General features: G+C 46.3%; 52 protein-coding genes (2 of these 52 cut by a window edge). 27 read left to right on the top strand and 25 right to left on the bottom strand.

Features of this window, described 5'->3' with window-relative positions; translation table 11 throughout:
* Window positions 1-745 carry the 5' portion of an ABC transporter permease subunit gene (locus tag R7P36_RS10265; RefSeq protein ID WP_005384771.1) on the bottom strand. The gene continues 281 nt to the left of window position 1, outside the view, so only the first 745 of its 1,026 coding nucleotides appear in the window; it begins with the start codon at window positions 743-745; the stop codon falls past the left edge of the window.
* An 820-nt stretch (window positions 746-1,565) separates the two neighbouring features.
* Here R7P36_RS10265 and R7P36_RS10260 point away from each other — a divergent pair.
* The 13 genes from R7P36_RS10260 (at window position 1,566) to R7P36_RS10200 (ending at window position 17,579) form a co-directional block, all read left to right on the top strand.
* Complete coding sequence (locus tag R7P36_RS10260) at window positions 1,566-4,166, top strand: TonB-dependent receptor plug domain-containing protein (protein ID WP_017634998.1); 2,601 nt, start codon at window positions 1,566-1,568, stop codon at window positions 4,164-4,166.
* A 65-nt stretch (window positions 4,167-4,231) separates the two neighbouring features.
* Window positions 4,232-4,996, top strand: a complete 765-nt coding sequence (locus R7P36_RS10255) for a DUF3450 domain-containing protein (protein ID WP_213899395.1) — start codon at window positions 4,232-4,234, stop codon at window positions 4,994-4,996.
* Window positions 4,997-4,999: 3 nt separating this feature from the next.
* Entirely contained in the window at window positions 5,000-6,361 is a 1,362-nt protein-coding gene (locus R7P36_RS10250; protein WP_017634999.1) for a MotA/TolQ/ExbB proton channel family protein, read from the top strand.
* Between the two features lie 9 nt (window positions 6,362-6,370).
* On the top strand, window positions 6,371-6,898 hold the full coding sequence (locus R7P36_RS10245) for a MotA/TolQ/ExbB proton channel family protein (RefSeq protein WP_213899394.1): 528 nt from the start codon (window positions 6,371-6,373) through the stop codon (window positions 6,896-6,898).
* Window positions 6,899-6,923: 25 nt separating this feature from the next.
* Window positions 6,924-7,331 carry an ExbD/TolR family protein gene (locus R7P36_RS10240; protein ID WP_005379359.1) on the top strand — a complete coding sequence of 136 codons (408 nt, stop codon included), beginning with the start codon at window positions 6,924-6,926 and terminating at the stop codon, window positions 7,329-7,331.
* Between the two features lie 4 nt (window positions 7,332-7,335).
* Window positions 7,336-7,968: an energy transducer TonB gene (locus R7P36_RS10235; RefSeq protein WP_005379353.1), complete on the top strand. Its 633-nt coding sequence runs from the start codon at window positions 7,336-7,338 to the stop codon at window positions 7,966-7,968.
* 9 nt (window positions 7,969-7,977) lie between these two features.
* Window positions 7,978-9,201, top strand: a complete 1,224-nt coding sequence (locus tag R7P36_RS10230; protein ID WP_047103757.1) for a tetratricopeptide repeat protein — start codon at window positions 7,978-7,980, stop codon at window positions 9,199-9,201.
* A 448-nt stretch (window positions 9,202-9,649) separates the two neighbouring features.
* Window positions 9,650-10,273 carry a guanylate kinase gene (gene gmk, locus R7P36_RS10225; RefSeq protein WP_005379347.1) on the top strand — a complete coding sequence of 208 codons (624 nt, stop codon included), beginning with the start codon at window positions 9,650-9,652 and terminating at the stop codon, window positions 10,271-10,273.
* Between the two features lie 181 nt (window positions 10,274-10,454).
* A complete protein-coding gene (gene rpoZ / locus R7P36_RS10220) occupies window positions 10,455-10,727 on the top strand; it encodes a DNA-directed RNA polymerase subunit omega (RefSeq protein WP_005379346.1) in 273 nt (90 codons plus the stop codon).
* Window positions 10,728-10,766: 39 nt separating this feature from the next.
* On the top strand, window positions 10,767-12,887 hold the full coding sequence (spoT, locus tag R7P36_RS10215) for a bifunctional GTP diphosphokinase/guanosine-3',5'-bis pyrophosphate 3'-pyrophosphohydrolase (protein ID WP_005379340.1): 2,121 nt from the start codon (window positions 10,767-10,769) through the stop codon (window positions 12,885-12,887).
* A gap of 52 nt (window positions 12,888-12,939) precedes the next feature.
* Complete coding sequence (gene trmH, locus R7P36_RS10210; protein ID WP_005379339.1) at window positions 12,940-13,623, top strand: tRNA (guanosine(18)-2'-O)-methyltransferase TrmH; 684 nt, start codon at window positions 12,940-12,942, stop codon at window positions 13,621-13,623.
* 253 nt (window positions 13,624-13,876) lie between these two features.
* Entirely contained in the window at window positions 13,877-15,958 is a 2,082-nt protein-coding gene (recG, locus tag R7P36_RS10205; protein WP_318122112.1) for an ATP-dependent DNA helicase RecG, read from the top strand.
* 232 nt (window positions 15,959-16,190) lie between these two features.
* On the top strand, window positions 16,191-17,579 hold the full coding sequence (locus R7P36_RS10200) for a uracil-xanthine permease family protein (RefSeq protein ID WP_047103752.1): 1,389 nt from the start codon (window positions 16,191-16,193) through the stop codon (window positions 17,577-17,579).
* 71 nt (window positions 17,580-17,650) lie between these two features.
* Here the strand turns inward: R7P36_RS10200 and envZ are convergent, their stop codons facing one another.
* From envZ to R7P36_RS10175, 5 genes are all read right to left on the bottom strand, one after another.
* Window positions 17,651-18,943, bottom strand: coding sequence for a two-component system sensor histidine kinase EnvZ (gene envZ, locus R7P36_RS10195; protein ID WP_213899392.1), 1,293 nt, complete (start codon window positions 18,941-18,943; stop codon window positions 17,651-17,653).
* Window positions 18,944-19,045: 102 nt separating this feature from the next.
* A complete protein-coding gene (gene ompR, locus R7P36_RS10190) occupies window positions 19,046-19,765 on the bottom strand; it encodes a two-component system response regulator OmpR (RefSeq protein WP_005379333.1) in 720 nt (239 codons plus the stop codon).
* Window positions 19,766-19,894: 129 nt separating this feature from the next.
* Window positions 19,895-20,290: a DUF1090 domain-containing protein gene (locus R7P36_RS10185; protein WP_017635004.1), complete on the bottom strand. Its 396-nt coding sequence runs from the start codon at window positions 20,288-20,290 to the stop codon at window positions 19,895-19,897.
* Window positions 20,291-20,395: 105 nt separating this feature from the next.
* Window positions 20,396-20,887, bottom strand: coding sequence for a transcription elongation factor GreB (greB, locus tag R7P36_RS10180; RefSeq protein ID WP_005379321.1), 492 nt, complete (start codon window positions 20,885-20,887; stop codon window positions 20,396-20,398).
* Window positions 20,888-21,004: 117 nt separating this feature from the next.
* Window positions 21,005-22,885 (bottom strand): ATP-dependent zinc protease, encoded by a 1,881-nt coding sequence (locus tag R7P36_RS10175; protein WP_005384728.1) that lies wholly within the window; start codon window positions 22,883-22,885, stop codon window positions 21,005-21,007.
* 229 nt (window positions 22,886-23,114) lie between these two features.
* Between R7P36_RS10175 and R7P36_RS10170 the strand changes: the two genes are divergently transcribed.
* Window positions 23,115-25,436, top strand: coding sequence for a Tex family protein (locus R7P36_RS10170; RefSeq protein ID WP_213899391.1), 2,322 nt, complete (start codon window positions 23,115-23,117; stop codon window positions 25,434-25,436).
* Between the two features lie 104 nt (window positions 25,437-25,540).
* Here the strand turns inward: R7P36_RS10170 and R7P36_RS10165 are convergent, their stop codons facing one another.
* Both R7P36_RS10165 and bioH read right to left on the bottom strand, forming a co-directional pair.
* Window positions 25,541-26,005 carry a hypothetical protein gene (locus R7P36_RS10165; protein WP_005379316.1) on the bottom strand — a complete coding sequence of 155 codons (465 nt, stop codon included), beginning with the start codon at window positions 26,003-26,005 and terminating at the stop codon, window positions 25,541-25,543.
* 124 nt (window positions 26,006-26,129) lie between these two features.
* Window positions 26,130-26,897 carry a pimeloyl-ACP methyl ester esterase BioH gene (bioH, locus tag R7P36_RS10160; protein WP_021707605.1) on the bottom strand — a complete coding sequence of 256 codons (768 nt, stop codon included), beginning with the start codon at window positions 26,895-26,897 and terminating at the stop codon, window positions 26,130-26,132.
* A gap of 84 nt (window positions 26,898-26,981) precedes the next feature.
* Here bioH and R7P36_RS10155 point away from each other — a divergent pair, with 84 nt between their 5' ends.
* From R7P36_RS10155 to cysQ, 4 genes are all read left to right on the top strand, one after another.
* Window positions 26,982-27,707, top strand: coding sequence for a ComF family protein (locus R7P36_RS10155; RefSeq protein WP_213899390.1), 726 nt, complete (start codon window positions 26,982-26,984; stop codon window positions 27,705-27,707).
* 97 nt (window positions 27,708-27,804) lie between these two features.
* Window positions 27,805-28,389 (top strand): Fe-S biogenesis protein NfuA, encoded by a 585-nt coding sequence (nfuA, locus tag R7P36_RS10150; protein ID WP_005379313.1) that lies wholly within the window; start codon window positions 27,805-27,807, stop codon window positions 28,387-28,389.
* Between the two features lie 176 nt (window positions 28,390-28,565).
* The gene (gene nudE, locus R7P36_RS10145) at window positions 28,566-29,135 is read left to right on the top strand and encodes an ADP compounds hydrolase NudE (RefSeq protein ID WP_005379309.1); all 570 of its coding nucleotides are present in this window, start codon (window positions 28,566-28,568) and stop codon (window positions 29,133-29,135) included.
* Between the two features lie 44 nt (window positions 29,136-29,179).
* On the top strand, window positions 29,180-30,007 hold the full coding sequence (cysQ, locus tag R7P36_RS10140) for a 3'(2'),5'-bisphosphate nucleotidase CysQ (RefSeq protein ID WP_005379308.1): 828 nt from the start codon (window positions 29,180-29,182) through the stop codon (window positions 30,005-30,007).
* Between the two features lie 292 nt (window positions 30,008-30,299).
* Here cysQ and R7P36_RS10135 read toward each other — a convergent pair whose 3' ends face one another.
* The 12 genes from R7P36_RS10135 to gspC are packed head-to-tail and all read right to left on the bottom strand — an operon-like array spanning window position 30,300 to window position 41,608.
* Window positions 30,300-31,061 (bottom strand): type II secretion system protein N, encoded by a 762-nt coding sequence (locus R7P36_RS10135; protein ID WP_017635007.1) that lies wholly within the window; start codon window positions 31,059-31,061, stop codon window positions 30,300-30,302.
* A 1-nt stretch (window position 31,062) separates the two neighbouring features.
* Window positions 31,063-31,554, bottom strand: coding sequence for a type II secretion system protein M (locus R7P36_RS10130; RefSeq protein WP_047103746.1), 492 nt, complete (start codon window positions 31,552-31,554; stop codon window positions 31,063-31,065).
* Window positions 31,555-31,561: 7 nt separating this feature from the next.
* The gene (gene gspL, locus R7P36_RS10125) at window positions 31,562-32,764 is read right to left on the bottom strand and encodes a type II secretion system protein GspL (RefSeq protein ID WP_213899389.1); all 1,203 of its coding nucleotides are present in this window, start codon (window positions 32,762-32,764) and stop codon (window positions 31,562-31,564) included.
* Window positions 32,733-33,743, bottom strand: coding sequence for a type II secretion system minor pseudopilin GspK (gspK, locus tag R7P36_RS10120; RefSeq protein ID WP_005382999.1), 1,011 nt, complete (start codon window positions 33,741-33,743; stop codon window positions 32,733-32,735). The genes gspL and gspK overlap by 32 nt, the downstream gene beginning before the upstream one ends.
* Window positions 33,736-34,413 (bottom strand): type II secretion system minor pseudopilin GspJ, encoded by a 678-nt coding sequence (gene gspJ, locus R7P36_RS10115; protein ID WP_213899388.1) that lies wholly within the window; start codon window positions 34,411-34,413, stop codon window positions 33,736-33,738. Before gspJ ends, gspK begins: the two co-directional genes overlap by 8 nt.
* Window positions 34,400-34,789: a type II secretion system minor pseudopilin GspI gene (gene gspI, locus R7P36_RS10110; protein WP_017635009.1), complete on the bottom strand. Its 390-nt coding sequence runs from the start codon at window positions 34,787-34,789 to the stop codon at window positions 34,400-34,402. Before gspI ends, gspJ begins: the two co-directional genes overlap by 14 nt.
* Entirely contained in the window at window positions 34,776-35,375 is a 600-nt protein-coding gene (locus tag R7P36_RS10105) for a prepilin-type N-terminal cleavage/methylation domain-containing protein (protein WP_031779019.1), read from the bottom strand. The genes gspI and R7P36_RS10105 overlap by 14 nt, the downstream gene beginning before the upstream one ends.
* Window positions 35,376-35,404: 29 nt before the next feature.
* Window positions 35,405-35,848 (bottom strand): type II secretion system major pseudopilin GspG, encoded by a 444-nt coding sequence (gene gspG, locus R7P36_RS10100; protein WP_054579411.1) that lies wholly within the window; start codon window positions 35,846-35,848, stop codon window positions 35,405-35,407.
* A 59-nt stretch (window positions 35,849-35,907) separates the two neighbouring features.
* Window positions 35,908-37,125: a type II secretion system inner membrane protein GspF gene (gene gspF, locus R7P36_RS10095; RefSeq protein WP_005379297.1), complete on the bottom strand. Its 1,218-nt coding sequence runs from the start codon at window positions 37,123-37,125 to the stop codon at window positions 35,908-35,910.
* Window positions 37,125-38,627 carry a type II secretion system ATPase GspE gene (gspE, locus tag R7P36_RS10090; RefSeq protein ID WP_005379296.1) on the bottom strand — a complete coding sequence of 501 codons (1,503 nt, stop codon included), beginning with the start codon at window positions 38,625-38,627 and terminating at the stop codon, window positions 37,125-37,127. Before gspE ends, gspF begins: the two co-directional genes overlap by 1 nt.
* On the bottom strand, window positions 38,627-40,645 hold the full coding sequence (gspD, locus tag R7P36_RS10085) for a type II secretion system secretin GspD (RefSeq protein WP_065275010.1): 2,019 nt from the start codon (window positions 40,643-40,645) through the stop codon (window positions 38,627-38,629). The genes gspE and gspD overlap by 1 nt, the downstream gene beginning before the upstream one ends.
* Before the next feature lie 36 nt (window positions 40,646-40,681).
* Entirely contained in the window at window positions 40,682-41,608 is a 927-nt protein-coding gene (gene gspC, locus R7P36_RS10080; protein WP_318122111.1) for a type II secretion system protein GspC, read from the bottom strand.
* A 253-nt stretch (window positions 41,609-41,861) separates the two neighbouring features.
* Between gspC and hslR the strand changes: the two genes are divergently transcribed.
* The 4 genes from hslR to R7P36_RS10060 all read left to right on the top strand — a co-directional run bounded on the left by hslR (window position 41,862) and on the right by R7P36_RS10060 (window position 47,428).
* Window positions 41,862-42,248, top strand: coding sequence for a ribosome-associated heat shock protein Hsp15 (hslR, locus tag R7P36_RS10075; protein ID WP_005379292.1), 387 nt, complete (start codon window positions 41,862-41,864; stop codon window positions 42,246-42,248).
* A gap of 31 nt (window positions 42,249-42,279) precedes the next feature.
* A complete protein-coding gene (hslO, locus tag R7P36_RS10070) occupies window positions 42,280-43,155 on the top strand; it encodes an Hsp33 family molecular chaperone HslO (protein WP_005379290.1) in 876 nt (291 codons plus the stop codon).
* 336 nt (window positions 43,156-43,491) lie between these two features.
* The gene (gene pckA / locus R7P36_RS10065) at window positions 43,492-45,120 is read left to right on the top strand and encodes a phosphoenolpyruvate carboxykinase (ATP) (RefSeq protein ID WP_053307278.1); all 1,629 of its coding nucleotides are present in this window, start codon (window positions 43,492-43,494) and stop codon (window positions 45,118-45,120) included.
* Between the two features lie 190 nt (window positions 45,121-45,310).
* Complete coding sequence (locus tag R7P36_RS10060; protein ID WP_213899386.1) at window positions 45,311-47,428, top strand: AsmA family protein; 2,118 nt, start codon at window positions 45,311-45,313, stop codon at window positions 47,426-47,428.
* Here the strand turns inward: R7P36_RS10060 and R7P36_RS10055 are convergent.
* From R7P36_RS10055 to R7P36_RS10045, 3 genes are all read right to left on the bottom strand, one after another.
* Entirely contained in the window at window positions 47,414-48,331 is a 918-nt protein-coding gene (locus R7P36_RS10055) for a bifunctional GNAT family N-acetyltransferase/hotdog fold thioesterase (protein WP_005379283.1), read from the bottom strand. The two genes, R7P36_RS10060 and R7P36_RS10055, sit on opposite strands and share 15 nt — an antisense overlap.
* Window positions 48,332-48,437: 106 nt before the next feature.
* A complete protein-coding gene (gene dtd / locus R7P36_RS10050) occupies window positions 48,438-48,872 on the bottom strand; it encodes a D-aminoacyl-tRNA deacylase (protein ID WP_005379282.1) in 435 nt (144 codons plus the stop codon).
* A complete protein-coding gene (locus R7P36_RS10045) occupies window positions 48,844-49,788 on the bottom strand; it encodes a virulence factor BrkB family protein (RefSeq protein WP_033905908.1) in 945 nt (314 codons plus the stop codon). The genes dtd and R7P36_RS10045 overlap by 29 nt, the downstream gene beginning before the upstream one ends.
* Before the next feature lie 34 nt (window positions 49,789-49,822).
* Here R7P36_RS10045 and R7P36_RS10040 point away from each other — a divergent pair, with 34 nt between their 5' ends.
* Entirely contained in the window at window positions 49,823-50,464 is a 642-nt protein-coding gene (locus R7P36_RS10040; RefSeq protein ID WP_005382972.1) for a DUF2959 domain-containing protein, read from the top strand.
* A gap of 31 nt (window positions 50,465-50,495) precedes the next feature.
* Here R7P36_RS10040 and R7P36_RS10035 read toward each other — a convergent pair whose 3' ends face one another.
* Window positions 50,496-51,038 (bottom strand): AAA family ATPase, encoded by a 543-nt coding sequence (locus R7P36_RS10035; protein ID WP_065275007.1) that lies wholly within the window; start codon window positions 51,036-51,038, stop codon window positions 50,496-50,498.
* 72 nt (window positions 51,039-51,110) lie between these two features.
* The gene (gene typA, locus R7P36_RS10030; RefSeq protein WP_005379276.1) at window positions 51,111-52,940 is read right to left on the bottom strand and encodes a translational GTPase TypA; all 1,830 of its coding nucleotides are present in this window, start codon (window positions 52,938-52,940) and stop codon (window positions 51,111-51,113) included.
* A 530-nt stretch (window positions 52,941-53,470) separates the two neighbouring features.
* On the opposite strand from typA, the gene glnA reads away from it, so the two are divergent.
* The 4 genes from glnA to glnG form a co-directional block, all read left to right on the top strand.
* The gene (gene glnA, locus R7P36_RS10025; RefSeq protein ID WP_005379275.1) at window positions 53,471-54,880 is read left to right on the top strand and encodes a glutamate--ammonia ligase; all 1,410 of its coding nucleotides are present in this window, start codon (window positions 53,471-53,473) and stop codon (window positions 54,878-54,880) included.
* 196 nt (window positions 54,881-55,076) lie between these two features.
* On the top strand, window positions 55,077-55,658 hold the full coding sequence (locus R7P36_RS10020; RefSeq protein ID WP_170890695.1) for a DUF4124 domain-containing protein: 582 nt from the start codon (window positions 55,077-55,079) through the stop codon (window positions 55,656-55,658).
* Window positions 55,659-55,791: 133 nt separating this feature from the next.
* Window positions 55,792-56,838: a nitrogen regulation protein NR(II) gene (glnL, locus tag R7P36_RS10015; RefSeq protein ID WP_017821940.1), complete on the top strand. Its 1,047-nt coding sequence runs from the start codon at window positions 55,792-55,794 to the stop codon at window positions 56,836-56,838.
* Between the two features lie 57 nt (window positions 56,839-56,895).
* On the top strand, window positions 56,896-57,671 hold the 5' portion of the coding sequence (glnG, locus tag R7P36_RS10010; RefSeq protein ID WP_005379267.1) for a nitrogen regulation protein NR(I). It continues 628 nt past the right edge of the window; the window shows 776 of its 1,404 coding nt (coding positions 1-776); it begins with the start codon at window positions 56,896-56,898; its stop codon lies beyond the right edge, outside the window.

Here is a 57,671-nt window from a genome sequence, read left to right as displayed (position 1 = left end):
AAGGTAATCCTTTCGCAATTGCGGTGCGGATGTAATCTGAGGAAAGGTTTTCCATCAGGTTATTTTTCATTGTCATCGTCAGCGTGGCAAAATCACCAATGAGGTAACAGATCAAAGGCAACACCGCATGCCACATAATGTCTTTAGCGCGTTCAAAGAAGGTTTCGTAATCGTCGAAGTCATCGCCGACAAAGCCTCCCATCGGAAACCATTCCAAGTGATAACTAAATAACGTGATCAGCAATACACCCACCACATAACCTGGTAGCGCGTAGCCTACGAAAATGAGTACTGAAGAAGCGGAATCAAACACAGAACCGTGCTTGAGCGCCTTATAGTAACCAAGAGGAATCGAGATAAAATAACTAATAAAGAAGGTCATGCCGCCATAAAACAACGACACTGGCAAACGCTCTGCGATCATGTCCGAAACAGGCTCGTAGTAACGCGTCGACTCGCCAAGATCTAGCATTACCAAACGACTTAACCACTCGACGTACGCTTCCGTTACTGGTTTATCCAGGCCATAAAACGCATTCAGCTCCGCGATTTGATCGTCAGAAAGGGCCGTATTACCACCCGCAGACGTCATTGATGCGGCGCCGTCCCCCTGGGACTGCATTTGTGACAACATGCGTTCAACAGGTCCGCCAGGCACGAAACGAGTGATAGCAAAGATGAGAATAGTTATCCCGAGAAACGTTGGGATAACCAACGCCAAACGGCGTAAAAAGTACGACAGCATATACAACTTGCTCCTTGTCTACTGTCCAGTTCAAACGGAGTGAAAGAGGGTATTTTCCGCCCAAAATGGTGCATATTTATCTCGTAGTAACTAAAACTGTTGAAGCACACTCCCTGCGCCTCAAGAGCTAGACTTTTCTACTACTGCAATAATTTCAGCGTCATATTTATCTTGAATCCACATCAGCTTCAAGTGTTTGAAACCAAAACATGACAAACTTCCTTCGATGTCGAAAAACAGAAATGTTTTTGTAAAAAATTATAAAAAACCACAAAAATAATTCATACAGAATATCAATCTAGGCTGTTTAGAGCCAAAACCCTACATAAAAATGCACCCTACACACATAAATAGACACATAATCCAAGGTTATATTTGACCTAAAAATACGAGTGAGCCCTTTAACCGCAATGGGTATCATATTTTGATACCACCTAATAAGTTCGAGCTAACAAAGTATGGATTCGATATAAAACTCATCTCAGAATAATTCACTGGAAAAATATCTTTTTCCAGATTCAATTACCCACTAAAAAACCATAGGCAAGATAAGTCATTAAAGTTTATAAGAAACACAAAATACGGTGTTTTATTGAAATTTAATCTCGATTCATAAACTTTATTCGGTTTTTTATTCCGCCTTTTAAATAAAGCCTGGTTATTTACATCTTTTTTACATTTAAGCATCCCCGTTTACCACTGGTTTGACTTCCTTTTTTCATCTCGGTTATACATTGGCCGAACGTTAACGAAATATTAACGTCACATTTGGCCGCTATGCGGCCAGACATAGGAAATAATAATAATCGGAGCAACAAGGATGTATAAAAACACAACCGCTTTATCTGTTGCGATAAGCCTTGCTTTGGGGACAGCAGCAGTTGCAGCCCCAGCAACAGCACTGGCAGAAGAGCAGCAAGTTGAAAAACTTCAAAAGATGAAAGTTACTGGTTCGCGTATCTCCACGACGGATATGGAAGGTCCTTCACCAGTTACTGTTATTAATAGTAAAGACATTGAGTCTAAAGGCTTTAACAGCGCGCAAGACGTATTGAACAGTTTGACCCAAAACACAGGTGGTGTAATGGCTCAAACAGACTCTTTCTCGTTTACACCAGCAGCGCAGTCAGTCAACTTACGTGGCCTTGGCGCGTCACGCACATTGATTCTTATTGATGGCCGTCGTCTTCCTCAATACCCGCTAGCACAAGATGGTACATCTAACTTCCAAGATATCGGCCAAATCCCTGTCGCCGCTATTGAGCGTGTTGAAGTAATGACCGACTCAGGTTCTGCTATCTACGGCTCCGACGCAATCGGTGGTGTCGTAAACTTCATTTTAAAGAAAGACTTTGATGGCGTTTCTGTAAAAGTACGCGCGGGTGACGCGACGGATGGTGGTTACCAAAATGGTCGTTTAGACGTTGTAGCTGGCAAAAACTTTGACGACAAACGTATTCTCTTCGTTGGCCAATTTGCGGGCAACGAAATGCTAAAGCAATCTGACCGAGATGATTGGGCTGGCGATGACGGTTCTAGCCGTTCTCAGCTAAGTGGCTACTCTAGCTACGGTGCAAACTTTGAAGGCGCCAACGGAACACTTCTAACACCAGCTGATGCTGGTTCTTCATGTAAAGAAGTCGTTGGTGATGCCGCGATTGAACGAGCGGATGGAAAGTGTGGTGTTAACCGCTCTGCGTACCGAACATTAAAACCAGAAAACAAACAAGTAGACCTACTTTTACGTGGTGAAATGGACATTAACGACAATGTCACTGCCATGGCAGAAGCCCGTTTTGGCTACAAGTCTACAGAATCTGAATTCGAACCTAACCCTTACAGCGTTGAAGTTGATGCCACTCACTTCCGCGGCGAAGGCGAATACACTCGCCGTATGGTCGAATTTGGACCACGCGAAAGTAACACTGAAGCCGATTCTTTTGGCTTAACCTTAGGCTTGAACGGCCTGCTTGCTGATACGTATGATTGGGACCTATCCGCTGGTTACTCTGAGCAAAGCGTTGAAACAAGCAACCCAGCAATCTTTCTAACTCTCGACCAAGCTGTACAAAATGGTGATGTCGATCTTCTAGGGCCTATCTCACAAGACGTTGTAGACAAATACAGCGGCACTTCAAGCAAAGAAGCTTACTCAAAGCTTTACTCTGTTAACGGCTCACTGGCTGGTGATTTGGTTGAACTTCCTGCAGGTATGTCTGGCTTTGCTGTTTATGGTGAATGGAACCGTACTGACTACAATGAGACGATTGATGCTACAACAGCAGCTGGTGGTTTCTCTGGTCTAGGTGGAACATCAGGCGGCGGTGACCGCGATCAGATTGGTCTTGGTGTTGAAGCTCTTATTCCTATCATTGAAGATTTAGAAATGACTGTCGCTGGTCGTTACGACCACTACTTCGATGACTCGGCAACTGGCGGCGCATTCACTCCTAAAGTAGCCCTAGCATACCGTCCTACTGACACCCTATTGCTACGTGGTAGCTACGGTCTAGGCTTCCGAGCTCCAGACTTGAAGCGACTATTTGGTGATCAAACTCGAGGCTTTGGTTCTGGTTTTGACCCTGTGCTTTGTGCCAACGCTGGTGGTAGCGGCCCACAAGATAAAGATAAGTACCCAGAGTGTGATACTCAGTACTTCGATACGCTTAATGGCCCTAACTCAGAGCTGAAAGAAGAAACAAGTACAAACATTAACTTGGGCCTAGCGTGGGAGCCTGTGGATGATCTTGGTGTAACCGTTGACTGGTACCACATCAAAATGGAAGACGTCGTAACTGCACCAACTTACCAAGATGTAATTAACGATCCAGGTAAATACCCAGGTACTGAAGTCGTTCGTAACCCAGATGGCACCATCAAGTCGGTATCCTATGGTCCAGTGAACCAGTCGTATGAAGAGCGTTCTGGTATTGACCTAGCGATCAAATACGCATACGACACTAATGAGTTCGGTTCATTTAACACGCGTGTTGCTGTAACGAAGATCTTGATTGCTGAATATCAAGAAAACGACAGCGAGCCTGTAACGGATGAAAGAGATTTCATGCCTGAATACACCGCAACGTTAAATCTTGGCTGGGCATATGAAGATGTCGCTATCAACCTATTTGGTAAATACCGCGACCGTATGTGTTCAAGCTACGCAAACCGTTACTACTTTGATGACTGTGATTCTGCTAAAAAAGCGGGTTACAAAGCAGAAATCGCTAGTATGACAACGTGGAACCTAACGGCTTCTTACCAATTCAACGAGAGTGGTCGTGTAACTCTTGGTGCTATCAACATGTTTGACAAAGTACCGCCTGCAGATCCTCTAAGCGATACCTCTCCATTCTATGCAACTGGGTATGACGATCCAATCGGACGTCAGCTATACGTCGAGGCATCATACGACTTCTAAAAAATATTTGGCGCGGGTTTTCCGCGCCCTTTTCGACTGACTAAAACACTGACAAGGATGCAACCATGAAATTCAAGGAATTTGGTCTCAGTGCCATAGCTGCAGCATTGCTTACTATCAGTAGTAGCTCTATAGCGGCCAACTCTGGTGCTGTCGTTTCCACACAAGCAAAAGCAAATCAATCTTCAGAAGCTTCGCAACAAAAAATCGACAATTATGCCGAAAGTACTGAAGGCATGTTGGCAGAATACAAAGGCTTACTACGTCAAATCGACAGCATGAAAGTCTACAACGAGCAAATTAATCGTATGGTTCAATCACAGCAAGGTGAATTGGACTCATTAAATAACCAAATTGCTCAGATCGATCAAACGGCAACAGAAGTAGTGCCACTAACACTTAAAATGATCGATGCACTCGATGAGTTTGTGACTCTCGATCTGCCTTTCCAGAAAAAAGAACGTAATAAACGTGTCCGAGAACTGCGTCGTCTCATGGATCGCGCCGACGTAACGACTTCTGAGAAATTCCGTAAAGTGATGGAAGCCTACCAAATTGAAGAAGGCTTCTCTCGCTCAATTGAATCTTACAAAGCTAGCCTAGATAGAAATGGGGAAACCGTGACTTACGATTTCCTACGTATTGGTCGCACGGCGCTTTTATTCCAATCTCCAGACGGTGGTGAGACAGGTATGTGGAACCAACAAACACGTCAATGGGAAACATTGCCGGAAAGCTACCGCATAGCGGTACAGCAAGGCCTTCGAATCGCGAAGAAGCAAGCGCCACCAGCGCTAATCAAATTGCCTGTATATGCTGGGGAGGAATAAGAGATGAAAGGATTCAAAACTCTAGCCGCTGGTCTACTAGCGAGCTTATTTATGGCTTCAGGCGTACAAGCAGAAACGCCTAAAAACCTATCTGAACTACTCAAAAACGTAAAATCAGAAAGCATCGTTGAGTCAAAAGAGAACAAAGCCCGTGAAGCTGAGTTCAAGAACAACCGAGATAAGCAAGCAGCATTATTGCAACAGGCTCGTGAAGAGCTAGCTTCACAGCAAGCACTGGGCGATCAACTTAAAGCGACATTTGATGAAAACGATAAGCAGCTGACTGAACTAACAGAAACCTTACGTGTTCGATCTGGTACTTTGGGCGAAATGTTTGGTGTGGTCCGCCAATATGCGGGCGAGTTTAAAGGCTTATTTGCAGCCTCTCAAAACGCAGTTCAGTTCCCAGAGCGTGACGCTCTACTAACGAAACTGGCTGAAAGTAAAGAACTGCCATCAACACAAGAGCTAGAAGCATTCTGGCATACCATTCTTCAACAAGTGGTTGCCTCAGGCGAGACAGCAACAACCCAAGCAACGGTTGTTTATGGCGAAGGTAAAGAAGCGGTTCGCGATGTTACTCTTGTCGGTGAATTTAACGCGATTGCCGATGGTAAGTACGTTACTTATGTACCTCAAACAGGTAAGTTCGAAGAACTCTCTCGACAGCCTCGCACCAATATTACACGTCATGTTGCGGGCTTTGAGTCAGCGTCAAACAGCTATGAGCCACTGTTTATTGACCCATCCCGTGGTGTAATTCTGTCTCTACTTGTACAAAGCCCTACCGTTCAAGAACGTATTGATCAAGGAGGCATTGTAGGTTACGTCATCCTTGGTATGGGTGCAGTTGGCGCTATCATTGCTCTAGTTTGCTTCCTACGCCTTCAAGTGATTGGCGGTAAAATGCGTAAGCAAGCGAAATCAGAAACCGTGATTCCTGGTAACCCTCTGGGTGAAGTTATCCAGGCTTACCAAGAGCACAAAGGTGACAACCTTGAAGATCTTGAAGCGAAACTGGACGAAATCATCCTACGTAACGCACCGAGCATTGAACGCTTTATCAGCTCAATCAAACTGTTCGCTTCTGTAGCACCACTTCTAGGTCTACTGGGTACGGTTATGGGTATGATCGGTACGTTCCAAGCAATCACACTATTTGGTACAGGTGATCCTAAGCTAATGGCTGGCGGTATCTCTGAAGCTCTTGTTACAACCATGCTAGGTCTGGTTGTCGCAATTCCATTGCTGTTCCTTTACACCATCGTACACAGTAAAGGTCGTCGTTTGGTTCAAACTCTTGAAGAACAGAGTGCAGGCTTCATCGCTCGCTATCAGGAAAAACTACATAAAGCCGAAAGCTAAGGAGGCGTTATGTGGTGGTTAGTTGGAGAACTTGAATCAATTAGGCGCTTCTTGGGAATGGGTGGCGATGTACTCGTCGCCATCTTCATCCTCAGCTTTATGCTGTGGGCAGTATTGTTAGAACGTTGGTTCTATTTTGCTGCCGTCGCTCCAAAAGCCATGAAAAAAGCCGTTGGCTCATGGCAGGGGCGCTCAGAGCACCAGAGCTGGAACGCTAAGATGATCCGACAAGAAATTGTTTCTCGTCAGGACATTGAGAATAAAAAGGGCCTGCCAATCGTGAAAGTGTTGATTGCGCTTTGTCCCTTACTGGGTTTGCTCGGCACCGTTGTTGGCATGATCCAAGTATTCGACATCTTAGCGGTAACAGGAACAGGAAGCCCTCGAGCAATGGCCTCGGGGATCTCAAAGGCAACAATCCCAACTTTAGCCGGGATGGTGGCTTCTCTATCAGGACTGTTCTTTAGTTCACGTCTTGATCATTTAGCCAAAATCACAACGCAAAAGCTGGAAGATAAGCTAAAGCATATTGCCTGAGTAAATGGAATTAGAGGTATAGGTCATGAAAAGACGCTATAGCAGTGATAGCAGTGATGAAACCGCTATCGATATGACACCGATGCTCGACATCGTATTCATCATGTTGATCTTCTTTATCGTAACAACATCGTTCGTAAAAGAAGCTGGTCTAGAAGTAAACCGCCCGACAGCAAGCTCTGCGCAAACCGTGAAAAAAGGTAACATCATGGTCGCAGTTGGTGCGGCGGGTGATGTTTGGGTTGATAAACGCCGCATCGAAGTGGACGCGGTTCGCGCGAATATTGAACGTCTTCGTGCAGAAAGCCCTGATGGCGCAGTTGTTATCCAAGCCGACACTGAAGCAAATGCTGGCGTAGTCGTGAAGGTTATGGACCAGATCAAAATGGCAGGTGTAGAAAGCATCTCCATTGCCGCAACCAATAAGGATTAAGCTTATGCGGTATCTGGCCTCAATTGCACTGGCGCTCATTGTCTCCCTCGGGTTGTTCTGGGGGATGGACAAGCTAGTAAACAAAGAGCGCCACGAGTTAGTGTCGAATGATGACCTGCGTATGGTCGAGTTTATTCGCATTAAACCAGACGAAAAAATACAGGAGAAAAAACGCGAACTTCCAAAGCCACCACCGCCTAAGCGTCCGCCGCCGCCGCCAGAAATGAAAGTGACAGCGACAGTAAAACCGGTGATGGAGCAGACCCCAATGGATATGCCAAAGCTTGACCTACCCGTAAATGTTACAGGTGGTTCGGTGCTTGGACATTATAGCCAGGGTGGAGGTGCGCAACTCGCGGGTAGCGGAGGTCCAACACCTCTAGCGACATTCCAACCTCAAATGCCTAGGAAGGCTGCGAAAGCAGGAATAGAAAAAGGGGTCGTCTTATTAGAGTTTACTGTCAACGCACGTGGTGCCGTAGAGGACATCAAAGTTCTTAAAGAGCAACCACGACGCTTAGGCCTCGGTCGAGCGGCAAGAAAAACAGTCTCTAAATGGACATTTAAACCAAAATTGGTTGACGGGAAACCTGTTAGCTCGCGCCTATCGCAAGAAATAGAGTTCTCAACCAATTAAGGAGTCACGATGAAAAGTTTATGGAAAAGCAAAGTGGCTTCTTTAATTCTCTTCGCAGGAGTGGCAATGGCCGCTCCTACGATGGCAAAAGAAGCTCCTCAGTTATCAGATCGGACATTTCGAACCGTTAACAAAGTGCAAGAGTTGATCGCAACTGAAAAATATTCAGCAGCGAAAGAAAAACTAGCAAGCGCTTTAGAAAGCACAAGTTCGAAAAAATACGACCGAGCAGTTTTACTTCAGCAGACTGGCTTTTTGTATTCGCTACAAGACAATTATGTGCAAGCAGCAAAATACTTTGCCGAAGCATTACAGCTCGACGCGCTTCCCGTTCCTGTTGCTCAACAAGTTCGCTACAGCTTGGCTCAGCTTTACCTAGCTGAAGAAAAGTATACGTTGTCTGTAAAAACGATGAAGGAATGGTTCAAGGTTGCAGAAACAACCAAAGAGAAGCCTCAAGCTCATGCTTATATCACGTTAGCGAGCGCTTATGTTCAGTTGGAAGATTACAGAAATGCAATCCCGCCAACCAAAAAAGCCATCGCGATGAGCAAGAGCCCAAGTGAGTCTTGGTACTTAATTCTCGTTGCATCTCACTACGAGTTAGGCCAGCTGAAAAGCGTTGCCAGTGTACTCAAAACTCTGACTTCAAAGTACCCTCAGAAAAAGCGTTACTGGATGCAACTTTCTGGTGTCTACATGGAGCTAGGTCAAGAGCGCAACTCTCTAGCCACCCTAGAAATGGTTTACAAAATGGGGAAACTAGAAGGAGAGAAGGAATATTTACGCTTTGTAAACTTCTTGGCTTATCAAGGTATTCCATATAAAGCAGCCAAAACTCTTGAAAAGGAAATGGCAGCTGGAAACATTGAAAAGACGAAGGAAAACTATGACCGCCTAGCCAGTTTCTGGCAGCAAGCTAAAGAGCTAGATAAATCAATTCTCGCTTATAAAAAGTCATATAACCTCGCTCCTTCTGCTAAAACGCAAATTCAGATTGCTCGCTTAATGATACAAGACAAGCAGTATTCTGAAGCAACTCGTTTTGTAGAAAGCGCGGCATCCAGTGCCTCTAAAGAGCAAAAGGCAGAACTTGAATACATTCGCGGGATGGCCTATTTCGAGCTTAAGCAACCACAAAAGGCCTTACAGGCAATGAAAGGTGCGGCTCAATCGCCAAAATTCAGGTCAACCGTTAGCCCTTGGATAAATTTCCTAGAGTCTCAAGGATAATTCGAAGATTAAGTGTGAGTCAGTCGCACGCCTGGGGAAGTGAAAGCTTCCCCTTTTTTCCGTCTTATCATTGTTAACCCCTATTTTTAACCAGAGTCACTCACGCAAGCCAAATCGGGACTCTAAACCTAAAATCAGCACACTAAATGGCTGTAGAAATGGTTTTAATAACAGAGTGCGCGGATGGTAAGTCCTGTACCACGCTCCTTCTTCGCTGTTTAGGAACACTCTGGCGTAAGTAACTATTTCATCTGGGACGATCACAGACAGAAAGATCAACTGGTAACAAAATAGAGATCATGATACTCTTCGCCTCCATTTTTCTGGCGGGATTATCACCAATATCCACCCCTTTGGTGGTTGATTTCTCAATGCCAGTGCTATCGTTATAAGAATGTCGAACTTTCCTTCGGCACTCAATCAATCCAATCAAAAGTGGAACAGTACAATGGGCAAAGGTACTCTCTATATCGTATCTGCACCTAGCGGCGCAGGTAAATCTAGCTTGATCTCAGCGATGTTGGAACGCAACCCAACCTACGCAATGAAAGTGTCTGTGTCTCACACCACGCGCAACATGCGACCTGGTGAAGAAAATGGTGTCCACTACCATTTTGTAGCGAAAGATGAGTTTGAAGCCCTGATCGCTAAAGGTGACTTCCTAGAATACGCAGAAGTGTTTGGTAATTATTACGGCACATCTCGTGTATGGATTGAAGAAACACTAAATAAAGGTATCGACGTTTTTCTAGATATAGACTGGCAAGGCGCACGCCAAATCCGTGAACAAATGCCAGAAGCCAAAAGCATCTTCATCCTGCCACCATCAAACGGTGAGTTAGAGCGTCGCTTGAACACTCGTGGTCAAGATAGCGATGAAGTGATCGCAAAGCGTATGGCTGAAGCCAAGTCGGAAATCTCTCATTACAACGAGTACGACTACGTGATCGTAAACGACGATTTTGATACCGCTTTGATGGATTTTAAAGCTATCTTGCGTGCTGAAAGATTGAAGGAAGAAAAGCAAGCTGCTAAATATAAAGGTATGCTTGACGCGTTGTTAGCAGAGTAACTTCAAAAAAGTCACGCTGTAAAACATAAAGAATTTCCCGTTTTTTGCCCAATGCGAAAAACACAATAAACTACCTGAGAAAGTCCACAAACGGTGGCTTGTCTAATTGCTAGTAAATAAAGTAGTTAGGTTGTATACTTTCTCGTCATTCTAAAATTTTAGTTAACTATTTGGAGTCCTCATGGCACGCGTAACTGTTCAAGACGCTGTTGAAAAAGTTGGCAACCGTTTCGACCTAGTACTGATTGCGGCTCGCCGCGCTCGTCAAATGCAAACTGGCGGTAAAGATGCACTAGTGCCAGAAGAGAACGATAAGCCAACGGTTATCGCTCTACGCGAAATCGAAGAAGGTTTAATTACTAAAGAAGTTCTAGACGCTCGTGAACGTCAAGAACAGCAAGAGCAAGAAGCGGCAGAGCTAGCGGCAGTAAGCAGCATCGCTCACAACCGTTAATTCTGACTTTAGAATTCAACAACCTCCCGGGCCTATAATTTGTATCTATTCGATAGCCTCAAAGACGTTGCCCAAGAATACCTAACAGAGCCTCAGATTGAGGCTCTGCGTCAATCTTATGTGGTAGCGAGAGATGCCCATGAAGGGCAAACCCGCTCTAGCGGTGAACCATACATCATCCACCCTGTCGCTGTGGCTCGAATCTTGGCCGAAATGCGCCTTGATATCGAAACCCTCCAAGCTGCTTTGCTGCATGACGTCATTGAAGACTGTGATGTAACTAAAGAAGATCTCGAAGAGAAATTCGGCAACACTGTCGCAGAATTGGTTGATGGTGTATCTAAACTGGACAAACTCAAATTCCGCGATAGGAAAGAGGCTCAGGCTGAGAACTTTCGTAAGATGGTTCTGGCCATGGTGCAAGATATCCGCGTCATTCTGATCAAACTGGCTGACCGCACGCACAACATGCGTACGCTTGGCGCGCTTCGACCAGATAAAAAGCGTCGTATTGCTCGTGAAACGTTAGAAATTTACGCGCCCCTCGCTCATCGTCTTGGTATTCACAATATCAAAACCGAACTCGAAGAGTTGGGCTTTGAGGCGCTATATCCCAACCGCTACCGCGTACTGAAAGAAGTGGTTAAAGCCGCACGTGGTAACCGTAAAGAGATGATCCAACGCATTCACAGCGAAATAGAAGGCCGTCTGCAAGATTTTGGCTTGAATGCTCGCGTCGTTGGTCGTGAGAAAAACCTGTTCTCTATCTACAACAAGATGAAAACCAAAGAACAGCGCTTTCACACCATCATGGATATCTATGCGTTCCGAGTCGTTGTTGATACCGCTGATACTTGTTATCGCGTTTTAGGCCAAGTACACAGCTTGTATAAGCCACGTCCTGGTCGCATGAAAGATTACATCGCGGTACCAAAGGCGAACGGCTATCAATCGCTACACACTTCCATGGTTGGCCCTCACGGCGTACCTGTTGAAGTTCAGATCCGTACTGAAGATATGGATCAAATGGCGGACAAAGGTGTCGCGGCACACTGGTCTTACAAAGACAAAGGCGACAAGTCTGGCACCACTGCGCAAGTGAAAGCTCAGCGTTGGATGCAAAGCCTGTTAGAGCTACAACAAAGCGCGGGTAACTCATTCGAATTCATTGAAAACGTAAAATCCGATCTTTTCCCAGATGAGATTTACGTCTTCACACCAAAAGGTCGTATCGTTGAACTACCTTTAGGCGCAACGGCTGTCGACTTTGCCTATGCCGTACATACCGATGTAGGCAACTCTTGTGTTGGTGCTCGTGTTGACCGTAACCCTTACCCATTGAGTAAGGCATTGAAAAACGGTCAGACGGTGGAAATTATCAGTGCCCCTGGTGCGCGTCCGAATGCGGCATGGCTAAACTATGTCGTGACTTCTCGTGCCCGCACTAAGATTCGACAAGTACTGAAAACGATGCGTCGTGAAGAGTCGATTACTTTAGGTCGTCGCCTACTTAATCACGCACTTGGCCGTCACTCGATTGATTCAATTTATCCAGAAAATATCCAAGAAGTCTTGAATGATCTTCGCCTAGAAAGCATCGATGATTTATTGGCTGCTATTGGATTGGGTGAGTTGATGAGCATTGTGATTGCACGTCGTCTCCTTGGTGACACCGAAGAGCTCACGACAACAAGTTCAATCCCAACGGACTCGAAGAAGAAGCTTCCGATTCGTGGCGCAGAAGGCTTATTGCTGACGTTTGCAAATTGTTGTCATCCTATCCCAGATGATCACATTATTGCTCACGTATCGCCTGGTCGTGGTTTGGTTGTTCACCGAGAAACATGTCCGAACGTTCGTGGTTATCAGAAAGAGCCAGACCGTTATATGGCTGTCGCTTGGTCTGAAGACTACGATAAAGAGTTCATTGCTGAACTTAAAGTCGACATGCTTAACAACCAAGGTGCTCTTGCAGAACTGACCAACGTGATCTCGAAAACAGGATCAAACATTCATGGCCTTTCAACGGAAGAACGTGATGGTCGTCTATACACTGTGACTGTGCTGTTGACGACGAAAGATCGTGTCCACCTTGCTGGTATCATGCGTAAGATTAAGGCAATGCCTCAAGCAACCCGAGTCAGACGCAGAAAGAACTAACCTCTATCGCCACCTACTCTGTTAGGTGGCGATTTTTTATACCTCAATAAATATGAACCTAGAACGTTACAACCGTATTCACCAAGTCCTAAAAACTCGCCAAACTGATCTGACACTTTGTCTCGAAGAAGTACATAAGCCAAACAACGTCTCTGCTGTGATCCGCACCGCTGACGCGACAGGCTTACACAAAGTTCACGCAATTTGGCCAGACAAAATGCGTACGCTGAGCCATACCTCAGCTGGCGCGCGTAACTGGGTTGAAGTGGATACTCACGATTCGATTGAAACTGCGATTACCGAACTCAAAGCGCAAGGTATGCAGGTTTTGGTGACCAATCTTTCGGACACCGCCGTCGATTTTCGCGAGATCGACTACACCAGACCAACGGCAATCATTTTAGGCAGTGAAAAAGTTGGCGCTTCGGAGCAAGCCAAACAGCTTGCCGAACAAGACATTATTATCCCAATGGTGGGCATGGTGCAGTCACTAAACGTATCGGTTGCCAGTGCCGTAATTTTGTATGAAGCGCAACGTCAACGTGAAGCCGCAGGCATGTACGACCGAGAAGAAAGCGCTCTGCCTAAAGAGACAATCAACCGTATTCTCTTTGAACGTGGTCACCCAGTGCTGGCAAAGGTCGCGAAACGAAAAGGGCTCGTTTACCCACCACTCGATGAAGAAGGTCAAATCATCGCCGATGACGCGTGGTGGCAAGAGATGCAAAGCAAGTAACAGACTTTCGTCATCCTGAACGGCGGCGAAGGAGCGTGGTTCAGGATCTAATTCTCAAATATACAGATGCTGATAGTGTTAACTTCAGCGACATACTTGTTGGAAATAGAATCCTGATGTCGCTAAAGCTCCTCGGAATGATAGGTGATCAGTCAAATCATGACACTAACTAAAGCATGACTATTTTTTCCTGTACAAAAACACAGCTCCATGGTTAACATACTGCTATGTTAACCATTTTCTTGAGCCCTCTATGTCCGCCCAAATGTTATCTGCCGTCCCATTAACCTCCCTTTCTGGAGTTGGCGCGAAAGTCGCAGAAAAACTCGCCAAAGTTGGCTTACATAGCGTTCAAGATTTGCTGTTTCACCTTCCGTTACGCTACGAAGATCGTACTCGTATTTACCCTATTGCCAAACTGCATGCTGGCCTTTGGGCAGCCGTGCAAGGTAAGGTCATGGCAGTCGACACTATCTTCGGTAAGCGCAAAATGCTAACGGTAAAAATCAGCGACGGTAATGGCACTATCACGCTGCGCTTTTTCAACTTTACCGCAGCCATGAAGAACAATTTCACGCAAGGTAAGTTAGTACATGCTTACGGTGAAATTAAGCGCGGTGGCGTGGGCTTGGAAATTGTTCACCCTGACTACAAGTTTTACGTCAGCGAGCAAAAGCCCGATGTAGAACAGAGCTTAACCCCTGTTTATCCCACCACCGATGGTTTACGCCAAATCACATTACGCAACCTTACCGAACAAGCTTTAGCCCTGCTTGATAAAACCGCAGTGCAGGAATTACTTCCAGCGGGGTTGTATGACCATCAAATCACGATGTCGCAAGCGCTGCACACCATTCATCGCCCACCACCAACCATTAATTTAGATGAGTTTGACGAAGGCAAACATCCTGCCCAAATCCGCTTGATCATGGAAGAATTGCTCGCACAAAACTTATCGATGCTAGCGGTGCGTAGCAAAGGTCAGAAGGATTCAGCGCTACCTCTCGGTCCTTGTAATAAACTAAAAACGCAGCTTTTAGCCCAACTGCCTTTCTCTCCTACAAACGCTCAAACCCGAGTAGTACAAGAGATTGAAGCCGATCTAGAAAAACCGCACCCAATGATGCGATTAGTGCAAGGCGATGTTGGTTCGGGGAAAACGTTGGTTGCCGCTTTGGCCGCTGTTAGAGCCATTGAGCATGGCCATCAGGTGGCACTCATGGCGCCAACCGAACTATTGGCCGAGCAACACGCTATCAACTTCGCAAACTGGTTTGAAACAATGGGTATTCAAGTCGGTTGGTTAGCGGGCAAACTCAAAGGTAAGGCAAAGGAAGCCGAGTTGGCTCGTATTGCCAGTGGTGAAGCAAAAATGGTAGTGGGTACTCACGCGCTATTCCAAGAGCACGTTGAATTTCATCACCTTGCCTTGGTCATCATTGATGAACAGCACCGCTTCGGTGTCCATCAGCGATTAGAATTGCGTGAAAAAGGCGCAAAACAAGGCGCTTATCCTCATCAGTTGATCATGACGGCGACGCCTATTCCTCGAACCTTAGCGATGACCGCTTACGCCGATCTGGAAACTTCCGTGATTGACGAGCTACCACCGGGTCGAACGCCGATTCAAACCGTTGCCATTCCTGATACAAAACGTGACGACATCGTCGAGCGTGTCCGAAATGCCTGCTTAAACGAAGGCAAGCAGGCATATTGGGTGTGTACCCTGATTGATGAGTCGGAAGTATTAGAAGCGCAAGCCGCGGCAGATACCGCAGAAGAGCTTCAACGTAAACTGCCGGACGTAAAAATTGGTCTAGTGCACGGACGAATGAAGCCGGCAGAGAAACAAGCGGTGATGCAAGATTTCAAAGACAATAAACTGCGTTTGCTGGTCGCAACGACAGTGATTGAAGTTGGTGTGGATGTGCCAAACTCTAGCTTGATGATCATAGAAAACCCTGAACGTCTTGGTTTGGCACAATTACACCAGTTAAGAGGTCGCGTGGGCCGAGGTTCCGTTGCTAGCCATTGTGTGCTGCTGTACCACTCTCCTCTGTCAAAAACCGCGCAAAAACGTCTCGGAGTACTACGTGAAAGTAACGATGGCTTCGTCATTGCGCAGAAAGACCTAGAAATTCGTGGCCCTGGAGAACTATTGGGTACAAAGCAGACAGGTCTTGCTGATTTCAAAATCGCAGACCTAGTTCGAGATCAACGTCTGATTCCCGAAGTTCAGCGCATTGCGCGTCATATTCATGACAATTACCCGTCTAACGCAACAGCGATTATCGATCGCTGGTTGGGTGAGCGGGATATTTACTCCAAAGCGTAATGATTGAAAGCGAGCCAAATGGCTCGTTTTTTAATACGCCAAAAGCAAAGCAAACGTTTGCTTTTTGAGTAAATCTCTCTATAATCGCGCACAAATTTTTAAGTGTGTTAGATCACACTCCACCAACCTGAGTTGACTCTGATTAACAGCAATCACAGGTAACGACGTCAACTCCACCCTGCTCTCCCATTCAGCGAGAACTAGGGAAATATTGCGACTAGCGAGACAAACAATGACAACTTCAAACCGATCTTCGGAACTGGTCTATCAACTCAACGATCGACCACCTTTGCCTCAAACTATTTTTGCCGCACTTCAGCACTTATTGGCGATGTTCGTCGCGGTTATCACTCCTTCACTGATCATCTGTCAGTCTTTGGGTGTACCAGCAGACCAAACGAATACCATCATCAGCATGTCTTTGTTTGCGTCAGGCGTGTCTTCGTTTATTCAAATTCGCACCATTGGCCCAATCGGCTCAGGTTTGCTCTCTGTTCAAGGTACCAGCTTTAACTTTTTAGGCCCTATTATTGGTGCAGGCCTATCGCTGAAAGCCGGTGGAGCAGACATCAGCACCATGATGGCTGCCATTTTTGGTACGATTTTAGTCGCATCATTTGCAGAAATTTTCCTATCTCGCGTATTGGAGCATGCCCGCCGAATCATCACTCCGCTCGTTTCAGGCATCGTCGTCACTCTTATCGGTCTCACACTGATTCAAGTCGGCTTAGTATCAATGGGCGGTGGCTACGCAGCATTAAATGAAGGAACCTTCGGCAGCTTAGACAAACTTGCTCTGGCTGGGACGGTACTTGGATTAATTGTGATTTTAAACCGCTCGAAAAACCCATACATCCGTGTGGCTTCAATAGTGATTGCGATGCTAGTGGGTTACATCATGGCGTATTTTATGGGGATGGTAGATACTTCTCAGCTAGGCGCAACCGAGATCGTAGCACTGCCCGTACCAATGCAATATGGCTTATCGTTTGACTGGTCTCTGTTCATTCCGCTGGTACTGATTTTCTTTATTACCGCACTAGAGGCCATCGGTGATATTACCGCAACATCTGAAGTGTCTGGTGAGCCAGTAAAAGGCCCAGTGTACATGAAACGTATTAAGGGCGGTGTGTTAGCAGACGGCTTAAACTCTGCAATCGCAGCCGTTTTCAACAGCTTCCCGAACTCAACGTTTAGCCAGAATAACGGCATCATCATGCTAACAGGAGTCGCGAGCCGCTACGTGGGTTACTTTATTTCTGGCATGTTAGTGATTCTTGGCTTGTTTCCTGGCGTCGCTAGCTTTGTTCAGCTGATTCCTGAGCCAGTACTTGGCGGCGCAACGATTGTCATGTTTGGTACGATTGCTGCCGCTGGTGTGCGTATTATCTCTCGTGTTGAGCTCGATCGCCGCGCAATTCTGATCATGGCCTTATCCTTCTCAATGGGACTTGGTATCGCACAAAAACCAGAGATCCTGCAATTTATGCCAGAATTTATTAAGAGTATTTTCTCAACTGGTGTTGCAGCAGGTGGCATCACAGCGATCATTTTAAATCTACTTCTGCCAGAGAAACTGGAAGACGAAGATGAACTTCCTCAGGAAGTGAAAGAGTCTTAAGATTATTGAGAATAAGAAAAGCCCAACCTATTTAGGTTGGGCTTTTTGTTTAAAGGGTGCAGGCCATCGACTTACTTGGTAGGAAAGCTGATTTGAGCGATTAAACCGCCTTCACTGCGATTACGCATCACCACAGAGCCTGAATGTTGGCTGATTATACGCTTCACAATCGCCAACCCTAGCCCAGTGCCTTCACTACCGCGAGCGGTGTCACCACGCGTAAAGGGTTCAAATAACCTCGCGATTTGAGAATGCTCAATACCCGGTCCGTTGTCCTCTACTGAGATCCACACTAGCTGCTTATCTGCTGTCACACCAGTGCTGATTTTGACCCAGCCATTACCATAACGTAGCGCATTCACAACTAAGTTACTGATCGCCCGCTTAATCGCAATCGCACTTCCTTTGGCTGGCGGCAAGTTAAGATTAAGATCTGTTTCAATTTCAACCTCATAACCACCTTCAGAACTGGCGACGTCACTGGCAATCGTACTGATATCAACCGCTTCAAACGATTCTTGGTTCACCGGTTTGAGGTAATCCATAAACTGACTGATGATCTCATTACATTCTTCCGTATCGCTAATGATCCCCTCCGCAAGATAGCTGTCCTCAGGAGACATCATTTCTGTCGCTAGGCGAATACGCGTCAGAGGCGTTCGTAAGTCATGGCTAATCCCCGCCATTAATAAGGCTCGGTCTTCTTCTAGCTCTTGAATACCTTTCGACATTTGATTAAAGGCTCGAGTTACAGAGCGAATTTCCGATGCGCCTTTTTCTGCCAACGGTGGCGGGATCTCACCTCGACCGACGTCTTTCGCGGCTCTCTCTAAAGCCAAAAGTGGACGGTTTTGCAAACGAATAAACAACCAACCACCTGCAATGATCAGCAGCGCCATAATCAAGCTGTTACGAAACAGCGGGGCAAAATCTTCTTCTTGCAGCTCAGATAACGGAATACGAATGATGGAGTTCGGCAACTTTTCGATGTGCATCCACAAAATGTAACTTTCATCGCCAAGCAATAAGCGCACTTCTGTGGGCGAACCCAGCTCTTGGCTCATTTCTTCAGACATCAAATCAATCGACATTGCGTGACGAAATTCAATCGCCTTATCGCTATCGAGACTATGAACCGTCACCCCTAATCTTTCTAACAATTGACGCCTTAACGGTGCATCAGACTTTAAAGGTCCTTCATCATCAAGCACCAAATTGAGCTCATGGGCGAGAATTTTATTGAACTGCTGCAAACTCGGCATCAACGCGTAGTTAAAAACGGCGTAGTAAGAGAAAACTTGGCTCGCGAGAAGCAAAGAGATGAACAGCAGAATAGATTGTGTCAGTGAACTTCGGATGCGCATGGAACGTTCCTAGTGGTCCTAATCGCGAAATTTCAGCCTTCAAAGGGAAGGTAATGAAGGCTGAAGTTGCTATAGCCAAGTGCTGGCTATGGAGTGAAGAGATTACACCTCTTTGCCGTCTGGGACGAAAACATAACCTAGGCCCCACACGGTTTGAATGTAGCGCGGCTTGCTCGGATCGTCTTCTAACATGCGACGTAAGCGTGAGATTTGTACGTCAATAGAGCGTTCCATTGCAGAATATTCACGGCCACGCGCCATGTTCATCAATTTATCTCGTGACATTGGCTCACGCGCATTCATCACGAGCGCCTTTAGGACAGCAAACTCTCCAGAGGTGAGTGGCATTGCCTCGTCACCGCGGAACATCTCGCGAGTGCCTAGATTGAGTCGGAACTCCCCGAACTCCACCACTTTTTCTTCCGTGCTTGGTGCACCCGGCAACTCTACAGTTTGGCGGCGTAATACTGCCTTGATGCGAGCCAACAATTCGCGTGGGTTAAACGGTTTTGGCAAATAATCATCCGCCCCTACCTCAAGACCTACGATGCGGTCCACTTCATCACCTTTCGCGGTGAGCATTAAGATTGGCAACATATTGTTCGCGTGGCGTAGACGACGACAAATTGACAAACCGTCTTCACCTGGCAACATTAGGTCCAGCACCATTAAGTGAAAGTTTTCGCGCGTTAGTAGGCGATCCATCTGTTCGCCATTGGCGACACTTCGTACCTGAAAACCTTGCTCAGAAAGGTAACGCTCCAATAGAGCACGTAAACGAGCATCGTCATCAACCACTAAAATTTTATGATTTTCTTGCATTGAAACATCCTTTCAGAAGCGTCTATTGTCGAAAATGTATCACTGTTTTTCCTAACGTGCTCAAGCAAATTGTTACTCTTTTTATCTTAAGCGCTTTATTCTCTCTCTAGCAGGTATTTTCAGCACCTACTATTGACCATAATTCCATTCCAGTTCACGTTTGGCCTCAAGCAGCTCTTGCTGTGCCTCAGCCAGCTTGTGACGTTTTTTCTCAATTTTGTCTGCTTTCCCTGAATGCTGAGCTTCGACTAATTCTTCCTCTCGCTCCTCAACTTCTTTAGTCTTTTCTTCCACTTCTGCTTGCAGCTCTTGCCGCAGCTCACCTTCCGAGCATTCATTCTGGATAGCGGAAAGTGCTTGCTCCAAGCCTTTAATGCGATGCTCATTACCTTGCGCTTTTGCATACTCAAGCTGCTGCTCTACCGCTAACTCTTTAGCGTCACAGCCTTTCACTTCATCTTGAGCGAAAACTGAAAGTGAGAAACCTATTGTTAGTGCAGCACTACACATGACTGCTTTGTTCATTTTACTTCTCCGAGAAAGGCACCATGCCTTTATACCAAATATTCTGACGTTGAGACCCAAATCACTCCTAGTGAACTTCATGAGACTTGAATCGGTGATAAAGCCTCAGTCTTCCGAGGCCGGTTGAGTATATTCAATTGAGTTGATGAACCACTCTTTTTCACCTTCTGGGGTGCGTACCGTGAACTCTTCATCCACTTGTTTTTTCAACATCGCTCGCGCCATAGGTGAATCGATAGAGATGTAGTCTTTCGCATCGCCATAAATCTCTTCAGGCCCGACAATACGAAACTTTTTCACTTCTCCTGCCTCATTTTCTATTTCCACCCATGCACCAAAAAAGACTTTGCCTTCTTGTTGCGGAGAATAGTCAACGATCGTGACTTCTGGCAGGAATTTACGAAGGAAGCGGACACGACGGTCGATCTGACGGAGTAAACGTTTATTGAAGGTGTAATCCGCATTTTCTGAGCGATCGCCCAGGCTCGCCGCCCAAGTGACGATCTTGGTGATTTCCGGGCGCTTTTCATTCCAAAGGTAATCATGCTCTTGTTTGAGTTTGTTGTAACCTTCTCGTGTAATCAGCTTAGTTTTCAAATTAACTCCTATCTCAACTAAAAAATGCTGCTCTTTGGCAGCATTAAGGAGATGATATACCCAAAGATCCAATGTTGTTCGGGCTTTGGGTATCAAGGTGATAAGGCGGCCAGAGTGTTACTTTTCGTAATCCGGTTTTTGCGTCACGATGTAATTCGTATCACTCGAAACAACTGCGCCATGTTTTAGGAAGTTTTTACCTAAAATCATGCTGTAATGGAAGCGACCTCGGTCCTGTAAGTTGACTCGGATCTTCTTCTCTAATTCGCCAAGCTTAACATGCATTTCAACCACAGGGCGTACGTTCGCTTTCTCGCCTTTCTTCGCTTTAATACGCATGACGTCAACAACAGGCTTAGTAAACGCCTGTTTCATGCCAAGATCGTTCTCATAGGTAAAGCTCACCATGTCTTTGCCGTCTTTCTTAAACTGCTTGATGTTCTTAGCATTGATTGAGCTTACATCTGCACCCGTGTCTAACTTCACAGGGAAAGACATCCCCTCAACTTCCGCCACTTCGATATGGCCAGCTTTGAAAAGTGGCCTTGCATCTAGTAGATGGTCTGCTCGAGTGTTCAGCAACACACCCCCCTTGGCTATGTCATGACCAAAGACGAAAAAGGGTTGAGTGTCACCCTCATCAAGCACATCGAGCGCAAACTTCATTGATGTGTCTTTTCTACCGAGAAGAAAGTCTCCTTCGACAACAGGGCGCACCGCGCTGCCAACCTTGAGCTTTTTCAACACTGGTTTGGTGATTTTTTCTTCTTTTCCCTCATCGTTCATTAAATAAAACGTGACGGACTCATCCTTACCTTTTTCTGTTACTTCAAACCCATTTACACGCAGTAATGGCGTTTTCACAGTAAAAGTGGGGTAAGCAGGGACGGTATAGCCATCAATGGTGACCTGTTCTTCTGGTGAAACGACAAGAGGTTTTGATTTGAGTGCGCTTTTGAACGTTTTTTCTACGCCACCCAGTAGATTTTCTCTGTCCGTATCAATAACAAAGTGCTGACTCGCGACGTCCCGACCTAAGCGAATTTGCGAACTGAACTTACTGCGATCACGCAGATACACCAACCAACGTTGAGTTTCATTTTCGCCGACTTTGACGGGTAAATAGACTAAAGGGCGCTCGCTTTTGGTCGTTTTCAGCATTCGTACCAAGGGTAATGTCATTGGATGACGCTTGCCATTCTCGCCCTCTAACATAAAAGAGACTTCGTTATGCTTTTTGTCTACCTTGATGTCCAGTGCATGGACGTTGGTATAACGGCTAGAAGTTGAAATGCTGATCTTATATGGCACACCTTCGACTTCAACCGTCTCTTTTTTGCCAATCATTTTTGCGCTTGGCTGTTCTTGAAGATAATCGTAACCAGCGAAGACCCATGCGTTATCATCGAGATAAGTTTTACCAATCAAGATAGGAGAAGAGAATTGCGTACGCTTGGTCAGGTTCACTTCCGTATCAACGGTGTGACCAGCGATTGTCATCGGCATTTTTATTGTCGGGCGTAGGATGGGCTTTTTGCTTGTTCGACTGCGAATCGCGCTCACTCTTTCCAGATCATCGGTAATCTGTATTTCCTTCCCTGTATAAGGGTGAGGAACCGTAAAGCTAACCTTTACTTGATATGGCTTAAAGCTGTCGGCGTCCCACTTTGCCTTCGTACCACCTAAGTCATCGACAATCGCCCAAAGTAACTCGTTATCTTTCAAATCTTGGTAATCTGGGTGTGAGCTACTGACATGGATATTCTCCGCATGCATCGATGTCGTATCTGCACCAGTATCAATCTTGCCAATAAATGGCACCGCTTTTAGTTCCGGAATGTCACTGTAGTAGACGCTCTCCACACGCCCTAGTACCAATTTGTTATCGAGCTGATAAACGGGAGCTTGTGTGGTTCCTGAGATAGACTGCGCCCAACTAAGCGGGGCGGCAAGTAAGGCACTCGTAAGCGCTAACGCCAAAGACATTTTTTTCATCATGATTATCCGTATAAGCCGAGGTACATTTAGTGATATCAACAACCGTGGAATTAGGTTAGTCGATAACTGCGGATATAAGTTCTCAATTTAATTACAGTTTTGACATAAATCTGACTGATGTCCACCAGCGCCCGGTAAATTTTTGCCTCGTTAATTTAAAACATTGCAAATTCTTCGAATGACCCCAATGTTCTATACAACCAAAACCGAATTAAAAGAGAAAACACGGATGAGCCAAGCTATCTGTCGCATGATTGCTCAAGAACTGAATGTTCGCCCAGAGCAAGTCAACGCCGCTGTCACCCTAATTGATGATGGCAACACTGTCCCTTTTATTGCACGTTACCGCAAAGAGGTGACGGGGGGCCTTGATGATACCCAGCTTCGTACTTTGGACAGCCGTCTGTCTTACCTTCGTGAAATGGATGATCGCCGTCAAACCATCCTCAAATCAATCCAAGAGCAAGGCAAACTGACGCCAGAGCTAGAACAAGAGATCGCGCAGGCAGACAGCAAAACTCGTCTTGAAGACTTATACCTACCTTACAAACCCAAGCGTCGTACGAAAGGTCAGATCGCGATTGAGGCTGGTCTTGAGCCGCTCGCAGATCAGCTTTGGAATCACCCACAAACCGAACCAGAAAGCGAAGCAAGCAAATACCTTGATGCAGACAAAGGCATCGCAGACACCAAAGCTGCATTGGATGGCGCTCGCGCGATCATCATGGAGCGCATCGCAGAAGACGCAAACTTACTGGAAAAAATTCGCAACCACTTAAATCGCAATGCGGAACTGGTCTCACGAGTCGTTGAAGGCAAAGAGCAAGAAGGCGAGAAGTTTAAAGATTACTTCAACCACAACGAGCCCCTAAGCAAAGTGCCATCGCACCGAGCACTGGCGATGTTGCGTGGCCGTAACGAAGGCTTCCTGACATTGGCAATGAATGCTGTTCCAGAACAGGAAGAAGGCGCTCGTCAGTCTTACTGCGAAACGATTATCGCCGACCATTATGGCGTGACACTTAGCAGCGCACCTGCGGATACCTGGCGTAAGCAAGTGATCAGCTGGGCATGGCGCATCAAAGTATCGATGCACATGGAAACCGAGCTAATGGGCGCAATGAAAGAGCGCGCTGAAATCGAAGCGATTGAAGTATTCGCCACTAACCTAAAAGACTTGTTGATGGCAGCACCGGCTGGCCCTCGTGCAACACTTGGCCTCGATCCGGGTCTGCGTACAGGTTCAAAAATCGCGGTTGTCGACTCAACAGGTAAAGTGCTTGCCACCGAAACTATCTACCCTCACCCTCCACAAAAACAATACGACAAGTCAGCACAAATCGTTGAGCAGCTGGTGCGTAAGTACAACGTGGATTTGATTGCGATTGGTAACGGTACGGCTTCACGTGAAACCGACAGCTTTGTCGCAGACGTCATCAAACGTGGCAACCTGAAAGTTCAGAAGATCATCGTAAGTGAAGCGGGTGCATCGGTTTACTCAGCGTCTGAGCTTGCAGCAAAAGAGTTCCCGAATATGGACGTATCACTGCGTGGTGCAGTGTCGATTGCACGTCGTTTGCAAGATCCATTGGCTGAACTCGTGAAAATTGATCCGAAATCTATTGGTGTGGGTCAATACCAGCACGATGTAAGCCAATCTATGTTGGCAAAACGCCTAGATGCGATTGTGGAAGACTGTGTAAACGCGGTTGGTGTTGATGTGAACACCGCTTCTGCCGCACTATTAACACGCGTAGCAGGCTTATCAAGCACCATCGCGCAGAACATTGTCGACTTCCGCGATGAGAACGGCCGCTTCGAAGCACGTACAACCTTGAAGAAAGTACCTCGTTTAGGTCCTAAGGCATTCGAGCAGTGTGCGGGCTTCCTGCGTATTATGGATGGTAAGAACCCACTTGATGCGTCTGCGGTTCACCCAGAAGCGTACCCGGTGGTCAAAGCAATTTCTGAGAAGAACAACAAAGATATCAAAGCACTGATTGGTGATTCAAGCTTCCTTAAAGGTCTGCATGCGGTCGATTACACCGACGATAACTTCGGCGTTCCAACCATTACAGACATCATCAAAGAGCTGGATAAGCCGGGTCGTGACCCACGTCCAGAATTCAAAACGGCGACCTTTGCAGAAGGTGTAAACTCGGTATCTGACTTAGAACCGGGCATGATTCTAGAAGGCGTGGTGTCTAACGTAGCCAACTTCGGTGCCTTCGTTGATATCGGCGTTCACCAAGATGGTCTTGTGCATATTTCTGCACTGACAGATCGTTATGTGTCTGACCCACGTGAAGTGGTGAAAGCGGGCGACATCGTCAAAGTGAAAGTGATGGAAGTTGACGTGCAGCGTAAGCGTATTGGTCTATCGATGCGTATGAACGACGAACCGGGTCAAGACAACCGCAGCCAACGCTCATCAGCAGCGCCACGTCGTAATGACCAACCGCAGCGTCGTCAGCCTCGCCGTGATGATTCGTCATCGAACAGCGCGATGGGCGGTGCGTTTGCTGCAGCGTTTGCTAAAGCGAAAAAGTAACCTTACCTAGGCTTCACCGCTAACGAGCTTTCATAACTAAAAAGAAAACGCTCCAATCAGTCAACCTGCTTGGAGCGTTTTTGTTTGAGTAGGATATTGAGTCGTCATAATACTGCTATCACTTCTGACGGGGTATGGGGAGCGACTGCATGACCATAATGAAACTTGATCACCTTCCTGCGCTTTTCCATTAATCCTTCATTGATCGCAGCATCCAAAATGCGCTTTGGTAAGCGAAAGCGGATCGCGTAGCCTTTCCCCTGGTCTTCACTATACGATTTGAGCGCAAGCAAACTAAAAAGCCGTTCTAGTGTATCTTCCGGTTCTTCTTGATAACGCGTGTCGACTTCCGTTTCCATATCATAATCAGGATGCTCTGAAGGATCCCAAGAAGACTGACGTCGGCGCTTGTCATCACCTTTTACTTTTCGCTCTGCATTGGTTTTGGCCAATGCGACCGTTGGCGTTACAGGCTCTCGGACTTTATTGTCGCGAGCTGCTTGTTCCGTCTGCACATTCACGGATGGGGCGATCAGTGGCACACTTACGTTGGTCGGTGACACAATCATTGCGAACCCTCCTCAGAGTCGCCCAACTCGTCAATATGGCTTAGCTTTATTGGCTAATAAAACCTCACCAGCCTTTATATCGACCACTTTTTAAACAACTTGAGGTGTTTCCGCTCGCACTTGCTCAATCGTGAGCAAACTCTCGGATTTGAACACAAAATTCGTCATGTTCGGTGATAAAAGGCGCATGAGAGGACTGATTAAAAACAAACTGCTGGGTATGAGGCAACTGTTCACTTAAATCGTTAGCTACTTTAATTGGCACCAACCCATCTAAACGGCCATAAAGACGCAACATTGGAACAGAAAGAGACGTCAACGCATCGCGCAGATCCACATCAGCAAGGATGTTTAGCCCAACCAACAGCGATTCAGGGTTTGGCTGAGGGCGCGATAGTATCGCTTGCTTGAGCTGTTTAACGTCTTTACGCGCTGATGGGCTGCCCATCGCTTGCAACGCCATAAAGCGCTCAATGGTCAGTGAGAAATCTTCTAGCAACTGAGAGGTGAACGCACTCAGTACATTCGGTTGAATGCCGCGCCACGGTTTTTCTGCGGCAAATTTTGGTGAGCTGGCAACCGTAATCAACTTAGCCACGCGCTCGGGCATATTTAATGCCACATGCGTCGCCACTAAACCTCCGAGGGACCAACCAAGCCAAATCGCTTTCTCTGGCGCACCTTGCACCACCAAGTTAGCAATATGGTCTAAATCTTCGGCATGAGATTCGGCGCTATGTCCGTACCCCGGAAGGTCAACCACATGAACTCGGAAATAAGGTTGAAGAGACTCGACTGTCTGCTGCCATACCGCACCATTCATGCCCCACCCATGAAGTAACACCAAATCTGGTCCCTGACCAAATGACTGCCAGTGTAATTTCGTGCTCATGCTCTCAATCTCTCCCACTTATTTTATTCCCTACGGCTTCAGCCAAGCGTTAGGCTGAGTAAAATATCACCATGAATAAACGCTATGTTATCTCATCACTGGCAAAACATCATGCATCGTGTATTGAGCAGTCAATGCGGCCTGTGTCGGTTCCCTATTCAAACACCAAGCCACACAAATACTCTGCGCTGGTGCGAGCACTGTTTAAAATACCTAACTCCAGTAAAACGATGTCAACGCTGCGGTTTATCATTACAGAAAGAAGAAATGAGTACGGATAGTGTTTGTGGTGAATGTCTTTCAGAGCCACCGCCATGGCAAAGGCTATACACGTTAGGCGATTACGACTTTCCCCTTTCACGGGAAGTACAACGCTTTAAAGATCACGGAGAGTCTTGGCATGTAAAAGCATTAACCGAGCAACTGGCACAGCGCATCACCACGCCAGCTCCAATCATTACCAGTGTGCCATTGCACTGGCAGCGTTACCTGCGCCGGGGTTTTAATCAAAGTGATGTTTTAGCCCGACACCTCGCCAAGCAATTGCAGACTAATTTTGATGCGAAGGTCTTTCGTCGAGTAAAGCTCGCCCAATCACAGCGTGGTAATACCAAAACAAGCCGTGAACAAAACTTAAAAGGCGCGTTTATTCTCAATAAGCAACCTCACTATTCCCATGTTGCCATCGTCGATGATGTAGTCACCACAGGCAGTACCGTCCGACAATTATGTCATTTACTACTTGAAGTTGGTGTAGAAAGCATCGATATTTACTGCATCTGCAGAACACCTGCTCCTCGTTCTCTCTAGATCGCTTCGCCATGCCTTAGCATCAAAAAGACTAGACCCATACGTCAACAAGAGTAGAATAGCAGCAGTAACCTACAAATTTACTCGGGTATTCGTCGTGTCAAATATTACTATTACAGAAACTGCGCAAACGCATTTCGCTAACCTTTTAGGTCAACAACCTGAAGGCACTAACATTCGTATTTTCGTTGTGAACCCAGGTACACAAAACGCTGAGTGTGGCGTGTCTTACTGCCCACCAGAAGCAGTAGAATCGACCGACACTGAACTCTCTTACAGCGGTTTTTCAGCTTACGTGGATGAGCTAAGCCTGCCATTCCTTGAAGACGCTGAAATCGATTTTGTTACCGATAAAATGGGCTCTCAGCTAACGCTAAAAGCACCTAACGCTAAAATGCGTAAAGTTGCGGACGACGCACCACTGGTTGAGCGCGTTGAGTACGTTATCCAAACTCAAGTGAACCCACAACTTGCTGGCCACGGTGGTCACGTAAACTTGGTTGAGATCACTGAAGACGGTGTTGCGATTGTTGCATTTGGTGGCGGTTGTAATGGCTGTTCTATGGTTGACGTAACACTAAAAGAAGGCATCGAGAAAGAGCTGCTAAACCAGTTCATTGGTGAACTAACCGCAGTTCGTGATGCTACAGAACATGACCGTGGTGATCACTCTTACTACTAAGAGTAAACACTGTCAGAAAATGGGAGGCTTCGGTCTCCCATTTTTGTATCGATACTGAGGTGATGCTGAGATGCTTAGCTCGACTCGTAAAATCCGCTAGAAACTCAGGCGGAGTTCTCATATATTAAGAATCTTACGCATCTCGTAAACGCCAACGACACCAAGGAGCCAGCGTCATGCCGAAACGAACCCCACCAGAGATACTCTCATGCCAGACGGTTGCAAAATCCAAACTGTTTGCTGTGGAAGCGCTCGACCTTCGTTTTTCCAATGGTGAGCACCGTACTTATGAGCGTATGAAGCCAAGTGGACGAGATGCTGTAATGGTAGTCCCTGTAACAGAACAAGGCGATTTATTACTGGTGCGTGAATACGCCGCTGGAACTGAACGTTACGAGCTAGGTTTCCCAAAAGGGCTGATTGACCCAGGAGAAACACCACACCAAGCTGCGGATCGTGAGTTAAAAGAAGAAATCGGCTTTGGCTGTAATCAGTTAACCCCGTTGAAACAAGTTATCCTCGCGCCATCTTACTTTTCGAGCAAAATGACTCTATTTTTAGGACAGGCGCTTTATCCAGAGAAGCAAGAAGGCGATGAGCCTGAACCACTGGAAATTGTTCGTTGGCCACTTGCGCAAGCCGAAGAGTTATTAACTCACATGGATTTCTGTGAAGCACGAAGCATCACAGCGCTAATGTTGGCACTGAAACACTTACCAAACACCACTCACAAGCATAACCAATAACGGTCATTAGAACCGAATAACACTGTGAGTAAGGACTATCACTTATGCCAATGACAAAAGATCTATCTCACCTACTTCCTCAAGTCATCGAGATTGCCCGCAGTGCTGGGCAAATGATCCTCGAAATATATGAAAAGAAGCAATACGAGGCCTACACCAAAAGTGACGAAACTCCCGTAACAAGTGCAGATATTGCAGCTCACAAGTTCATCACTGAACGCTTGAGTGATCTGACGCCTGACATTCCCGTGTTGTCAGAAGAAGACGCAGACATAAGCTTAGAGCAACGCGCTCAGTGGGAACGTTATTGGTTAGTCGACCCTCTTGATGGTACTCAAGAATTCATCGCTCGCAGTGGTGACTTTGCCACTATTATCGCGTTGGTCGACAACAATCGACCAACCATGGGCGTCGTTTACGGTCCTGTATCTGGCGTGACTTACTACGCTTATAATGGCAAAGGCGCCTGGAAAATTCCCGACATGTCGGACAGCGTCAAAATCCATACACACAAACACGAACAGCCAGAGCAAAGCATCGCAATTGCTATTAGTCGTCGCCAAGACATCAATCGTATTACTAACCGTATGAGCAGCGCCTGGAATTACGACTTAATACCGCTCGGTTCTGCGGCATTGAAAGCATGCCTCGTCGCGGAAGGGGCGGTAGATTGCTATCTCCGACTAGGTCCAACAGGTGAGTGGGACACCGCTGCGACACAATGCATTGTTGAAGAAGCTGGCGGACGTATTCTCAGCACGCAATTAGAACCGCTGTCATATAACGAGCGGGAAACACTAGAAAACCCGAATTTTATTGTTCTTGGTGATGCGGATTTACCTTGGAATGAGATTTTACAACGCAAAGATTAAGCGCCCTATCGGTAAAATTTAGAGCACAAAATTCTAGCAATAGAAAGGCCACGAATATCTTCGTGGCCTTTTCTTTTTGACCTTCTGTACAGCACTTGGAGTATTTGGCCTACTATGTTCCAATTGCCTGTAAAGCTGAACGAAAGAAAACAAATCAATTAAAAATCATGGTTTTAAATTTCCATTCATTCCCAATGTACAGCGAATAGAGGTTTTAGCTTACAATGATCCAAAAGCAAAAAGAGCTGCACAATAGCAGCTCTTTTAAGATATTGGATTTTGTCACGATAGGTTAGAAGCGCCCTTGGTAGTTAAACTCATATTGACCTTGAGCATTCGGCTTACCCAACCATTTCAGTTGCTCCCCCATGCTGGATGGGAACTCTGCACCAGGTTTGAACCACGCTTTGGTTGAGTACCGTTGATTAGGCATCAGTTCAGCGGAAAACGCCGCAGAGACTTGTTTGCTGCTCTGCTCACCAGTTGCCGTCAATACACTATCCTGACAGTTTATATCGGCAATCACAGGACCGAGATCTAAGCTGCCAACGGGGCTTTGAATACCACTGGCATTCCATACTAAAGTGCCTTCACCGTTCTTACACCAAGGCGCAGCATAAGTCGCATGACGAATATTCAGCTCAAGCTGCCCATCAACACCAACAGGCACAGGGAGGCGCGCTTGCTCAACAACTTTTACCGCCGGAATCGAGGCAACTAAGTTTTTGGCATAAGGGCCATCACTTAAGCTATAGCCGACAAAACCGCGCCCACGAACGTCCATTTCACTACCACGACCAAAGCGCACAGCAAACTCAGCTTTACCTGTCAGTAGACTCGACCATTGGAAATCCCAATTAACTTCTCCAAGGTTCTGGCGCTGCCAACGAATACTAGCAGCTTGACCTTGCCATACCGAACCGTTGGCTCCTTGAATGTCCAGGCCTCTCACTGTTGGTGCTTGTTGTAACACCCAAGAGACTGGTAATCCCATTAAAAGACTGACTGAAAAAAAGACGATAAAGATAACAACGTAAAGTACTGCTCGCTTCACCTTAACCTCGCTTAAACTGAAGGCGGTTTACATCGATCATGCCCGCTTGCTCTGTTCGGTCGATATCTAAAAATTCGACTTCAATACCCTGTTGCTCTTTCAAGTAACGTAACCAATCCACTAGTTGATTAAACGCGAGTGGTTTGATCCACACTTGAACGCTCTCATTACGAGGTTGTACTCGAATCAACTCAACTTTATAACGACGAGCTGAAGAAGAAACTAACTGATTCAACGGTTGACTAGAGTAGCTCACACCGCTGCTTTTTCGCAGTGCAGTGATGCCATCCGCTTTATCTTGTACCCAAGCTAGCAACTGCTTTTCACTTTGAATACGTGACTGAGCTAGCTCCGCACTTTGACTCATTGGTTGTAATAAACCCCAATAAATAATACCGATAACGGCAATAGCGCCACATCCCATGACCAAACGCTGCTCACGCTGCGAGATGCTGCTCCACCAAACCTGAGCTTGAGAAATTAAATTTTTCATCATCACCTCACAAACGCTTCAAAACAAAGCTGCCAACCACAACGTTATCGCTACGGTTCAACTGACCTTGCTCAACATTAAACTTCTCTGCCAATTTCACACGAGCCTGCTCAAAAGGTTGGAAGTCTGAACTACGAGCCTGAATACGTACTTCGCCACGTTGTCCGTCGTATTTAAAGCTAGTGATCTCCAAGTCGCTGACCTGACCAAGCGTCGCGGGTAATGCCGCCAACCATGACAACATTGCCTGCTGACCACTTCCACCAGATAAGCGGCGCTCTTCATCATCCATTTGTCGTTTGAGGTAACTAACGGTAGGAATGCGTCGTTTATTTGGGAACACTTGGCGGAAAATACGCTCACTCTCCTCACGATACGCTTGAGCTTGTGCTTCGTACTTGTGGACCACGAGCAACTGCTGCGCAACCATGACAACGATAAGCACCCCCGCAGCAATGGTGGCTTTTTGCCAGAGCTTCCAGTATTTACCCCAAGAAGATTTCGGCTTGAAGATCCCAGTCAGCAAATTGACTTTGCTTTCTGTCACCCCCTTCGCCAGTAAAGCCATCGTCATTTCTTCTGGTTGCGGATCCCATATTTCAGGTAACGCAGATTCCGGGACCGAGCTATAGCAATCGAGCTTCCAACCTTCATGATTTTGTAGATAAGAAGAGAGGTAAAGGTCTAACCAAGAAGCGTCGACAACCGCGCCCTCTGTCGCAGAGTGACGAATTAGCCATTGCTCGCCAATCATTGCAGCACTGCTGTGCTCTCCACGAACCGGTAATGCAAGCACATCGGGTAAAATGCGTTTAATGGCGATACCTTGGCTTGAAAAACGTTGCAGTACAGTCTGAATCCAAGCACGTTCAACTGCGCAAATCTGCGCTTTGTCCGCTTGTTTACCCAACACGCTAAAGTGCAGGCCATCAACGTCCTGAGCAACTTCGTCTTCCACTAAGTACGGTAACATCGCCTCGAATTGGCGTGTTGCACCAGGTGGTATATCCACTTGCGTCAGGACCACATCATTACTCGCCAACAGCGCCACAACTTGGCGCTGACCAGCGTATGAGACCAACTCATCTAAGTGTTCCCATCCGGCGATTTCACCGCTAGCAATCACTTCCTGTTGATCTGTCGACCACACCACCCAAGGAATGGTACTTTGTTGTTCGCTACTCAGCCGAACGGTCAGAAACTCGCTCACTGATCCCTCCAAAACGACGGCGAACTACGGTCACCGTTTCTCTATTTGTACTTTGCAAAAGGCTTCGGATACGTACACGTGATTCATCCACCAACACTTGTGCATCCAATTCAAAAAAGGCGCTATCCACACCCAAATAGCCTTTGGCGTTTTTCTTTACATCTTCACTTAAGCCAGCCATTTCTGACTCTGCTAAAAATTCATCAATGCTATCCCACCCATCAAATGGGCGTTTTTCAATTAGCTGAATCGCATCACTACTGCTTAAGTTTGGTGAGAACATTGCCACCAAAATCGGAGTTTGCTCAACATCAATCGTATTCACGTTTAAACGCCAGTCATCACTTGGTAATGCACAGACCAGCGGCTCCAATTTTTGGAAAATTTCACCACTCACCTGATAGACAGCACGTAACTCGGAAGCATCTGCCATCCAACCATTTGATGCTAAATAGGAAGGCTTCATCGCTTCATATGTGCTGTCTTCAACCCCAGTAGTCGAACGGACAGAGTCGTCAGCATCAATGTATTCCCAAGTAGAGTCTGCAATGATTTCTGCTTGATATGGCTCGACATCCAACTCTTCTAATAGGCGCTGCAATACATTCACTAAATATGGTCTTGTAATTTGCTGACCCGTTGGTTGCACACGACTCAATACATTTAGATTAAAGCACGCTTGCTTGTCTCTAATTCGTCCCGCCGCTTGACCATAATCTAACGGATAGACTTGCTCTTTTATCGCCCACGGTTGACTCATATTAATCGTGTCGGTGTCTTTATAACTTTGCTCGATACCCACTTTTGCTAGCGCCTCGACGCCAAGGCTGTACCAATACGCTTGCTGGTAATTGATTTGATTAGCGCCTCGCTGAAACTGCAAGAACAAACGTTCCGACATACTGGCAGCAACCGTCGCCATAATCGCCAGCAACATCAACACTATAATCAAAGCAACACCGCGTTGACGGTTAACCATTATTGCTGTCTCCTGAACTTTCCTCTTTCTGACTCAATGTGCCATCAGGAGTGAGATAAGTGCGGGCAATTTCTCCATAGTCTTTGAGAGTGAGAACAACAGAAACCGCTTTCGGCAGCGCTTTTTCTTCAGCCCACTCTTTTTTCCATTGCTTACCATCATAGAAACGCATATCAAATGACTCGACCTGCGTTAGCAATGGAGTAACAGTACCTTGTTGCCCAACCGTCGTATCAGGATAGCGCCACCATACTCGCTGCAGTGTTTCTTCTTTTAAGCGATAGCCAACCTTGGTTACTTCTCCACGAGGGAACTGCTGCTGAGGGTTGTGCCAACCTAAACGGGCAAACATCAGTCCTTTGGTATCGGAGTCCAACAGGTAATCGGACCAAAAAATTAGCCGGCTAGCAGGCTCTTCACCATTAGTACGTGTTTGACGCATCGCCATTTGACGAAAATCGTTATCCATCATAACCATGGCACGTTGAATTTCGTTTAAGCGCTGGGTTCGTTCTTGTGATAGCGCATTGCTACGCTGTACTTGCGATACCACTTGGTACGCTGCGACACTTAAACTGGCAAAGATGGCAATCGATACCAACACTTCAATAAGTGTAAAACCTTTTACCCTTTGGCGCGTGTTTGCGCAGAGATGATTATTGCGCCACATAGCTTCGTACCGTTACTACAGGGCTCGCGCTTTTCTCTACCGAGACGCTCACATCAAATGCTTTCAGCAATGGCTGCGTCGTGGCGACTGGCGTGACTTTCCAGAACCAAGTGCGTCCTGCCAGCTCTTCTGTGCCGTTTTTCGCTTTGAGTTCTCCGGTATTCAACATCACATTTGCCATCTGATTATCCACAACCATGGCTGCAAACATTTTTTCTTCTAGATAACTGATTGTATTAATATGCTGGCTCACAGAGCGAATGACACTGATGGCAGCGGTAGCGAAAATTGCCAGTGCGACCAATACTTCCAGTAAGGTCATGCCTCTCGTCCGGCGATGACTCAAATTTGGGCGAGCTTGCTTAAAATTGCGCATTCTCATCCTCTTTCACTTCTTCGCCCGGAGCTAATAACAAAATTTGTCCACTTTCTTTGCCAATGACTCGCCAACCGTCATTAAAGGCATCACCATTTTGCGGAAAAAAAGACAGGGTAAATGGCGTGACTTCGGCGCTGGAAAAGATAAACACTTGCGGTGGCTGAATTTTCTTTTCGTCCTCTTCTTCTGCGAACATGTCTTCATCAAAAAGAGAACCTGGTTTGAATAAGCGCTCATCATTATCCCAAGCACCACCTCCGAGCTCGAGTTGTAGCGTAATATCTTCTTCTAGCTTGGTTTTGCTCGGAATCTGCTTTAATTTCAGAGGCTGCCAACCTTCTGAGGTTAAACTCAGTAGAGCGTAGGTCGATTTGGTATCATCCACTCGAACGCCAAAATCTTTACCGCTCAGCACCGCTTCTTCATTGAGCAGCTGTAAACGCTGAAAAAAGCTTTGAGCATACTGTTTGGAAAGATCTTTTTGGCTAGTCGGTAACGTCGAGATCACGGCCACAGCCGTAAGAGATAGCAAAACCAGCACCAATAGAATTTCTATCAATGTAAAACCGTTATGTTTTCGCATTTGTTTCATTAGTGCTGGCTTAGGCTCAATTATTGGAAGTCTTGCATGTTCCAGTTGCCAATATCTGCAGCTGGACCTTCTCCACCCTCTTGGCCATCTGCGCCTAGAGTGAAGATATCGATTGTACCGTTATCACCTGGGCTTAAGTATTGGTACTGGTTGCCCCAAGGGTCATTAGGAAGACGTTTGATGTAACCACCATTACGGTAGTTGCGTGGCTCTGGGTTAGATGGCTTGCTAACCAATGCTTCTAGACCTTGGTCCGTTGTTGGGTAAACGCTGTTATCCAACTTGTACATATCTAGGGCATTTTCCAGCGCTACGATATCCGTAATCGCTTTTTGTTGGTCAGCCTTCTCTTTGTTACCCAATAGGTTTGGAACAACAAAACTTGCCAAAATACCCAGGATAACCACAACAACCATCACTTCTAAAAGTGTAAAACCCTGTTGTTTACTACGCTTAAACTTCATTTTTTTCTCCGAAAGTTAGATTAAAGCCATGCCGTTAGTAGACACGTCTTAATTCGAAATTATCCGCTCATCAAGTTATTCATTTCTAGCATTGGCATCAAGGTCGCCATCACAATGAACAACACTAATCCAGCCATTAATGCAATCAGCGCAGGAGTAAACACACCCAGAGCAATATTGACTGTTGATTCAAAGTTTTGATCTTGGTTATCGGCTGCCCGCGTCAACATGCTCTCTAATTCACCACTTTGCTCACCACTGGCGATCATGTGTAGCATCATTGGTGGAAACAAGCGAGTTTGGTCCAACGCCTTACGCAAACTAGCGCCCTCTCGGACGTTATCCGCTGCAAGCAAGACTTGCTGCTTCACATAACGGTTAGACATAACATCTACCGCAACGCGCATACCCTCGAGAATTGGAATCGCACTGGAAGTACAGATCGAAAGTGTTCGTGCGAATCGTGCGGTATTCAAACCTCGAGAGATCTTACCTATTAGCGGTAAGCTCAAGATTTTTCTGTCCCAAGCTAAGCGAAAGTCTGGCTTTTGCAACGCCAGTTTGAGGCCATAGAAAAGCGCCACCAGCACAACGAAAATAATCAGCCCCCAATCTTGCACAAACTCACTGGCTGCCAGTAAAAATTGCGTCGATTGAGGTAACTCTTGGCCCATCTGAATGATGGGTTCAATGATTTTAGGAACCACTGTCGCCAATAAGAACGAAACGATGACAACCGCGAATACCACCAAAACTACAGGATAAATCATGGCTTGAAGCAATTTAGAACGCATCTTTTGGCGGTTTTCGACATAGTCTGCCAAACGCTCTAATACGGTATCGAGGTGACCTGATTTTTCGCCCGCCGCAACCATAGAGCGGTACAGTTCATCAAACACGTGTGGGTAATCGGCAAAACTGTCGGCAAGCGGATAACCCTCTGTTACTTTCGAGCGAACCGCAGCCAACATAGAACGAATCCTCGGCTTTTCAGCCTGCTCAGAGACCGCACGCAAACACTCTTCCAAAGGCATACCTGATTGGACTAGCGTAGACAATTGCCGTGTGATGAGTGCCAGCTCAGATGTTGAGACGCCGCGCTTAAAGCTGACTGAACCTGAAGACTTAGCCGATTTAGCTTTCGTCTCAACCACTTCAATCGGGATCATCCCTTGCTCTTTGAGTCGCTGGCGCACTTGTCGGGCGTTGTCCCCTTCTATCGTGCCTTTTTTATGCTTGCCTTTTGCATCTAGCGCTTTGTACTCAAATGCCGCCATTAGGTTTCCTTCGTCACTCGCATCACTTCTTCAAGTGACGTAATGCCACGACGCACTTTGCTTAAACCATCGCTGCGAATACTTGGCGTATGGGCGCGAACGGCTCTCTCAATTTCTTGCTCACCAGACTCTCGGTGAATCAACTCTTGTACTTGCTCATCAACCATAATGAGCTCGTGGATACCTGTTCGACCTCGGTAGCCTTTTTGGTTACACGCTTCACAGCCTTTTGCTCGGTGCAGTTCTAACGGTTCATGCGCTTCCATACCAAACAGTTTTTTCTGTTCCGCATCGGCTTCATACGGCTCTTTACAGCTTGGACAAAGCGTTCGAACTAAGCGCTGCGCTAGCACCCCTAATAACGAAGAAGAAATAAGGAATGGCTCAATACCCATATCACGTAGACGCGTAATCGCACCCACTGCGGTGTTGGTGTGGAGAGTCGACATTACCAAGTGACCCGTTAAGGACGCTTGCACTGCAATTTGTGCGGTTTCTAAGTCACGGATCTCACCGACCATCACCACATCCGGGTCCTGACGCAGAATGGCACGCAAGCCGCGCGCAAACGTCATGTCGACCTTTGGGTTCACCTGAGTTTGACCGATGCCATCAATATCAAATTCGATCGGGTCTTCAACCGTTAGAATGTTGCGTTCGTTGCTATTGATCTCTTGCAAGCCAGCGTACAAGGTGGTGGATTTACCAGAACCTGTCGGGCCCGTCACCAAGATGATACCGTGAGGGCGGCCAATCAAGTGACGGAAGTTGTCATGCACTGAAGGGGTCATGCCCAAACTATGTAAATCAAGACGAGTCGCGTTTTTATCCAACAGACGCATTACCACGCGCTCCCCATGAGAGGACGGCATCGTCGATACACGCACGTCCACCGCACGACCACCGATACGCAACGAAATACGGCCATCTTGAGGCACACGCTTTTCTGCGATATCTAGTTTAGCCATAACCTTCACACGAGAAACCAGCAAAGGCGCTAGCTTACGACTTGGGGTCAGAACTTCACGTAATACGCCATCGACACGGAAACGAATCGAAAGGGTTTTCTCGAACGTCTCAATATGAATATCCGACGCACCTTCTTTGATCGCTTCACCCAACATGGCGTTGATCAATTTGATGATTGGCGCATCGTCTTCCGATTCTAATAAGTCTTCATCATGCGGCAGTTCTTCAGCCAAAGAGAAGAAATCATCGCTATCAGCACCAATATCTTCCATCAACTGACGCGCTTCAGACGAGTCGCGTTGATATGCTTCAGTCAGCTTTTTATCAAAGGCTTCTTTATCGATAGGTTGCGGTACGAAGCTTTTCTTTAATACACGACGGACTTCAACCAGAGCCGCAGGGTTAAGCGGCTCGACATAGTAAAGAATAGGTGGACGCTCAGGATGCTCTGTCTCCAGCACCAGTTTAAAGCGGTTGGCAAAACTGAATGGCAGACGACGCATACTTGGCGCTGTGTCTAACATATCAACCATTAGTTGTTTTCCATTTGATCAATAAACGCTTGGATCTCTGTTGGGTGCTGACGCTCCTGGCCAAAGGCTGGCATAACCGGGATCTTCTCGTCAGCCATCAACTTCAAACCTTGATCCGCTTTGTAAAGCTGTTCTGCGCGAATAAAGTTGTATTTACGCTGCGTAATACCGTCGGCCGTCACACCATCGCGAATAATCGTCGGCTTGATGAACACCATCAAGTTACGTTTTTCTGTTTGCGTGCTAGTTGACTTGAACAGATGGCCAAGTACCGGAATGTCACCCAATAGCGGCACTTTAGACTCACTTTCAAGTGCGCGTTCATCGACCAAACCACCAAGAACCAACATCTGACCATCTTGGATCATGACAGAGGTGTTTAACTGTCGTTTAGCAAAGCGAACGTCAACCGCACCGTTTGCGCCTAATACGTTGGAAACTTCTTGTTCAATGTTTAACTGTACAGAGTCACCTTCGTTAATTTGTGGCACTACTTTGAGTTTGATACCGACTTCTTTACGGTCAACCGTTTGGAATGGGTTGTCGTTGTTTGAGCCAGCCGTAGAGCCCGTAATAACCGGAACCTCTTCACCCACAATAAATGATGCTTCACCATTATCCATTACAGTGATACTTGGAGAAGATAGAATGTTTGAGTTGGAGTCAGAAGCAACAGCACTAATTAGCGCTGTCCAGTCACCCATGACAATACTCATTGCCGCACCATTTACTCCGCTAAGCGCTGACGCTAGCGTAGAGTAGTCACCTGATTCAGTAACATCATATGGCGTTCGTTCGCCATTAGAGTTGGTATAGTATTCAGTGCGGGTTTGATCTTTTGCTTCTTCTAGACCAACCATCACCTGACCAATCGGGGCTCCTGAGTTACCGTACTGAATTACAGCACCCGTTTCTAATGAACCCCACTGAACACCTAGGTTAATACCATCACCTTCAGACATTTCGACAATTAACGCTTCAATAAGAACCTGAGCACGACGAATATCGAGTTGAGAAATGACGTCTTGTAATGCCATCATAATATCTGGTGGCGCTGTTAAAACTAACGAGTTAGTTGCAGCGTGAGCAGCAATGACGACCTCACCACGCGATGCACCTGATGCTTTCTGACCGGCTTGCTTTTCAGCTTGCAGGTTATCGGAAACACCTTTCAATACATCCACCAAGTCTTCAGCTTTCGCATTTTTCAGGTACACAACTCGGTTGTTACCTTTTGTCGCCATTTCAACATCAAGTTGACGAATCAAACGTTTCAAGCGGGCTCTTACTTTTGGATCACCAGAAATTAAAATCGCGTTAGTACGTTCATCGGCCACAATTTTAGGTTCAAGGAACTCTGGCGTGCTTTTCTGATTCGCACTTTTATTCAGTGCTTCGACAATGCGTACCATTTCAGCAGCAGATGCATTACGCAGCTCTACCAATTCAATTTCTTTATCACCGGCTTGGTCAACACGCTTGATGATCTCTGCTAAGCGATTCACTACTGCCGCACGACCTGTGATCAAGATAATATTCGCTGGATCATAATGAACCACGTTACCGGCACCGGCGTTATCAATCAGCTGACGAAGTAGAGGAGACAACTCTCGAACCGACACATTACGCACCGCGACAACTCGAGTGATAACACTATCGCCTTGCGCGCTGCCATCACCTAACACAGGGATTGCTGAGGTTTTTGAGTCTTTTGCTTTGATAACCTTAAGTACCCCATTGTCCATCTCTACGACTGCGTAACCGTATACTTCAAGGACATTAAGGAAAAAGCTGTAGTATTGCTCTTCGTTAAGAACGTCATAGCTGCGGACATCGATTTTACCGCGTACTGAAGGATCAACAATGATGGTCTTTTCGAGGTTACGACCCACTATGTTGATGAATTCTTGAATATCAGTGCCTTTAAAGCTCGCACTAAATTCGTTTGCCATTGCACCTGGTACGCAGAGTAAACTTCCTGCTAGTAGCCAAGCACTTTTGCTGAACCAATGTTTCACGTATGTCTCCCTGAACTTACGCCGGTTGCCTAAGTCTTACAATTGGATATAGATATCGTACTGTTGGCCGTCTCGCTCAACAGTTAAATTTAATTCTTGCGGATCGCTCATCACTTGCATCAGTTGTACTGAAGAAGACGGGTCACTTAAATCGATCCCGTTCAGTTGAACCGCAATATCGCCAGGTTGTAGCCCTACATCATTAAATAATGCGGCATCACGACCAGGTAATACTCGATAACCAACAATGTCTCCGTCTTTTTTGACGGGTGAAATGGTGATGTATTTAAAAACGCTTTGTGGATCTTTCGCAATTTCCTCGCGGATTTGCTCTAATTTCTCTCCAACGTCAGACGTCGCTGCTTCTGCTCGCTGAGCTTGCGCCCTAGCTACCTGCGGCGATTCAGATAGCTTCTTATATTCTATACCTTCCATCATTAAGGTCTCGTCTCGACCTTGGTTATCAATGATGACGCGATCCACCAATACCGCTTTTAGTGTCGCACGTGTCCCTTCGATTTCTTCACCCAAACCGTACGTAGCTTGCTTACCTCGGTTAGCAATAACAGCAAGGCTGGTGTTGGCATCACTACTTGCAACCGCACCGACCAGCGTAAGGTTAAGGCGCGTCTTAGGGGCGTCTTTAACAATAGGCAGTTCTACAACCGCCGCTTTTTGCTCAGTGTATTTACCGAATAGGTTGGCATTCTGAAGGGCATTAAAATCTATCGCGTCGCCTTTATTGCTCGCAGCAACGCTACTCGCCGATGGACGCCATTGCGGCACTTCCGACGATTGAGGTATGGCTAACCACACAATTTTGCCAAGTATCCATCCGGTTATCGCAATAAACAGACAGGTAAGCAACAAGCTAAGTTTGGCTTGAATGGTATAATGATTGGACTTGATCTGAGCCAGTAGCGGTCTGCTTGATAATCCTGCACTTAGCTCTAAACGTTTCACTGAATGGATTCCTTTATTCTAACGTCCGTCATTTAAGCTATAACGATAGCTATCGACTTTAAATTGCTAAATTTGCAATAAAATTATTACTCAACAAAGAGCAGTGAACTATATCACAAGTTGTCTTTCATACCTTTTTCTTATGCAGTTTTTGCCAACTCCCTTGAAAAAAATACGCCTTGACTCCATCTGTAGGTGAATAATCCATCACTCATTGCCGTATTCGGGCAGTGATTAGATAGCGTAGTGTTCTATGAGTTCCCTAAATGAAGCCGTTAGGCTAGATAAATGGCTATGGGCCGCAAGATTTTACAAAACCCGCTCCATCGCGCGTAACATGGTCGATGGCGGTAAAGTCCACTATAATGGCCAACGAAGCAAGCCGAGTAAAATCGTTGAAGTGGGCGCTGAAGTCAGACTTCGTCAAGGCAACGAAGAAAAAATCGTGATCATCGAACAAATCTCAGATCAACGCCGAGGCGCTCCCATCGCACAAACCTTATATCGCGAAACCAATGAGAGTATCGCGAAACGTGAGGAACACGCGACTCAACGTAAGCTTAATGCCCACAACCCAAGTCCGGAACGCCGCCCAGATAAAAAGCAGCGCAGAGACATCATTAAGTTCAAACACCAATAAAAGCCGGAATTACCAACGAGGAAAGCACTCCATGGCAAATAATGTTTTAAACCGCTACCTATTCGAAGATCTTTCAGTACGTGGCGAGTTGGTACAATTGGATGAAGCGTACCAACGTGTTATCTCCAGCAAGGAATATCCGGCAGCAATAGAGAAACTGCTGGGTGAGCTACTCGTTTCAACTACTCTTTTAACTGCCACTCTTAAGTTCGAAGGTTCGATCACCATCCAGCTACAAGGCGACGGTCCTGTGTCTCTTGCCGTTATCAACGGTGACCATAACCAACGTGTTCGTGGCGTAGCTCGCTGGGAAGGCGATGTTGCCGATGACGCAAACATTCACGATCTAATGGGTAAGGGCTACCTTGTGATCACCATCGAACCGAAAAACGGCGAGCGTTACCAAGGCGTCGTTGGATTAGAAGGTGACACTTTAGCAGAAGTGCTAGAAGGCTACTTTGCAAACTCAGAGCAGTTAAAAACGCGCCTATGGATCCGCACTGGTGAGCATGAAGGCAAAGCACACGCAGCAGGTATGTTGATTCAAGTGATCCCTGACGGCACTGGCTCTCCAGATGATTTCGAACATCTAGAGCAGCTCACTGATACAGTAAAAGATGAAGAATTGTTTGGTTTAGAAGCGAACGAGTTATTGTATCGACTATATAACCAAGACAAAGTACGTCTGTACGAGCCGCAACCTGTCGAGTTCCATTGTGGCTGTTCTCGTGAGCGTAGCGGTGCAGCAATCATCACCGTTGAGAAAGCTGAAATTTATGACATTTTGGCAGAAGTTGGATCAGTTTCTTTACATTGTGATTACTGTGGCACAACTTATACGTTCGACGAATCTGAAGTCACTGAACTGTATGCACAAGCTTCTACAGACAAGAAAACCCTGCATTAATTTACATAGCTTATCAAGCACGTAATTTACCCTACAAAAGGCCAGCTTAATGCTGGCCTTTTTGTGATCAACCCCTCGTAATAACTAGCCTCAAGCGTAATAAAACAACTGCTTAATTTTAAACAATTAATAATGATTTTGCCCTAGCGCAAAGGATTGCGTGCACGATAGACTATTCCCACCAATATGTGACGGGTTACCTAAAACCTTATTGAAATCATGGGTAAATTTTGAGCTATCTCCCTGTTTTCTCCCCGCCCCGTTGCTAGCATGGTGAGCAGATTAAAATTAAAACATTCTTACAAAATCCCTACAAAATCCTTATAAGGAGCACCTATGACCGTTATGGAACATACTAAGGCTGCAACACTTGATCTAACCAAGCACGGACTGCATAACGTAAAAGAGGTTATTCGCAACCCAAGCTACGAAATGTTGTTTGAGGAAGAAACGCGTGAAGACCTAACCGGTTATGAGCGCGGCGTGGTTACTGAACTAGGTGCGGTTGCCGTTGACACTGGCATCTTTACTGGTCGCTCACCAAAAGATAAATATATCGTCAAAGACGCTACGACAGAAGAACATATGTGGTGGACGTCTGATCAAGTGAAAAATGATAACAAACCAATCACTCCTGAAGTGTGGGACGAGCTAAAAGAACTGGTCACAAACCAGCTTTCTAACAAACGCTTGTTTGTTGTTGACGGTTACTGTGGTGCAAACCCAGATACACGTTTGAGCATTCGTGTTATCACAGAAGTCGCATGGCAAGCGCACTTCGTTAAAAACATGTTTATTCGCCCGACGGAAGAAGAGTTAGCGATATTTGAACCAGACTTCGTAGTAATGAATGGCGCAAAATGCACTAATCCAAAATGGGAAGAGCAAGGCCTGAACTCAGAAAACTTCACCGTATTTAACCTAACCGAGCGCATGCAACTTATCGGTGGTACTTGGTACGGCGGTGAAATGAAGAAAGGTATGTTCGCCATGATGAACTACTTCCTTCCACTAAAAGACATCGCATCAATGCACTGTAGCGCTAACATGGGCAAAGATGGCGATGTAGCGGTATTCTTCGGTCTATCTGGTACGGGTAAAACGACCCTGTCGACTGATCCTAAACGTGCGCTAATTGGTGATGATGAGCACGGCTGGGATGATGACGGTGTCTTCAACTTCGAAGGTGGTTGTTACGCAAAAACCATCAAACTTTCGAAAGAAGCGGAGCCGGACATCTACAACGCAATTCGTCGTGATGCACTGCTAGAAAACGTAACAGTACGTGGCGATGGCTCTATCGATTTTGATGATGGTTCGAAAACAGAAAACACACGTGTTTCTTACCCTATCTACCATATCGATAATATCGTTAAGCCAGTATCAAAAGGCGGTCACGCGAATAAAGTGATCTTCCTATCAGCCGATGCATTTGGCGTACTGCCTCCAGTATCTAAATTGACACCTGAGCAAACTAAGTACCACTTCCTGTCTGGCTTTACCGCCAAACTAGCGGGAACAGAGCGCGGTATTACTGAGCCAACACCAACTTTCTCTGCTTGTTTCGGCGCGGCGTTCCTAACGCTCCACCCAACAAAATACGCGGAAGTACTGGTAAAACGCATGGAAGCAGCGGGCGCTGAGGCTTACCTAGTGAATACTGGTTGGAACGGCACTGGCAAACGTATCTCTATTCAAGATACACGCGGAATTATTGATGCCATTCTTGATGGTTCGATTGAAGAAGCACCAACTAAGCACATTCCAATCTTCAACCTTGAAGTACCAACGTCACTACCAGGTGTGGATCCTAGCATTCTAGACCCTCGCGACACGTACGTTGACCCACTTCAGTGGGAAAGCAAAGCGAAAGATTTAGCAGCGCGCTTTATCAATAACTTTGATAAGTACACAGACAACGCTGAAGGTAAATCTCTGGTTGCGGCTGGTCCTCAGATTGATTAAATCGAGTAACAGCGACGTCGCGTAAACGCAGTGAAAAGTTGGCATTAACTTATCACCTTTACGTAGGCCAAGTTACAAAAATTGCTTCAAGCCCCTCTTTTGAGGGGCTTTTTATTGAATACCACAGAATATTGATACAAGCTAAAGCCTATCTAGTTTTATTTCATAACACACGTAGGTTCTAGCAAAGATGAAAACAGCGCGTCGAGTTCTACTTCTGTTACTGGTTATCTTAGTTGCCATTCCAGCCGCTACGATTGCGCTGCTAACAACATCTTACGCGGACGCAACCTGGCGCTTGCTGTCAAACACCTTTTCTCTTCCTTTCCGGGCCGAAAGCGTGCGTTATGGCTTTCCCTATCACCTAACTTTACAACGCGTGAACACCAGCGGAGACGATGCGTCTTACATCGAGCAAGTCGATTTATGGATGAATCCCGATGTTTATCGCGATGGTAAATGGATCGTTGATAGTTTATTGATTGATGGTATGAGCTTGCAGTATGGCGCACCAAAGCTCCCAGCTTTAGATAACGTTTTATTCCATCAAATCGCGCTCAAAAATATTGATTACGCCGACGAGCAGTTCTCTGCCAATGGCATTGATATTCAAATTCAATCACCACAATGGAATGGTCAGTTAATACCATATGGCGAAGTTCAACTTGCGGCCGACCAACTCTATTGGAATGGCGAAGCCTTTAATCAAGTCTTAGTCGATATAGACTACAAACCGCAAGACAGTACGCTTTATGGCACCTCTTTTAACTGGCGTAACAGTCAAATATCTGGGCAAGGGGAGCAGTATCCTCAAGGCTGGTCTTTAGTAAATGTGACCATCAACAAGCTGAAACTGAGTAATACGCAGCGCCAATCACTGCTTGCAAAACCTTGGCACGATCTACCATTTAACATTAATCATATTAATAGCTTAGATTTGCTTAACGCCGATATTGAATGGGGCGACTGGCACTGGCAGAACTTGGATCTTTCTGTGGAAAACGCCACACTGCCACTGTCTCTCTGGAAGACAAAAGCTCAAGTGTCATTGCAGGCGGATAGCGTTCGATTCCAGCAGCAAACCGCAATAGAGCCACGTTTGAGTGCCGCTATCGAGCCAGGAGTAATCCAGCTCAACGAGCTCAGCTTAGATTGGCAGCAAGGTCGAGTGCAAGTTTCTGGATTGTTCACGCCAACACAATGGAAGCTCAAAGAAGCCTCTATTCAAGGCCTCAAGTGGGCAATACAGCCAGAAGACAACCTAAATTGGTGGCACGCCGCCACCAGCGAGTTAGAGCATGTTGCAATCGAACGACTCGACATTGAGCGCAGCCAAATTATCCAGCTATCTCACGAACCTTATTGGCAGCTTTCCGGTTTAAATATCGAAGGGCAACAGCTTGATATTAAACAGTCGGCTCAACGTTGGGGCCTTTGGCAAGGCGAATTGGAAGTCAGCGTTGTCAACGCCAGCTATGACCAAATACTCACGTCTCACGCAGCACTTGCCATGCAAAGCAAAGATGGCTTTTGGCAATTGACTCGCCTTTTTGCGCCACTCGAGCAAGGCTACGTAGAAGGCATCGGACAAATAGATTTGAGTACCCCGAGCCAACCTTGGGCGCTCAACGTCAATGCTGATGGTATTCCCTTATCGCTCTTCCACGATTATTTTTTACCCGACACACTGGCTATTGATGGTTTTTCCGATCTCAGCCTCGATCTACAAGGGTTATCAGGTGATCGCAACATGCTGGCCTACAGCTTATCGGGTGAAGTGGAAGCCAATCTCCGAGATACCCGCTTGAAGTCCCAAGCGGATCATTCGCTCAAAGCCATTACCTTAAGTCCACTGCGTTTAAGCGCGCAACGAGGGGAAGTTGCCATAAAGCCGGTCACCATCTCAGGAAAAGCCATAAGTGGTAAGGTTTGGGGAACATTTGATATGGCCAACAACCCGCTAAGTGGCATTACTTATCAATTGGAAGAGTCGTGCGGAAACATTGAAGGCGATCTACTAAGTGGCAAAACCCACCGTAATGAATGCGTGAACGCATCAAAACTGGCCGAGCCTACTGATATTGAGACTCCACAGAAAAATGAACCTTCCATCGAGCAGCCAATCGTAATTGATAACATCAATTTGGAGACTCAAGAGGAAGAGCTTTACGAAGAAGTTATCGAAGAAGATGAAGTACCCGACACGAATTCCGCAGCAGAACAAACCCTCTCACCGACAGAGCAAGAAGGTGAAACAGATAAGCGCCCAGCAGATCAGTCGGCGCTTACCCCATCAGCAACTGAGTAACTGCGAGTAGTTCGGTATCAGCATATAGGTACCGACAAAATCAACAGCTGGCGTGTCACCACTATAAATCACTACGTGAATAACGATGCGTGCTTTGCGTCCCGACTCCAATCGGTCTAGGTCACCACTGATCCCATCCAACGAAGTACTCGCCACGGGGTTTTGTTCGACTGGTTGACGATAGCGAATCGAGCTGTCGGCCAACACAATATCACCGTGCAGCCCACGCTCTTTAAGCAGCAGCCACGTCATCCCCCACCCTGTCAGGGTTGCTAAGGTAAAAGCTGACCCAGCGAACATGGTGTTATGCGGATTAAGGTTAGGATTAAGCTGCGCACAGCATTCAAACTGGTAACCCGTGTACTGGTTAATCTTGATCCCCATTTTGTCGCTAATTGGGATTTGTTGCTCCCAGCGCTGTTGAAGCTCAGTACACCATTCAGGGCGACGTAACACATTGGCCATCGGATCCAGTTGCTTCACCATTTGCTGATGGCGCACAGGGCCACGCTCATCGGTCAGCTCACCTCGACGCTCAAAGCCATTTTTTTCATAAAAGGCGATGGCATCTTCACGGGCATTACACACCAAGCGTTTCGCTCCTTCCTGGCGTGCTAACGACTCTAGTGCAACCAAAACCAGCGAACCCATCCCTTTGCTACGGCGATTATTTTTAACCGCCATATAGCGGATCTGGCCATCATTGTCCGGCGTAATGTATAAACGGCCAATCGCCATAGGACGACCTCGACCATCAACAATCATGCGGTGATGACTCATTTCGTCGTATTCATCGCGCTCTGAGCCGATCGGCATACGCCATGGCTCACGAAGCAGTTGCCAGCGAAACTGATAATACTTGTTTATCTGATTATCGGTTTTGGGAGTAATGAGTTTGAACATATCAATCCTTTGAAAGCACAACACTAATCAGTGTCGGAAAAATTACTCCAAGCCAATTCCATGAGCTTGGAGTTAAAGCTTAGACTATGGCGCCTGTGTTACCAGATTAGACCTGCAACCAAAACGTCACAGGACCGTCATTCACCAAGGACACTTTCATATCGGCAGCGAAGCGGCCACGCTGTGTGGGTAAGACTTCTTCACACAAGTCAGAAAAGTAATCATACAAGCGCTCTGCATCAACAGGATGCGCACCACGAGAAAAGCCAGCTCGCGTGCCTTTTTTTGTATCCGCAGGCAGCGTAAATTGAGAAACCACCAGCACTTTACCTTCCACCTGTTTAACGTTCAGGTTCATCTTGCCTTCGTCATCTTCGAACACACGGTAGGTTGTAACACGCTCCATTAAACGCTTTGCTTTAGCTTCATCGTCGTCCTTCTCTACGCCCAATAAGACCAGCAGACCACGATCAATTTCTCCTACGACTTCACCATCCACGCGGACGGCTGCTTCACTGACTCGTTGAATTAGCGCTATCACTACTCTCGCTTCCTTCATCTGTTAACTGAGATTCAGCGGTCGAGTGTATCATGTCTAAATCTTCACTCCAGTGCTCTCGCTCACCAAGCGCAGCCGTAACTTCCGCCCCCAATAACACGATCATCCAGCATAAATACACCCAAACAAATAAGATAGGAATCGCCGCTAACGCGCCGTAGATGAGCTGATAAGACGGAAACTGAGTGATGTAAAGCGCAAAGCCTTTTTTACTCAACTCGAACAGTATCGCGGCGACTGCTGCCCCCATGGCACCATGAGCGAGGTGTACTTTTTTATTCGGCACTAGAATATACAAGCCAAGAAAAGCAAAAAAGGACAGCAACAACGGTAGCCAACGCAGAAATAAATTAAACGCACCAGATAATGTCTCGTTCTCTAAAATTTGCAGCGAAGTCACGTACGACGTCGCCGCAATACTCGCACCGACCATGATCGGCCCTAACGTGAGTACCATCCAATACATAGAGAATGAAAAGACTAAACGGCGCTTGTCTTTAACTCGCCAAATGTAGTTTAAGTTCTTATCAATGTTGGAAATCAGCATGACCGCTGCGATGAATAAAAACCCACCGCCAACCGCGCTCATTTTGCCCGTATTCGCCACAAATTCCTGTAATGCCGTATGTACAGCTTCTCCAGAAGCTGGCACAAAATTCTCAATAATGTAGCCTTGCAGCACCTCACCAACGTTCGCAAAAACGGGAAATTTCGACAATATTGATAACAATACCGTCAGCATTGGCACAATAGACAACAAGGTAATGTAGGCAAGATAGCCCGCGTTCACATTCACACGGTCATGCGTTAATCGCTTAAGAAGGTACGTAAAAAACGCGACGCAACTTGGCAGTAGATTGATTAATCTCGCCTTGTAACTCTCTGATAACTGGTTCATAGTTCATCCCATAATTAGCGCCGAGGACATAAGAATGCCTTATTTATTAGCAATTGTACTATCAATTTTCACTTTAACAGGGTGTCAATCTGCTTATTACTCAGCAATGGAGCAGGTTGGGTATCATAAACGAGATATTATGGTCGACCGCGTCGAAGATGCCAAAGAATCTCAACAAGATGCACAAGAAGAATTCACCAGTGCACTTGAAGCCTTGTCTGCGATCACCAACTTTGATGGTGGTGAGCTAGAAAATGTCTACAACAACATCAATGACAAATACGAAGATAGCGAAAAAGCGGCTCAAGACGTACGTGACCGTATTGCTGCGATTGAAGACGTATCCGGCGCACTGTTTGATGAGTGGCAAGATGAGCTAGAGCTGTACTCGAGTGCGAAACTGCGTCGTTCAAGCGAGCAAAAGCTACGTGAAACCAAAGCCTCGTACAAAACCATGCTTAGCGCTATGAAGCGTGCAGAGAAAAAGATGACACCGGTACTGGATACGCTGCGTGACAACACGTTGTACTTAAAACACAACCTTAACGCCAGTGCGATTGGTTCTTTGCAAGGTGAGTTCTCTAGCTTAGAGAAAGACATTCAGTTTGCGATCAAACAAATGAACGAAGCGATTGCAGAGTCCGATAAATTCCTACAAAAGCTCAATCAAAAGTAAATGATTTAGACCTCCTCCTAGTGAGGAGGTTTTAGTCGGCGACCTTACCGAGTAAACCGATGACTCTTCGAACAAAGCCTACCCTCTCTGGCACAGTTCCCCATGGCACTTCTACCACTTCATAACCCAACTCAGTATAGACACTCACTAACGACTGATGAATCTCCAATGCTTCTTCAAAGCTGTGCGGACGCACTTCATCTTGTACGTAAATGGATGCTTCAGGTCGACAAGTAAACACCTGACTATGGTACCCAGCGCTTTCGGTTAAGAAAGCTTGGTCAACCTTACAGCCGCCCACTTGTAGGTATGCAATGATGTCGGGGATGGCGCGATCAACAAACGCAACATCATGACAACGCGCATCACTCTTTTGTTTGTCCATCAACCCAAGGCATAACTTGGCAAACTCAGGTAAATTCGTCCACGGCAAAATACCATTTTCTAACTGGCTTTGCTGCTCAATCAAGTCGCGAGACCCTTCAGGAAACGTGGCGTAACCACACGCGTCTAGCGCATTCAGCAGTGTTGTTTTTCCCGCACCAGGCCCACCGGTGATAATAATCGGGTTCATATTCAACTCCAGAAAACAAAAAGCCCCGAGCATAACTCGAGGCTTCTTCTTAATTGAATCGCTTAACGAAAATTATTTCGCGCCACGAGAAGCACGCTTACGGTCGCTTTCCGTTAGGAACTTCTTACGGATACGGATGCTTTCAGGCGTTACTTCTACTAGCTCGTCGTCATCGATGAATTCTAGTGCTTGCTCAAGAGTCATCTTGATTGGCGGAGTAAGAACCTGTGCGTCATCGGTACCTGATGCACGAACGTTGGTTAGCTGCTTACCTTTCAGTGCGTTTACCGTTAGGTCGTTGTCACGGCTGTGAATACCGATAACCATACCTTCGTAAACTTCAACACCGTGACCGATAAATAGACGACCACGCTCTTGAAGGTTGAACAGTGCGTTAGTTAGCGCTTTACCCATCGCGTTCGCGATTAGTACACCGTTTACACGTTGACCGATGTTACCGCCTTTGTGAGGGCCGTAGTGATCAAACGTATGGTAAAGAAGACCTGAACCTGAAGTCAGTGTCATGAATTCCGTTTGAAAACCGATCAGACCACGTGATGGCATAACGAAGTCCATACGCACACGACCTTTACCGTCTGGAGACATGTCTTTCAGCTCACCTTTACGTAGGCCGATGTTCTCCATGATGCCGCCTTGATGCTCTTCCATTACGTCGATCGTTACAGTCTCGAACGGTTCCATCAACTGACCATCTTCTTCTTTGATGATTACTTCTGGACGAGATACTGCTAGCTCAAAGCCTTCACGACGCATGTTTTCGATCAGGATAGAAAGGTGAAGTTCACCACGACCTGATACGCGGAATTTATCTGGATCGTCTGTTTGCTCAACGCGTAGTGCAACGTTGTGTACCAATTCCTTCTCAAGACGCTCAAGGATGTTACGTGACGTTACGAACTTACCTTCTTTACCCGCGAATGGAGACGTGTTTACTTGGAACGTCATTGTTACTGTTGGTTCATCAACAGACAATGGTGGTAATGCTTCTACTGCGTTTTGTGCACAGATAGTGTCAGAAATTTTCAGCTCGCCAAGACCAGTGATTGCGATGATATCACCCGCGTTAGCTTGTTCCACTTCGTGACGCTCTAGGCCAAGGTAGCCCATTACTGTACCCACTTTACCGTTGCGAGTTTTACCGTCAGCACCAATAATGGTTACCTGCTGGTTTGGTTTAACGCTACCACGAGTTACGCGAGCCACGCCGATAACACCAACGTAAGAGCTGTAGTCTAGCTGAGAAACTTGCATCTGTAGTGGACCATCAAGGTCAACATTTGGCGCGTCAACAACATCAACGATAGTTTGGAATAGTGGTTCCATGTTCTCGCCAGTTTCGCCTTCTTCTAGAGAAGCCCAACCGTTAAGTGCAGATGCGTAAACTACTTTAAAGTCTAGCTGGTCATCAGTTGCACCTAAGTTGTCGAATAGATCGAACACTTGGTCCATAACCCAATCAGGACGTGCACCAGGGCGGTCAATCTTGTTGATTACAACGATTGGTTTTAAACCGTGAGCAAACGCTTTTTGTGTTACGAAACGCGTTTGAGGCATTGGACCATCAACAGCGTCAACGATAAGTAGTACAGAGTCTACCATCGACATGATACGCTCAACTTCACCACCGAAGTCCGCGTGTCCCGGAGTATCTACGATGTTGATACGGTAATCGTTCCAGTCGATTGCTGTGTTTTTAGCAAGAATGGTAATACCGCGCTCTTTCTCGATGTCGTTCGAGTCCATGACTCGCTCTTCAGCTTCACCGCGAGACTCAAGCGTGCCTGATTGTTGTAGCAGCTTGTCAACCAACGTGGTTTTACCGTGGTCAACGTGCGCGATGATCGCGATATTTCTTAATTTATCAATCTGTGGAGTAGCCATGGATATTGATTCACTTAGATAGATGAAATGCCCCCACGCTGAGAACGGGTGCTCTCTGGCGACATTTGCTGATTAAAAAAACGGCCATAATGTACCAGATTTTAGCAAAAAGCCTAGAAATATGTGATCTACTCCCGAGCATTTCTGCGATTTTTACGCTTAATGCCCATTTTCTTCCTCAGAACGAATTGATTAAACGCAACTTTATTCTAATCGATGCATAATTCAAATTGACTCTTGCTCAAAAACTGGGCTGAATACGCAATGTACCTGTCACATTATGGTGCAACAATGATTTTTGGCACCATAATAGTGCAAGCAAAGATCATTTTGGTGCAAGCAAGTGCACCAAACTAGCATTCAAAAACACAATTGCTTGAAATTAATGGAATATTTTTTTTGGCACGGTTTTGGCTTTAGTTAAAACAGCATCGATTAATGAAAAGTCAAATTGATTAATCAATGCCAGGTTTCATGAATAATTCATAAATCGAGCTTTTACCGCTTATTAACACTGGAGGTTATCCAAGATGTCAGTAGAAAACGTTCTATCGCTGATCCAAGAAAACGAAGTTAAGTTTGTTGACCTACGCTTCACTGATACAAAAGGTAAAGAGCAGCACATTTCGATCCCTGCTCACCAAATCGACGCAGACTTCTTCGAAGAAGGTAAAATGTTCGATGGTTCATCAGTTGCTGGCTGGAAAGGTATCAACGAATCAGACATGGTAATGATGCCTGACGCATCTTCTGCTGTGCTTGACCCATTCACGGAAGACGCAACACTAAATATCCGTTGTGACATCTTAGAGCCTGCAACAATGCAAGGCTACGACCGTGACCCACGCTCTATCGCAAAACGCGCTGAAGACTTCATGCGTTCTACAGGTGTTGCAGATACTGTACTTATCGGTCCTGAACCAGAATTCTTCCTATTTGATGACGTGAAGTTCTCGACAGACATGTCAGGCTCTTTCTTCAAAATCGACGACGTAGAAGCGGCATGGAACACAGGTTCTGACTACGAAGAAGGTAACAAAGGTCACCGTCCAGGCGTTAAAGGTGGTTACTTCCCAGTAGCTCCAGTAGATTCATCTCAAGACATCCGTTCTGCTATGTGTCTAGTAATGGAAGAAATGGGTCTTGTTGTTGAAGCGCACCACCACGAAGTGGCAACGGCGGGTCAAAACGAAATCGCAACTCGTTTCAACACGCTAACAACCAAAGCTGACGAAATCCAAATCTACAAGTACGTTGTACACAACGTTGCTCACGCGTTTGGTAAAACAGCGACGTTTATGCCTAAACCACTTGTTGGCGACAACGGCAGCGGTATGCACGTTCACCAGTCTCTAGCAAAAGATGGCGTAAACCTATTTGCTGGTGACAAGTACGGCGGTCTATCTGAAATGGCGCTTTACTACATCGGTGGTATCATCAAACACGCTCGTGCAATCAACGCATTCGCTAACCCATCAACAAACTCGTACAAACGTCTTGTACCAGGCTTCGAAGCACCAGTAATGCTAGCTTACTCAGCGCGTAACCGCTCTGCTTCAATCCGTATCCCAGTGGTACCAAGCCCGAAAGCACGTCGTATCGAAGTTCGTTTCGGTGACCCAGCGGCGAACCCATACCTATGTTTCGCAGCAATGCTTATGGCTGGTCTTGACGGTATCAAGAATAAGATCCACCCAGGCGAAGCGATGGATAAAGACCTTTACGATCTTCCAGCTGAAGAAGCAGCAGAAATCCCAACTGTTGCATACTCACTAAAAGACGCGCTAGCAGAGCTAGATGCTGATCGTGAGTTCTTAACAGCGGGCGGCGTATTCTCTGACGACTTCATCGATTCATACATCGACCTTAAGTCTCAGGACGTAGAACGTGTGAACATGACAACTCACCCTGTTGAGTTCGAACTTTACTACTCTGTGTAAGGTCGACACTGTGTAAAATGTAAACACAGCAATAAAATATTAGGCTCGCCTCGCAGGCGGGCCTTTTTTGTATTCGCCAGTCAAGCTTCGACGTTTAACATGAGGGGATAATAAAAATACGCTTAGAATTTTTTCCTTACAGGTCAAAGAGCTAAGCCATTGAAACGTGAAATCATCGAACAAGAGAAGGTGAGCAATGAAAGTTCAGCTTATTCCATCACTGTGTGCACTCAGCGGATTGTTAATCGCCTCTATCGCCTTCGCGCAGGTCGCGTATACGTGGGTAGATGAAAATGGCGTGGTTCACTTTAGTGATACGCCAAACAAAGGAGCAAAAGCGATCGCACTGCCAAACCTTGAAGCCAGCGCACCAGCTCCTGAGGTAGAAAGTACTGAATCGCTCGCACCTCAGACTACGCCATCTACTGCATCACAAAACAAGCCAGAGAAAACAACCGAGAAGCCTCTCCCATTACAACTCTCGATGCTGACTCCCAAGCACAACGAGACCATCCGCAGTAATCGAGGCATCATCAATATTCAATTAGAAACCAATCGCAAGCTTGGTATCGGTGAGCAATTGCAATTGTTACTCGATGGAAAACCTTATGGTGCACCACAAAACCATATAGTGTGGCAGTTAAACAATATTGACCGAGGCACTCACACACTTGCTGTGCACGCGAAAAGAAGCGGCAAGCTTATTGCATCTACTAGCCCTATAACGGTGCATTTACATAAAGCAAGTGTTAAGCCGACCGTAAAAGGGGCAAAATAGAATATCTGGTGAAAAAAAATCACATCACAGCGATGCTTTTCACTTTTTCTTCTAAGATTTATTCGCCATACTTAACGTTCAATTGCACCATTATTGTGCATCGCACAATCTTAAAGCAAAACAAGGACGTAATGTGGATACCAGTCTTCCTAGTGCCATTCTCAACAATATGGTGACAGCAACGCTGATTCTTGATGATGGATTGGCCATCCGTTATGCCAATCCGGCTGCCGAATTGCTGTTTTCTCAAAGCGCCAAACGAATTATTGAACAATCACTTTCTCAATTGATTCAGCATGCGTCGCTGGATCTCGCGCTGCTCACTCAACCGTTGCAAAGTGGCCAAAGCATCACCGACAGTGACGTCACTTTCGTTGTTGATGGCCGCCCTTTAATGCTAGAGGTGACGGTTAGCCCTATCACTTGGCAAAAGCAGTTAATGCTTCTGGTCGAGATGCGCAAAATTGATCAGCAGCGCCGACTCTCTCAAGAACTGAACCAACACGCCCAACAACAAGCGGCGAAGCTGTTAGTCCGAGGGCTTGCACATGAGATCAAAAATCCGCTTGGCGGCTTACGCGGTGCGGCGCAATTGTTAGAAAAAATGCTGCCAGAGCCCTCTCTCACCGAATATACACACATCATCATTGAGCAAGCAGACCGTTTAAGGGCGCTCGTGGATCGATTACTAGGACCGCAGAAGCCAGGTAAGAAGACACAAGAGAATCTGCACCAAATTCTTGAAAAGGTTCGCCAACTGGTTGAATTAGAGTCACAACGCTCAATCATCATTGAACGAGATTATGACCCAAGCTTGCCAGAGATTTTGATGGATACAGACCAAATCGAGCAGGCAATGCTTAATATCGTCAGCAACGCCGCACAAATTCTTAGCCATCAAGAACACGGGAAAATAACCATTCGCACCAGAACGGTGCATCAAGCCAATATTCACGGCAAACGCTGTAAACTCGCTGCTCGTGTCGAAATCACAGACAACGGCCCAGGTATTCCACCGGAACTACAAGACACGCTGTTCTATCCCATGGTCAGTGGCCGCGAGGGAGGAACTGGATTAGGGCTATCTATTTCGCAAAATTTGATCGACCAGCACAATGGAAAAATAGACGTAGAAAGCTGGCCTGGTCACACAACATTTACTATTTATCTGCCGATCTGATTGCGCTAATGGACTTCAAGTCGCGTCAGTTTTTCGGTTTGCTGCAAGGATTACTACATGAGTAAAGGATATGTTTGGGTCGTTGATGACGACAGTTCAATTCGCTGGGTAATGGAGAAAACGCTCTCCTCTGCCAACATCAAATGTGAAACCTATGCCGATGGAGAAAGCGTGTTAATGGCGCTCGAACGCGAAGTGCCGGATGTTCTAGTATCAGACATTCGCATGCCAGGTATTGATGGGTTGGAGCTACTAAAACAAGTACAGCGCGATTACCCAGACCTTCCCGTGATTATCATGACCGCGCATTCAGATTTAGATGCGGCAGTGAATGCGTACCAAAAAGGTGCTTTTGAATATTTACCAAAACCTTTTGATATTGATGAAACTTTAACTCTGGTTGAACGAGCCATTGCACACAGCCACGAAAACAAACGCGAGCAGCTCTCTCCAGAAGACATTCCAGCAGAAACGCCTGAAATTATCGGTGAAGCACCAGCGATGCAAGAGGTGTTTCGCGCCATTGGTCGTCTTTCTCGCTCCTCTATTTCAGTCTTGATTAACGGTGAATCGGGCACGGGTAAAGAACTCGTTGCTCATGCACTGCACCGTCACAGTCCACGTGCTAACAAACCTTTCATTGCGCTCAATATGGCGGCGATTCCCAAAGACTTGATTGAATCAGAACTGTTTGGCCACGAAAAAGGCGCGTTTACGGGAGCAAACAATGTTCGTCAAGGACGATTCGAACAAGCCAATGGCGGCACTCTATTTTTAGACGAAATCGGCGACATGCCATTAGACATTCAAACTCGTTTACTACGCGTTCTAGC

Origin of the sequence: Vibrio sp. 397, from assembly GCF_033339395.1 — a bacterium.
GTDB classification, from domain to species: domain Bacteria; phylum Pseudomonadota; class Gammaproteobacteria; order Enterobacterales; family Vibrionaceae; genus Vibrio; species Vibrio alginolyticus.
Note: the sequence above shows the minus strand (reverse complement) of the source record. Positions and strands in the feature narration are given on the sequence as shown.

Excerpts from the sequence above, each read along its gene's own strand:
- pckA (WP_053307278.1), top strand. The coding sequence starts at position 43,492 with ATGACCGTTATGGAACATACTAAGGCTGCAACACTTGATCTAACCAAG.
- R7P36_RS10055 (WP_005379283.1), bottom strand. The coding sequence starts at position 48,331 with ATGTTCAAACTCATTACTCCCAAAACCGATAATCAGATAAACAAGTAT.
- R7P36_RS10245 (WP_213899394.1), top strand. The coding sequence starts at position 6,371 with ATGTGGTGGTTAGTTGGAGAACTTGAATCAATTAGGCGCTTCTTGGGA.
- R7P36_RS10035 (WP_065275007.1), bottom strand. The coding sequence starts at position 51,038 with ATGAACCCGATTATTATCACCGGTGGGCCTGGTGCGGGAAAAACAACA.
- gspJ (WP_213899388.1), bottom strand. The coding sequence starts at position 34,413 with ATGTGGCGCAATAATCATCTCTGCGCAAACACGCGCCAAAGGGTAAAA.
- trmH (WP_005379339.1), top strand. The coding sequence starts at position 12,940 with ATGAACCTAGAACGTTACAACCGTATTCACCAAGTCCTAAAAACTCGC.
- gspI (WP_017635009.1), bottom strand. The coding sequence starts at position 34,789 with ATGCGCAATTTTAAGCAAGCTCGCCCAAATTTGAGTCATCGCCGGACG.
- R7P36_RS10175 (WP_005384728.1), bottom strand. The coding sequence starts at position 22,885 with ATGATGAAAAAAATGTCTTTGGCGTTAGCGCTTACGAGTGCCTTACTT.
- gspG (WP_054579411.1), bottom strand. The coding sequence starts at position 35,848 with ATGAAGTTTAAGCGTAGTAAACAACAGGGTTTTACACTTTTAGAAGTG.
- R7P36_RS10240 (WP_005379359.1), top strand. The coding sequence starts at position 6,924 with ATGAAAAGACGCTATAGCAGTGATAGCAGTGATGAAACCGCTATCGAT.
- R7P36_RS10260 (WP_017634998.1), top strand. The coding sequence starts at position 1,566 with ATGTATAAAAACACAACCGCTTTATCTGTTGCGATAAGCCTTGCTTTG.
- R7P36_RS10060 (WP_213899386.1), top strand. The coding sequence starts at position 45,311 with ATGAAAACAGCGCGTCGAGTTCTACTTCTGTTACTGGTTATCTTAGTT.
- rpoZ (WP_005379346.1), top strand. The coding sequence starts at position 10,455 with ATGGCACGCGTAACTGTTCAAGACGCTGTTGAAAAAGTTGGCAACCGT.
- bioH (WP_021707605.1), bottom strand. The coding sequence starts at position 26,897 with ATGAGCACGAAATTACACTGGCAGTCATTTGGTCAGGGACCAGATTTG.
- hslO (WP_005379290.1), top strand. The coding sequence starts at position 42,280 with ATGGCAAATAATGTTTTAAACCGCTACCTATTCGAAGATCTTTCAGTA.
- R7P36_RS10155 (WP_213899390.1), top strand. The coding sequence starts at position 26,982 with ATGTTATCTCATCACTGGCAAAACATCATGCATCGTGTATTGAGCAGT.
- gmk (WP_005379347.1), top strand. The coding sequence starts at position 9,650 with ATGGGCAAAGGTACTCTCTATATCGTATCTGCACCTAGCGGCGCAGGT.
- hslR (WP_005379292.1), top strand. The coding sequence starts at position 41,862 with ATGAGTTCCCTAAATGAAGCCGTTAGGCTAGATAAATGGCTATGGGCC.
- R7P36_RS10130 (WP_047103746.1), bottom strand. The coding sequence starts at position 31,554 with ATGAAAAATTTAATTTCTCAAGCTCAGGTTTGGTGGAGCAGCATCTCG.
- R7P36_RS10200 (WP_047103752.1), top strand. The coding sequence starts at position 16,191 with ATGACAACTTCAAACCGATCTTCGGAACTGGTCTATCAACTCAACGAT.
- envZ (WP_213899392.1), bottom strand. The coding sequence starts at position 18,943 with ATGCGCATCCGAAGTTCACTGACACAATCTATTCTGCTGTTCATCTCT.
- R7P36_RS10020 (WP_170890695.1), top strand. The coding sequence starts at position 55,077 with ATGAAAGTTCAGCTTATTCCATCACTGTGTGCACTCAGCGGATTGTTA.
- recG (WP_318122112.1), top strand. The coding sequence starts at position 13,877 with ATGTCCGCCCAAATGTTATCTGCCGTCCCATTAACCTCCCTTTCTGGA.
- gspE (WP_005379296.1), bottom strand. The coding sequence starts at position 38,627 with ATGGTTGATATGTTAGACACAGCGCCAAGTATGCGTCGTCTGCCATTC.
- R7P36_RS10230 (WP_047103757.1), top strand. The coding sequence starts at position 7,978 with ATGAAAAGTTTATGGAAAAGCAAAGTGGCTTCTTTAATTCTCTTCGCA.
- glnA (WP_005379275.1), top strand. The coding sequence starts at position 53,471 with ATGTCAGTAGAAAACGTTCTATCGCTGATCCAAGAAAACGAAGTTAAG.
- R7P36_RS10105 (WP_031779019.1), bottom strand. The coding sequence starts at position 35,375 with ATGCGAAAACATAACGGTTTTACATTGATAGAAATTCTATTGGTGCTG.
- R7P36_RS10185 (WP_017635004.1), bottom strand. The coding sequence starts at position 20,290 with ATGAACAAAGCAGTCATGTGTAGTGCTGCACTAACAATAGGTTTCTCA.
- gspK (WP_005382999.1), bottom strand. The coding sequence starts at position 33,743 with ATGGTTAACCGTCAACGCGGTGTTGCTTTGATTATAGTGTTGATGTTG.
- R7P36_RS10040 (WP_005382972.1), top strand. The coding sequence starts at position 49,823 with ATGCCTTATTTATTAGCAATTGTACTATCAATTTTCACTTTAACAGGG.
- gspF (WP_005379297.1), bottom strand. The coding sequence starts at position 37,125 with ATGGCGGCATTTGAGTACAAAGCGCTAGATGCAAAAGGCAAGCATAAA.
- R7P36_RS10255 (WP_213899395.1), top strand. The coding sequence starts at position 4,232 with ATGAAATTCAAGGAATTTGGTCTCAGTGCCATAGCTGCAGCATTGCTT.
- cysQ (WP_005379308.1), top strand. The coding sequence starts at position 29,180 with ATGCCAATGACAAAAGATCTATCTCACCTACTTCCTCAAGTCATCGAG.
- R7P36_RS10235 (WP_005379353.1), top strand. The coding sequence starts at position 7,336 with ATGCGGTATCTGGCCTCAATTGCACTGGCGCTCATTGTCTCCCTCGGG.
- R7P36_RS10165 (WP_005379316.1), bottom strand. The coding sequence starts at position 26,005 with ATGATTGTGTCACCGACCAACGTAAGTGTGCCACTGATCGCCCCATCC.
- ompR (WP_005379333.1), bottom strand. The coding sequence starts at position 19,765 with ATGCAAGAAAATCATAAAATTTTAGTGGTTGATGACGATGCTCGTTTA.
- typA (WP_005379276.1), bottom strand. The coding sequence starts at position 52,940 with ATGGCTACTCCACAGATTGATAAATTAAGAAATATCGCGATCATCGCG.
- R7P36_RS10250 (WP_017634999.1), top strand. The coding sequence starts at position 5,000 with ATGAAAGGATTCAAAACTCTAGCCGCTGGTCTACTAGCGAGCTTATTT.
- R7P36_RS10045 (WP_033905908.1), bottom strand. The coding sequence starts at position 49,788 with ATGAACCAGTTATCAGAGAGTTACAAGGCGAGATTAATCAATCTACTG.
- nudE (WP_005379309.1), top strand. The coding sequence starts at position 28,566 with ATGCCGAAACGAACCCCACCAGAGATACTCTCATGCCAGACGGTTGCA.
- R7P36_RS10170 (WP_213899391.1), top strand. The coding sequence starts at position 23,115 with ATGAGCCAAGCTATCTGTCGCATGATTGCTCAAGAACTGAATGTTCGC.